The 57102-nt window shown below is 56.4% G+C and carries 56 protein-coding genes (2 of these 56 running past the window's edge); 21 read left to right on the forward strand and 35 right to left on the reverse strand.

The window, feature by feature from the left end; genetic code table 11:
• The 4 genes from CU100_RS12995 to CU100_RS13010 all read right to left on the reverse strand — a co-directional run.
• Positions 1-13, reverse strand: the beginning of a protein-coding gene (locus tag CU100_RS12995) for a beta-ketoacyl-ACP synthase III (RefSeq protein ID WP_106716953.1). 959 nt of this gene lie to the left of the window's left edge; only the first 13 of its 972 coding nucleotides appear in the window; it begins with the start codon at positions 11-13; its stop codon lies beyond the left edge, outside the window.
• Complete coding sequence (plsX, locus tag CU100_RS13000; protein WP_106716954.1) at positions 10-1095, reverse strand: phosphate acyltransferase PlsX; 1086 nt, start codon at positions 1093-1095, stop codon at positions 10-12. Before plsX ends, CU100_RS12995 begins: the two co-directional genes overlap by 4 nt.
• Positions 1096-1170: 75 nt before the next feature.
• On the reverse strand, positions 1171-1737 hold the full coding sequence (locus CU100_RS13005; RefSeq protein WP_106716955.1) for a YceD family protein: 567 nt from the start codon (positions 1735-1737) through the stop codon (positions 1171-1173).
• A complete protein-coding gene (locus CU100_RS13010; protein ID WP_106716956.1) occupies positions 1734-2309 on the reverse strand; it encodes a ubiquinol-cytochrome C chaperone family protein in 576 nt (191 codons plus the stop codon). The genes CU100_RS13005 and CU100_RS13010 overlap by 4 nt, the downstream gene beginning before the upstream one ends.
• A gap of 125 nt (positions 2310-2434) precedes the next feature.
• Between CU100_RS13010 and CU100_RS13015 the strand changes: the two genes are divergently transcribed.
• Positions 2435-2953 carry an outer membrane protein assembly factor BamE gene (locus CU100_RS13015; protein ID WP_407070322.1) on the forward strand — a complete coding sequence of 173 codons (519 nt, stop codon included), beginning with the start codon at positions 2435-2437 and terminating at the stop codon, positions 2951-2953.
• A 71-nt stretch (positions 2954-3024) separates the two neighbouring features.
• Here CU100_RS13015 and CU100_RS13020 read toward each other — a convergent pair whose 3' ends face one another.
• From CU100_RS13020 to CU100_RS13055, 8 genes are all read right to left on the reverse strand, one after another.
• Positions 3025-5178 (reverse strand): sodium-translocating pyrophosphatase, encoded by a 2154-nt coding sequence (locus tag CU100_RS13020; protein ID WP_106716958.1) that lies wholly within the window; start codon positions 5176-5178, stop codon positions 3025-3027.
• Between the two features lie 555 nt (positions 5179-5733).
• The gene (gene nusB, locus CU100_RS13025; protein WP_106716959.1) at positions 5734-6240 is read right to left on the reverse strand and encodes a transcription antitermination factor NusB; all 507 of its coding nucleotides are present in this window, start codon (positions 6238-6240) and stop codon (positions 5734-5736) included.
• Between the two features lie 2 nt (positions 6241-6242).
• Complete coding sequence (locus tag CU100_RS13030; RefSeq protein ID WP_106716960.1) at positions 6243-6704, reverse strand: 6,7-dimethyl-8-ribityllumazine synthase; 462 nt, start codon at positions 6702-6704, stop codon at positions 6243-6245.
• Positions 6705-6755: 51 nt separating this feature from the next.
• Complete coding sequence (locus CU100_RS13035) at positions 6756-7370, reverse strand: riboflavin synthase (RefSeq protein ID WP_106716961.1); 615 nt, start codon at positions 7368-7370, stop codon at positions 6756-6758.
• 10 nt (positions 7371-7380) lie between these two features.
• Positions 7381-8478 (reverse strand): bifunctional diaminohydroxyphosphoribosylaminopyrimidine deaminase/5-amino-6-(5-phosphoribosylamino)uracil reductase RibD, encoded by a 1098-nt coding sequence (ribD, locus tag CU100_RS13040; RefSeq protein WP_106717261.1) that lies wholly within the window; start codon positions 8476-8478, stop codon positions 7381-7383.
• 5 nt (positions 8479-8483) lie between these two features.
• Positions 8484-8966, reverse strand: a complete 483-nt coding sequence (gene nrdR, locus CU100_RS13045) for a transcriptional regulator NrdR (protein WP_106716962.1) — start codon at positions 8964-8966, stop codon at positions 8484-8486.
• A 155-nt stretch (positions 8967-9121) separates the two neighbouring features.
• Positions 9122-10414: a serine hydroxymethyltransferase gene (gene glyA / locus CU100_RS13050; protein ID WP_106716963.1), complete on the reverse strand. Its 1293-nt coding sequence runs from the start codon at positions 10412-10414 to the stop codon at positions 9122-9124.
• 239 nt (positions 10415-10653) lie between these two features.
• Complete coding sequence (locus tag CU100_RS13055; protein ID WP_106717262.1) at positions 10654-11937, reverse strand: L,D-transpeptidase family protein; 1284 nt, start codon at positions 11935-11937, stop codon at positions 10654-10656.
• Positions 11938-12264: 327 nt separating this feature from the next.
• Between CU100_RS13055 and CU100_RS13060 the strand changes: the two genes are divergently transcribed.
• Together CU100_RS13060 and CU100_RS13065 are read left to right on the forward strand one after the other, a co-directional pair.
• Positions 12265-12546 (forward strand): hypothetical protein, encoded by a 282-nt coding sequence (locus CU100_RS13060; RefSeq protein WP_106716964.1) that lies wholly within the window; start codon positions 12265-12267, stop codon positions 12544-12546.
• 286 nt (positions 12547-12832) lie between these two features.
• Positions 12833-13354 carry a hypothetical protein gene (locus tag CU100_RS13065; protein ID WP_106716965.1) on the forward strand — a complete coding sequence of 174 codons (522 nt, stop codon included), beginning with the start codon at positions 12833-12835 and terminating at the stop codon, positions 13352-13354.
• A gap of 96 nt (positions 13355-13450) precedes the next feature.
• Here the strand turns inward: CU100_RS13065 and ldtR are convergent, their stop codons facing one another.
• From ldtR to CU100_RS13085, 3 genes are all read right to left on the reverse strand, one after another.
• Positions 13451-13966, reverse strand: coding sequence for a transcriptional regulator LdtR (ldtR, locus tag CU100_RS13070; protein WP_106716966.1), 516 nt, complete (start codon positions 13964-13966; stop codon positions 13451-13453).
• 432 nt (positions 13967-14398) lie between these two features.
• On the reverse strand, positions 14399-14827 hold the full coding sequence (locus CU100_RS13080; protein WP_106716968.1) for a DUF6163 family protein: 429 nt from the start codon (positions 14825-14827) through the stop codon (positions 14399-14401).
• Between the two features lie 10 nt (positions 14828-14837).
• Positions 14838-15893 (reverse strand): enoyl-CoA hydratase/isomerase family protein, encoded by a 1056-nt coding sequence (locus CU100_RS13085; RefSeq protein WP_106716969.1) that lies wholly within the window; start codon positions 15891-15893, stop codon positions 14838-14840.
• Between the two features lie 151 nt (positions 15894-16044).
• On the opposite strand from CU100_RS13085, the gene hemB reads away from it, so the two are divergent.
• The 6 genes from hemB (at position 16045) to CU100_RS13115 (ending at position 20353) form a co-directional block, all read left to right on the forward strand.
• Entirely contained in the window at positions 16045-17082 is a 1038-nt protein-coding gene (gene hemB, locus CU100_RS13090) for a porphobilinogen synthase (RefSeq protein WP_106716970.1), read from the forward strand.
• A gap of 79 nt (positions 17083-17161) precedes the next feature.
• Positions 17162-17632 (forward strand): RDD family protein, encoded by a 471-nt coding sequence (locus tag CU100_RS13095; RefSeq protein WP_106716971.1) that lies wholly within the window; start codon positions 17162-17164, stop codon positions 17630-17632.
• Between the two features lie 44 nt (positions 17633-17676).
• Positions 17677-18099, forward strand: coding sequence for a hypothetical protein (locus CU100_RS13100; RefSeq protein WP_106716972.1), 423 nt, complete (start codon positions 17677-17679; stop codon positions 18097-18099).
• Positions 18100-18200: 101 nt separating this feature from the next.
• Positions 18201-18947 (forward strand): arginyltransferase, encoded by a 747-nt coding sequence (locus CU100_RS13105; RefSeq protein ID WP_106716973.1) that lies wholly within the window; start codon positions 18201-18203, stop codon positions 18945-18947.
• Positions 18947-19381 (forward strand): hypothetical protein, encoded by a 435-nt coding sequence (locus tag CU100_RS13110; protein WP_210204090.1) that lies wholly within the window; start codon positions 18947-18949, stop codon positions 19379-19381. The genes CU100_RS13105 and CU100_RS13110 overlap by 1 nt, the downstream gene beginning before the upstream one ends.
• Before the next feature lie 69 nt (positions 19382-19450).
• The gene (locus tag CU100_RS13115) at positions 19451-20353 is read left to right on the forward strand and encodes a DMT family transporter (RefSeq protein WP_106716974.1); all 903 of its coding nucleotides are present in this window, start codon (positions 19451-19453) and stop codon (positions 20351-20353) included.
• A 2-nt stretch (positions 20354-20355) separates the two neighbouring features.
• Here the strand turns inward: CU100_RS13115 and CU100_RS13120 are convergent, their stop codons facing one another.
• From CU100_RS13120 to parC, 6 genes are all read right to left on the reverse strand, one after another.
• A complete protein-coding gene (locus CU100_RS13120) occupies positions 20356-23502 on the reverse strand; it encodes an efflux RND transporter permease subunit (protein ID WP_106716975.1) in 3147 nt (1048 codons plus the stop codon).
• Positions 23499-24704 carry an efflux RND transporter periplasmic adaptor subunit gene (locus CU100_RS13125; RefSeq protein ID WP_106716976.1) on the reverse strand — a complete coding sequence of 402 codons (1206 nt, stop codon included), beginning with the start codon at positions 24702-24704 and terminating at the stop codon, positions 23499-23501. The genes CU100_RS13120 and CU100_RS13125 overlap by 4 nt, the downstream gene beginning before the upstream one ends.
• A 28-nt stretch (positions 24705-24732) precedes the next feature.
• The gene (locus tag CU100_RS13130) at positions 24733-25443 is read right to left on the reverse strand and encodes a TetR/AcrR family transcriptional regulator (protein ID WP_106716977.1); all 711 of its coding nucleotides are present in this window, start codon (positions 25441-25443) and stop codon (positions 24733-24735) included.
• Between the two features lie 94 nt (positions 25444-25537).
• Positions 25538-25831 (reverse strand): HigA family addiction module antitoxin, encoded by a 294-nt coding sequence (locus tag CU100_RS13135; RefSeq protein ID WP_106716978.1) that lies wholly within the window; start codon positions 25829-25831, stop codon positions 25538-25540.
• A gap of 11 nt (positions 25832-25842) precedes the next feature.
• Positions 25843-26121, reverse strand: coding sequence for a type II toxin-antitoxin system RelE/ParE family toxin (locus CU100_RS13140; protein ID WP_106716979.1), 279 nt, complete (start codon positions 26119-26121; stop codon positions 25843-25845).
• 77 nt (positions 26122-26198) lie between these two features.
• Complete coding sequence (parC, locus tag CU100_RS13145; protein ID WP_106716980.1) at positions 26199-28478, reverse strand: DNA topoisomerase IV subunit A; 2280 nt, start codon at positions 28476-28478, stop codon at positions 26199-26201.
• Positions 28479-28684: 206 nt separating this feature from the next.
• Between parC and CU100_RS13150 the strand changes: the two genes are divergently transcribed.
• Positions 28685-29884 (forward strand): hypothetical protein, encoded by a 1200-nt coding sequence (locus CU100_RS13150; protein ID WP_106716981.1) that lies wholly within the window; start codon positions 28685-28687, stop codon positions 29882-29884.
• 69 nt (positions 29885-29953) lie between these two features.
• Here the strand turns inward: CU100_RS13150 and aspS are convergent, their stop codons facing one another.
• Complete coding sequence (aspS, locus tag CU100_RS13155; RefSeq protein WP_106717264.1) at positions 29954-31744, reverse strand: aspartate--tRNA ligase; 1791 nt, start codon at positions 31742-31744, stop codon at positions 29954-29956.
• Positions 31745-31893: 149 nt separating this feature from the next.
• On the opposite strand from aspS, the gene rnd reads away from it, so the two are divergent.
• From rnd to CU100_RS13170, 3 genes are all read left to right on the forward strand, one after another.
• Positions 31894-33054, forward strand: a complete 1161-nt coding sequence (rnd, locus tag CU100_RS13160; RefSeq protein ID WP_106716982.1) for a ribonuclease D — start codon at positions 31894-31896, stop codon at positions 33052-33054.
• 224 nt (positions 33055-33278) lie between these two features.
• Positions 33279-36068 (forward strand): calcium-binding protein, encoded by a 2790-nt coding sequence (locus CU100_RS13165; protein WP_106716983.1) that lies wholly within the window; start codon positions 33279-33281, stop codon positions 36066-36068.
• A 413-nt stretch (positions 36069-36481) separates the two neighbouring features.
• Complete coding sequence (locus tag CU100_RS13170; protein ID WP_106716984.1) at positions 36482-37402, forward strand: DMT family transporter; 921 nt, start codon at positions 36482-36484, stop codon at positions 37400-37402.
• Positions 37403-37404: 2 nt separating this feature from the next.
• Here CU100_RS13170 and CU100_RS13175 read toward each other — a convergent pair whose 3' ends face one another.
• Positions 37405-38448: a serine hydrolase domain-containing protein gene (locus CU100_RS13175; RefSeq protein ID WP_210204091.1), complete on the reverse strand. Its 1044-nt coding sequence runs from the start codon at positions 38446-38448 to the stop codon at positions 37405-37407.
• 90 nt (positions 38449-38538) lie between these two features.
• The gene (locus tag CU100_RS13180; protein WP_106716985.1) at positions 38539-39303 is read right to left on the reverse strand and encodes an HpcH/HpaI aldolase family protein; all 765 of its coding nucleotides are present in this window, start codon (positions 39301-39303) and stop codon (positions 38539-38541) included.
• Positions 39304-39536: 233 nt separating this feature from the next.
• On the opposite strand from CU100_RS13180, the gene CU100_RS13185 reads away from it, so the two are divergent.
• Positions 39537-40460 (forward strand): GGDEF domain-containing protein, encoded by a 924-nt coding sequence (locus CU100_RS13185; RefSeq protein ID WP_106717266.1) that lies wholly within the window; start codon positions 39537-39539, stop codon positions 40458-40460.
• A gap of 48 nt (positions 40461-40508) precedes the next feature.
• Here the strand turns inward: CU100_RS13185 and CU100_RS26580 are convergent, their stop codons facing one another.
• Both CU100_RS26580 and CU100_RS13205 read right to left on the reverse strand, forming a co-directional pair.
• Positions 40509-41399, reverse strand: a complete 891-nt coding sequence (locus CU100_RS26580) for a calcium-binding protein (protein ID WP_146141845.1) — start codon at positions 41397-41399, stop codon at positions 40509-40511.
• Between the two features lie 191 nt (positions 41400-41590).
• The gene (locus CU100_RS13205; RefSeq protein WP_106716988.1) at positions 41591-41908 is read right to left on the reverse strand and encodes a DUF1476 domain-containing protein; all 318 of its coding nucleotides are present in this window, start codon (positions 41906-41908) and stop codon (positions 41591-41593) included.
• 294 nt (positions 41909-42202) lie between these two features.
• Here CU100_RS13205 and purC point away from each other — a divergent pair, with 294 nt between their 5' ends.
• Genes purC through purQ form a run of 4 tightly spaced genes read left to right on the forward strand, consistent with a single transcriptional unit; the run spans position 42203 to position 44169 of the window.
• Positions 42203-42967, forward strand: coding sequence for a phosphoribosylaminoimidazolesuccinocarboxamide synthase (gene purC, locus CU100_RS13210; protein ID WP_106716989.1), 765 nt, complete (start codon positions 42203-42205; stop codon positions 42965-42967).
• A gap of 19 nt (positions 42968-42986) precedes the next feature.
• Positions 42987-43226: a phosphoribosylformylglycinamidine synthase subunit PurS gene (gene purS / locus CU100_RS13215; protein WP_106716990.1), complete on the forward strand. Its 240-nt coding sequence runs from the start codon at positions 42987-42989 to the stop codon at positions 43224-43226.
• 20 nt (positions 43227-43246) lie between these two features.
• Positions 43247-43504 carry a hypothetical protein gene (locus CU100_RS13220; protein ID WP_106717268.1) on the forward strand — a complete coding sequence of 86 codons (258 nt, stop codon included), beginning with the start codon at positions 43247-43249 and terminating at the stop codon, positions 43502-43504.
• A complete protein-coding gene (gene purQ, locus CU100_RS13225; RefSeq protein ID WP_106716991.1) occupies positions 43501-44169 on the forward strand; it encodes a phosphoribosylformylglycinamidine synthase subunit PurQ in 669 nt (222 codons plus the stop codon). The genes CU100_RS13220 and purQ overlap by 4 nt, the downstream gene beginning before the upstream one ends.
• A gap of 116 nt (positions 44170-44285) precedes the next feature.
• On the opposite strand, the gene ppx is transcribed toward purQ, so the two are convergent.
• Both ppx and CU100_RS13235 read right to left on the reverse strand, forming a co-directional pair.
• Positions 44286-45794, reverse strand: a complete 1509-nt coding sequence (gene ppx, locus CU100_RS13230; RefSeq protein ID WP_106716992.1) for an exopolyphosphatase — start codon at positions 45792-45794, stop codon at positions 44286-44288.
• Complete coding sequence (locus CU100_RS13235; protein WP_106716993.1) at positions 45791-47986, reverse strand: RNA degradosome polyphosphate kinase; 2196 nt, start codon at positions 47984-47986, stop codon at positions 45791-45793. Before CU100_RS13235 ends, ppx begins: the two co-directional genes overlap by 4 nt.
• A 913-nt stretch (positions 47987-48899) precedes the next feature.
• Between CU100_RS13235 and CU100_RS13245 the strand changes: the two genes are divergently transcribed.
• On the forward strand, positions 48900-49145 hold the full coding sequence (locus tag CU100_RS13245; RefSeq protein ID WP_106716995.1) for a zinc-finger domain-containing protein: 246 nt from the start codon (positions 48900-48902) through the stop codon (positions 49143-49145).
• Complete coding sequence (locus CU100_RS13250; protein WP_170113811.1) at positions 49142-50401, forward strand: FAD-dependent monooxygenase; 1260 nt, start codon at positions 49142-49144, stop codon at positions 50399-50401. The genes CU100_RS13245 and CU100_RS13250 overlap by 4 nt, the downstream gene beginning before the upstream one ends.
• A 5-nt stretch (positions 50402-50406) precedes the next feature.
• Here the strand turns inward: CU100_RS13250 and CU100_RS26870 are convergent, their stop codons facing one another.
• The 7 genes from CU100_RS26870 to CU100_RS13280 form a co-directional block, all read right to left on the reverse strand.
• The gene (locus tag CU100_RS26870; protein WP_170113812.1) at positions 50407-50571 is read right to left on the reverse strand and encodes a hypothetical protein; all 165 of its coding nucleotides are present in this window, start codon (positions 50569-50571) and stop codon (positions 50407-50409) included.
• The gene (locus CU100_RS13255) at positions 50568-50861 is read right to left on the reverse strand and encodes a hypothetical protein (protein WP_106716997.1); all 294 of its coding nucleotides are present in this window, start codon (positions 50859-50861) and stop codon (positions 50568-50570) included. The genes CU100_RS26870 and CU100_RS13255 overlap by 4 nt, the downstream gene beginning before the upstream one ends.
• Before the next feature lie 106 nt (positions 50862-50967).
• Complete coding sequence (locus CU100_RS13260) at positions 50968-51771, reverse strand: amino acid ABC transporter ATP-binding protein (RefSeq protein WP_106716998.1); 804 nt, start codon at positions 51769-51771, stop codon at positions 50968-50970.
• A gap of 12 nt (positions 51772-51783) precedes the next feature.
• Entirely contained in the window at positions 51784-52941 is a 1158-nt protein-coding gene (locus CU100_RS13265) for an amino acid ABC transporter permease (RefSeq protein ID WP_106716999.1), read from the reverse strand.
• 2 nt (positions 52942-52943) lie between these two features.
• A complete protein-coding gene (locus CU100_RS13270; protein WP_106717000.1) occupies positions 52944-54140 on the reverse strand; it encodes an amino acid ABC transporter permease in 1197 nt (398 codons plus the stop codon).
• A 101-nt stretch (positions 54141-54241) separates the two neighbouring features.
• On the reverse strand, positions 54242-55270 hold the full coding sequence (locus CU100_RS13275) for an amino acid ABC transporter substrate-binding protein (protein ID WP_106717001.1): 1029 nt from the start codon (positions 55268-55270) through the stop codon (positions 54242-54244).
• Between the two features lie 238 nt (positions 55271-55508).
• Complete coding sequence (locus tag CU100_RS13280; RefSeq protein ID WP_106717002.1) at positions 55509-56303, reverse strand: phosphatase PAP2 family protein; 795 nt, start codon at positions 56301-56303, stop codon at positions 55509-55511.
• Between the two features lie 98 nt (positions 56304-56401).
• On the opposite strand from CU100_RS13280, the gene CU100_RS13285 reads away from it, so the two are divergent.
• A protein-coding gene (locus tag CU100_RS13285; protein WP_106717003.1) for a cystathionine beta-lyase crosses the window boundary here: on the forward strand, positions 56402-57102 show its 5' portion. The gene runs 475 nt beyond the window's last position; only the first 701 of its 1176 coding nucleotides appear in the window; the start codon lies at positions 56402-56404; the stop codon falls past the right edge of the window.

Genomic DNA, 57102 nt, shown 5'->3' on the forward strand with positions numbered 1-57102 from the left:
CCGATCTGATCATTTAGTTTCCTGCTCTGTCTCGGCCTCTGCGTCGGCTTCTGGCTCGCCCTTGAAGGCGACACCGACCGGGCTTTTATGGAAATGGCTAAGGTCTGCAGCGATCTTGTCCAAAAGTTTGTTGTGGGCCATGTCGTATCCCACATCGATGGCCGAGGCAAAGCCGAGCGCATCGGTTCCTCCATGACTCTTGATAACGACACCATTGAGGCCAAGAAACACGCCGCCGTTGGTTTTGCGCGGATCCATCTTCTCGCGCAGGCGGTCGAACGCCCCCTTGGCGAATATATATCCGATCCTCGCCATCAACGTACGGCTCATGGCCTCGCGCAGATATTGAGCGAACTGCTTGGCAGTGCCTTCGGCGGCCTTGAGCGCAATATTCCCGGCAAAACCTTCGGTCACGACGACATCGACCGTACCTTTGCCGATGTCGTTGCCTTCGACGAAGCCATAATATTCCAGGCTGGGCAGCGGGATTTCTCGCAGGATTCTCGCCGCATCCTTGACGTCGTCCTGTCCCTTGATCTCCTCGACGCCCACATTGAGCAATCCGATCGTCGGCCGCTCGATATCGAAGAGCGAACGCGCCATTGCTGCACCCATGACCGCGTAGTCGACGAGCTGCTGGGCGTCGGCCCCGATCGTGGCGCCGATGTCGAGAACAATGCTTTCGCCGCGTGATGTCGGCCAGATGCCGGCTATTGCGGGACGCTCGACATTTGCCATGGTGCGCAGGCAGAACTTCGACATCGCCATCAGGGCGCCGGTGTTGCCTGCAGAAACGCAAACGTCAGCCTCGCCCGTCTTGACCGCCTCGATGGCGCGCCACATGGATGATTTCCAGCGACCGTTGCGCAGGGCCTGGCTCGGCTTTTCGTCCATTCGAACGGCAACGTCACAATGGTGGAACGTCGACGCATTGGATAGTGCCTGATGCCGGTCGAGAACCGGTCTAACCTCGTCTTCACGCCCAAATACCACGAACCTGATATCAGGATGACGCTCCAGCGCCGTTGCCATGCCGGGGATGACGATCTCGGGACCGAAATCACCGCCCATGGCGTCGATAGAAATTCTGATCACTCTGGATTGTCCCTGTCCTGTTCAGTGCATATGCTTATCCGGGCGGCATTACTTATGCCGAGGACATGGCTCCAATCAAGTCTTCTGTTTCCAGTCCTTCAGGGTGGCGAATGGATTGGCCGGCTTTTCGGACCCATCATCATCCCCGATGCTTACCACAACAGGAGGCGCGTCCACGACGTCCGGTTTGCGCGGATAGGGATCGATCGCAAGTTCGAAAAACTCCTCGGCGATCGCACCCGCATCGAGCCTGTCGCCGGTGAACGTCTCGGGCGTATCGGGACCCTCGGCGCTGATGACGAGTTCGCCATTTTCATCCAGAGGCGGACGGGCGAGCCGCGAATTCTCAGGCACGAACAGCGTATCAATCTGCGCCTCGACAGTAGCATCGATGGGATCCAGAGTGACGATACATGCCTGCACGATCTGTGCGTTGACTGTGCCACGGACGCGGATTCCGTCCTTTTTCCATGGCACGATCTGCAGGTCAGCCTTGAAGGATTTTACATCTTCGAGTTCGTGAAAGGTACGCAGTGCCTCGCGTTCCTTCTCGTTGGCGTCAATCTTGACGGTGATGCCCTTCGACGGCAGCCGGTTCACAGCAACCGGAAAGCTCAAGGCGCCGTCTGAATTTCTTGTCATTGCTTGCTTCCTTCCCGGCCCTGTCCTGCCTGTTGAGCGCCGGCATCGGGAAATACCACGTTACCGCTCGCGAGAACATCATCCGTCTGGCTTTCCAATTGAAGGACCACACGGTCGACGTAGTCTGCCAGCAAGTCAGCGCCCTTCCAATTGTCACTGTCGGGACGAATGTTGCGTGCAAGCGCGGCAACAAGCGCCGGGCGATCATTGTCATGCAGCGCTTTATCGTAAGACTCGATGCGACCGTAGAACATACGCGCCAGCTTCTTCATGCGCTTGGGTACACCCGAGTCGCCGATGCCAAGCTCACGCAGGGAATGATCGACGTCCCTGAAGAACTCGTCCGTCACTTCCTGACCGATTGCTTTCAATGCCGGGCTCCGCCCCTTGATACGCCGAACGAACAGGAAAACATGCAGCGAGAGCATTTCGTACCGGCCAAGCGGCGAATCCGGCACGTCGAGGTCAGAATAAAAATATGGCTGCCGCGCCGCTGCCACGATCGCATCGTAGAGGGCAATAGTAATCGCCTCATTTGCTTTGGCCTTGCGGCTAAATAGACTGAGAATCATAGGGTTGTGCCTTAACTTGAGTCCTTCATGCAACACGAGTCGCGTGTTGCATCGGACTTCAAGGTGGTTTACCGAAGTTCTGCGGGCAGCGAAAGACTTGCGCCCAGTTTGAAATGGAGATGTCGTTGCTGCAGCGGATTTTCAAGACCGGTTGTTCAAGGGAATACCTTCTCGCCGGTACATTTTTATTGGCTACAGGGCTTGCTGGCTGCAATACCGCCAATCTCAACCCATCCGAGACACTGACCCAAGGTTACGTCCTCGACGACAAGGCGCTGGAATTTGTTCCCGTCGGCTCCAGCCGCGAACAAGTTATCCTGTCGCTCGGCAGTCCTTCGACGACCGCAACGTTCGATAACGAAGTTTTCTACTATATTTCGCAGAAAGCTCACCGCAGCGTCGCGTTCATGCAGCCCAAGGTGACAGAGCGCCGTATCCTCGCCGTCTACTTCGACAAGGACAGCAAGGTCGCCAGCATTTCCAACTATGGATTGCAGGACGGCAAGGTGTTCGACTTCATTTCCCGTACCACGCCGACCGGCGGCAAGGATCTTTCGTTCCTTGGCCAGTTGTTGCAAGGTGTCGGCAAGGCTCCCGGCGTCCCGGCTGCCGGCGGGACGCCCACAGGCGGCGCACCAGACTGATTTCATGCAAGAGTGAAAACAAAAAACCCGCGAAACGTGTTTCGCGGGTTTTGTTTTCGAAGTATCTGAACTCAGTGTGCGAGCACCGCCAGCAGCAGCAAGGCAACGATGTTGGTGATCTTGATCGCCGGGTTGACCGCCGGCCCTGCGGTATCCTTATATGGATCACCAACAGTATCGCCGGTCACGGATGCCTTGTGTGCTTCCGAACCCTTCATATGCCGCGTACCGTCCTTGTCGACGAAACCATCCTCGAAGGATTTCTTGGCATTATCCCACGCGCCGCCGCCCGAGGTCATGGAAATGGCAACAAAAATGCCGTTGATGATGACCCCGAGCAGTGAAGCGCCCAAAGCCGCAAACGCGGACGCTTTCGACCCGGATATCAGCAACACGCCAAAATAGACGACAAGTGGTGCCAAGACCGGCAGCAGCGATGGAATTACCATTTCCTTGATGGCCGCGCGAGTGAGGATATCCACCGCCCGCGCATAGTCAGGACGCTCGGTTCCCTGCATGATGCCAGGCTTTTCCCGGAACTGGCGGCGCACCTCCTCGACCACGGAGCCCGCGGCGCGGCCAACGGCCGTCATCGCGATGCCGCCAAAGAGATAAGGAATGAGGCCGCCGAAGATGAGGCCCGCAACCACGTAGGGGTTGGAAAGCTCGAAGGAGACCGCACCTATGCCCTTGAAGTAGGAGAACGCCGTCGCGCCCTCCTTATTGGCTTCCGCGATGAAGAACTGCAGATCATTGGCATAGGCGGCAAACAGAACCAGAGCGCCCAGACCCGCGGACCCGATTGCGTATCCCTTGGTTACCGCCTTGGTGGTGTTGCCAACCGCATCGAGCGCATCGGTGGATTTGCGTACCTCCGGATCAAGACCCGCCATCTCGGCGATGCCGCCGGCATTGTCGGTGACAGGGCCGAAAGCATCGAGAGCCACAATCATGCCGGCAATACCGAGCATCGCCGTTACCGCTATACCCGTGCCGAACAGACCGGCGAGCTGGTAAGTGGAGATGATACCGCCGACGATGACGAGCGCCGGCAGCGCAGTCGATTCTAGCGACACAGCAAGGCCCTGAATAACGTTCGTCCCATGCCCGGTGACCGATGCCTGTGCAATCGAGTTGACGGGGCGCTTGTTGGTGCCGGTATAGTACTCGGTGATCACCACGATGAGGCCGGTGACGATCAAGCCAATCAGGCCGCAGATGAAAAGGTTGGCTCCGGTGACGACAGTCCCTGCGACGGTGCCGATTTCACCCCAGCCGATGGTCATCGATGTTGCCGCGCCAAGACCGAGGATTGACAAGAGGCCGGTCACGATAAGGCCCTTGTAAAGCGCGCCCATGATGGAATTATTGGCCCCGAGCTTGACGAAGAACGTGCCGGCGATCGAAGTGATGATGCAGGCGCCGCAGATCGCCAGCGGGTAGAGCATGACCGCGCCGAGGACGGGCGTTGCAGCAAAGAAGATGGCCGCAAGAACCATGGTGGCAACGATCGTAACCGCATAGGTCTCGAACAGATCGGCCGCCATGCCTGCGCAGTCGCCAACATTGTCGCCGACATTATCGGCAATCGTCGCAGGGTTGCGTGGATCATCCTCGGGGATTCCGGCCTCGACCTTGCCGACGAGATCACCGCCGACATCGGCGCCCTTGGTAAAGATACCACCGCCAAGGCGGGCAAAGATGGAAATGAGGGAGGCACCGAAGCCAAGGGAGACGAGAGCATCGATGACCGTGCGGTCGGCGGGCGCATAGCCCATTGGACCCGTCAGAATCCAGTAGTAGACCGATACGCCCAAAAGGGCCAGGCCGGCAACCAGCATACCCGTGATAGCACCCGACTTGAATGCGATTTCAAGCCCGGCGGCAAGACTGCGGGAAGCAGCCTGTGCAGTGCGGACATTGGCTCGAACGGAAACGTGCATGCCGATGAACCCGGCAAGTCCTGAAAGCACTGCGCCTATCAGAAAGCCGATTGCTGCAGTCCCGGTCAGAAGAAACCAGACTGCAATGAAGACAACGACGCCGACGATAGCGATCGTGGTGTACTGACGTGTGAGATATGCCTGTGCGCCTTCACGTATTGCGCCGGCGATTTCTTGCATGCGCGCATTGCCCTGGTCCGCCGCGAGCACCGACTTGGTGGCCCAGACAGCGTAGACGATGGACAGCAGACCGCAGGCAATGACCAAAAACAATATTGTCATGCCACTCCCTCAGATTTTGACCGGAAAACCCCTCCCCGGGTCAGGTTCGGTACGGCACACAAAAAATCTGCCAGGCCGGCAGAAACGCGACCGTATGTGTAAGGAGTAGCGAAGCAAATGTGAAAACGTCAAGGTCTTTCGCATCTTAGCAGAATGCTCGACGAAAGTAGGGCTAGGCGAATGAAGAGTTGAACGGCCTAAATGGAGGCGCTTAGCTATAAAAGGTCTGCGTGTGGAGGTTAAACAACGATCGCATCAAATTGTTTGCAACATTCTTGAATGGGTTGGGAGTAGCCGTGTTTGCAGTAGGAGGGTTGGCTCCGTTGATTTCAAGTTTCAATGGCTCGACAAGTCCGAGGCCACTGTTGCTGTTTACCAGCACCATCTGTATTCTCGGCGCTTTCGCCTTGCATATATCGCGAACGTTGTGGATGAGACCATGACCACGTTCCAAACACTCAGGCTTCTTGCGATACCTATCTCGGCTTTGATTTTTGGGCTCGTTGGTCGCTATATTATCGACAGGAACGCCAAGGAAAATACGCGCGAGCGCCACTAGCGCCGTGGGGCTTTGACGCCTTTGCTTTCACCGCGCAGTTCGAAGGCCAGCCGATCCAGCACCGCATTCACGAGCTTCGGTTCTTCTTCCGAATAAAACGCCTTGGCGATATCGACATATTCCGAAACGATGACTGCGGTCGGGACATCAGCCTTGTTCTTGAGTTCCCATATGCCGGCGCGCAGGATGGCGCGCAGTGTCGAATCGAGGCGTGACAACGGCCAGTCTTCCGTCAGGGCCTGGCGGATCATGGGATCCAGCGTCGTCTGGTCGGAAACGACCCCCGAAACAATGGCACGAAACCATTGCGGATCGGCATCCAGATATTGCTTGCCATCGACTTCCTTGCCGAGCCTGTGCGCTTCGTATTCGGCAACCACCTCAAGCACGCCGGTGCCTGCAACATCCATCTGGTAGAGAGCCTGAACCGCAGCCAGCCGGGCAACGCCACGTTTGTTCGCGGTCTTGATAAGCGGAGTTTGCTCGTCATTCGGAGAAGGCATGCTCAGGCTCCAAGCTTGTCCTTGAGGGCAATCATGGTCAGGGCCGCGCGTGCGGCAAAGCCACCCTTGTCCTTGTCTTCACGCCGCGCACGCACCCATGCCTGCTCTTCGTTCTCGACGGTCAAAATGCCATTGCCGATGGCAATGCTTTCCTCGACGGCAAGATCCATCAGAGCGCGGCAGGATTCATTGGCTACAATGTCAAAATGATAGGTCTCGCCGCGTATCACCGTGCCAAGCGCCACATAGCCATCATACTCGGTACCGCCATCTTCTGCACCATCAAGTGCGAAGGAAATAACGGCTGGAACTTCCAGCGCGCCGGGAACAGTGACGACGTCATAGGTGGCATTGGCCTCATCAAGAGCCAATTTGGCGCCATTCAACAGGGCGTCTGACAATTCTTCATAGAATCGCGCTTCCACGATCAACAGATGTGGCGCACGCGCCTTTTTCTTCGACATATTAGCTCCAAGGGAAACTGGTTGCGGATGATTGCCGCGCTGGTTCAGGTCCTAGGCTGATTTCGGATATTCTGCAAGCCGTGCGGCGTATCGCGCCATCTGGTCGATTTCGATATTGACCTTGTCGCCAGTTTTCCGATCGCCCCAGGTCGTTACTTCCAGTGAGTGGCGAATGAGCAAGACGTCGAACGCGTTGCCGTTGACGCCGTTTACGGTCAACGACGTACCATCGAGCGCGACAGATCCCTTTTGCGCGATGAAACGCGCGAGGTGTTCTGGTACCCGCAGCGTGAAACGGACAGCATCACCCTCGTCTTCACGCCTGATGATTTCCGCCATCGCATCGATATGGCCGGAAACGAGGTGACCGCCCATCTCATCACCAAGCTTGAGCGAGCGCTCGAGATTGATGCGCGTCCCTGTCTTCCAGCCTGAAATCGTGGTGAGGCGCAATGCTTCTTCCCATGCCTCGACCTCGAACCAGCGGGCATTGGTTCCTCGTTCCGGGAGCGTCGTCACGGTAAGGCAAACACCGGAGCATGAAATGGATGCGCCAATCTCGATCGTCGCCGGGTCGTAGTTGGTCTCGACACGCAGCAGGACGCCCTCGTTGAGCGGCTTCACCTGACCGATCCTGCCGACATCCGTTACAATTCCCGTAAACATCCGCGTTTCCCTAGAGAGGTCTGATGTATTCGCTGTAGCGGTCGCTACCGAAGCGATATTCATGTGACAGGTTGAAACCACGAGCGATATGGGAGCGCAGCTCAGGAACTACAACCCCGCCGTCATTGCCGATTGCAGCCGGACCTTCGAACAGGGCGAGGCGATCGACCAGCCCCTCCTGCAGAAAAGAGCTGGCGACGGTCGCACCACCTTCAACCATAAGCGTTGCGATACCTTGCGCCGCGAGATCGTCCAGCAATTCCGGCAGCGCCGTCGCGCCACAGTCCGTTTCGGTAGCGAGGATCCGGCAACCGGCAGCTTCCAGAGCCTGGCGTTTCATGGGGTCCGCGCCTGCACTGGCAGCGATCCAGACAGGGACGGTGGCTGAGGTTGTGACCAGTGCGCTCGGAAGCGGCAGACGAAGCTGGCTATCGAGCACAATACGGATGGGAGAACGGGATTCGAGGCCGGGCAAGCGGCATGTGAGCAGTGGATCATCAGCAAGAACAGTCCCTATGCCGACGAGAATGGCGTCCGACTCTGCCCGCATGAGATGGACCTGCGCGCGCGACTCCGCACCGGTAATCCCTACCTGCCCGCCTCCCCTAGTGCCGATAAAGCCGTCGCGAGAAAGTGCAAGCTTCAGAGTCACTTCCGGCCGTTTCTTCGAAGATCGAATCAGATAGCCGGCGAGATAATCTGCGGCTTCCGCGCGCAGCACGTTTTCTTCCACCTCGATTCCGCCGCTACGCAGGATAGCATAGCCCCTGCCCGCCACGCGCTCGTCCGGATCGCTGGCAGCCGAGACAACCCGCGCCACACCCGCTGTCACCAGTGCATTGGCGCAAGGAGGGGTTCGTCCATGATGGGCACATGGCTCAAGCGTGACGTAAGCGGTAGCGCCCCGGGCTCTTTCACCAGCTTCGAGCAGAGCCTGTGTTTCCGCATGAGGACGGCCGCCAAGAGCAGTGACGCCGCGGCCGACGATCACGCCATCCCTGACAATGAGCGTCGCCACAGACGGATTGGTTCCCGTCAAGCCCTGATGGCTGCGCGACAAGCGAATGGCCGCCGCCATGTAGCGGCGATCAAGATCGGAGACTGCCATTTGGCTCATTCGTCCTTGATGGGCTCGGGGATGACATCCCCGGCGGTGATTTCATCGATCACATCGTGGAAGTCCCTCGCCTCGCGGAAATTGCGATAGACCGAGGCGAAACGGATATAGGCTATATCGTCGATGCCCTTCAGCGCGTCCATGACCAGCCGGCCGATCTCGTCAGAGCTGACTTCGGGCTCACCCGAGCTTTCCAGCTGGCGGACTATGCCGGACACGGCACGCTCCACCCGCTCCGGATCCACCTGACGCTTGCGAAGGGCGATCTCGACCGAGCGCATCAGTTTGTCGCGATCGAATGCAACCTTGCGACCGCTCTTCTTGACAACGGTGAGGTCCCGAAGCTGTACACGTTCGAAGGTGGTGAAGCGACCGCCGCAATCCGGACAGACGCGACGCCTGCGGATCACCGCCCCATCTTCGGCGGGGCGGGAATCTTTCACCTGAGTGTCTTCGGATTGGCAATAGGGGCAACGCATCGATGAGCTTTCTGAACGCGATTCTAAAATCGCTGCAAAGATAGTGCGTTTCGACGTGAGATTAAAGCGTAGCCCTCTTCATAATCGAACACCCACCCTCCGTCATTTCGGTCACGCGAGGTCAGACCCCGCGGATGACGGAGGGCCGACTTGTTCTAGTCCAGATAGGAATAGAGGGGGAAGCGATCCGTCAGCGTCACAACCTTCTGCTGAACGGCTTTCTCGACCGCAGCGTTACCCTCGTCGGAATTGGCGACCTTCAGCCCGTCCAGAACCTCGGAGATCAGGTCGCCGATTTCGGCAAACTCCTTAGCGCCGAAACCACGTGTCGTACCAGCAGGCGTGCCGAGGCGGACTCCCGACGTGACGAAAGGCTTCTCCGGATCAAAGGGTATACCGTTTTTATTGCAGGTGATATTGGCGCGTCCGAGCGCCGCTTCCGCACGCTTGCCAGTGGCGTTCTTCGGACGCAAATCAACCAGCATCAGGTGATTGTCCGTGCCGCCCGACACGATATCGAGGCCATTGTTCTTCAATGTCTCGGCCAGCGTTTTCGCATTGGCTGCAACATTTTGGGCATATGTCTTGAATTCCGGCTTCAACGCCTCACCGAAGGCAACCGCTTTCGCAGCGATGACATGCATGAGGGGGCCGCCCTGAAGACCCGGAAATACTGCCGAGTTCATTTTCTTGGCGATTTCCGGATCATTGCTGAGGATCATTCCGCCGCGTGGACCGCGCAGGGACTTGTGCGTCGTCGTGGTCACGACATGCGCGTGGGGGATCGGGGACGGGTGAACGCCGGCCGCAACGAGACCGGCAATATGCGCCATGTCGACCATGAGATAAGCGCCGACCGCGTCGGCGATCTCGCGGAAACGCTTCCAATCCCAGATACGCGAATAGGCGGTTCCGCCTGCGAGGATTAGTTTCGGTCTGGTCTCGTGCGCCTGCTTTTCGATCGCATCCATGTCGAGGAGGTGATCGTCCTGTCTTACGCCATACGACACGACCTTGAACCACTTGCCTGACATATTGACGGGCGAACCATGGGTGAGATGGCCACCGGAATTGAGGTCAAGGCCCATGAAGGTGTCGCCCGGCTGCAAGAGGGCGAGGAAAACGGCCTGATTCATCTGGCTGCCGGAATTCGGCTGCACATTGGCGAACTCGCAGCCAAACAGCTGCTTGGCACGCTCGATGGCCAATTCTTCGGCGATATCAACGAACTGGCAGCCGCCATAGTAGCGCTTGCCTGGATAACCCTCGGCGTATTTATTGGTCATGATCGAACCCTGCGCTTCAAGCACCGCGCGCGACACGATGTTTTCCGATGCGATCAGCTCGATTTCGTGACGCTGACGGCCAAGTTCCTTGCGGATCGAGCTGAAAATCTCCGGGTCGATCTCTTCTAGCGATGCGTTGAAAAAAGTATCTGCATTCGACATGGTGACAGGACCCTCATTTGCCGGTGGGGAATTCAAAAGGTAATCGCGGCGCATTATCATACTTAAATGGTCGAGGCCAATGGCCGGTTGGCGAAAAGCTTTAGCTCGAAACCGCCACTGAACTCTCAACCCTCGACCAACTTCGCCACCGGCCATATGGAGCCGAATTCTCGGATGCTCCTCGCAAAACAAAAAAACCGCCCGAAGGCGGTCTTTTCAAAACAACGAACTTCAACCGATCAGGTGTTCGTTCCGATCGATAACGCCGCCTGCCCGTCGCGCTCATAAATGTCGTCGCGCAGATGGACGACGCCGTCACCCGTCGACCAAGCACTGACATAAACGAAATGCAGAGGCACGGGGTTGGTGACTGCGATCGGCGTATTGACGCCGGTCTTGATAGTGGCCTCCATCGTCTGCCGATCCCAGCCAGGCGTGTCGCGCAACAGCCAGACGTTGAGGTCGCGCACGTTCTGCACACGCACGCAGCCCGACGAATCGAAGCGCATGAGCTTGTTGAAAATGCCCTGCTGCGGCGTGTCATGCATGTAAACAGCGTATGGATTGGGGAAGTTGATCTTCGTCGAGGACATAGCGTTGATCTTGCCCGGATCCTGACGGAACATCAGTTTCATCGCGTCGTCAGTGTTCCAGTCGACCGTCTCTGGCGCAATCTCCTCACGCGTCTGCTCATTGAACAGCCGGATCTTGTTGCGCGTCAGATAAGTCGGATCCTTGCGCATCAACGGGATGATGTCTTTCTGGATAATCGACTTCGGCGCCGTCCAGTAAGGATTGAGAATGACTTCCTGAATCTTCGAATCGAGAATTGGCGTCTGCCGGTCGATCTTGCCGACGATGGCCGTATGACGTTGGGCGACACGGCCGGCTTCCACGGCCTCGATCTGTGCTGCCGGAATGTTGACCATGACATAGCGTGCGCCCTGATCTTCGGTGGCGAGCTTGCGCAGACGCTCGAGATTGGTCTGGAGCTGACCGAGGCGGATATCGGCCGGCACATTCATTGCGGCGAGCGAATATTGCCCCATGACGCCATCGGCAGGCAGACCGTGGCGGGCCTGGAACCGCTTGACCGCAGCATCGACATAGGTGTCGAACGAATTCGACAAACCGGCCGTTTCGGCAAGGTCCCCGGAGATCATCAGGCGCTTGCGCATGGCAGGCACAGAGGGATCGACGACGCCAAGCTGCAACTTTACCGTCGGCTGCACACTGGGCCAGCCGCCATTGCTGACAATCTGGCTGTACGTATTGATGGCGCTCTCGGTGAAGGAAACCGTCTCCGGGCTTGCGATCGGCTGGAACCCTGCGACCTTCGCGCGTGTCGTCGAGCGGGCGTCGAACTGGTCGTCCCAATTGCCACGGCGCGGGGCGGCAAGAATCTCGCCAATATCCGTCTGCTGTGCAAAGGCTGAGGTCGCGATCGAAGCAAGACCAGCAGCCGCCACGCCAGTCAGGAACGAACGGCGATCAAGTGCTGCTGAGGATTCATTTTTCTTCATATTGTCCAACCCAACTGGAAATCTGGCGTCAACCCGCTGTTTTCAAAGGATTACAGCACCGGTCGCGAAATTATCAGGAACGTTCTTAACAAACAGCAACATTCGCGTTGATCGCGCAATCGTGATGGTTCGACGCCGACAGCCCTCTCCGGCTTGCTTATGGAACTTCCCGAATATGCTGTGCCATTTCCATGGCTTTATGGCGGATTGATGACTGGGTACCTCCGGCGTCGATAACTCCAAAAACCCGGCGGAATCCGACTAAAGACGAATTGACGGAGCACATTAGTTATAGGAATATCATCCTTTATTTAAGGGATTTTATTCATGAATGTTTCTGACACACCGGAATACGCAATCCTTCGTTTGAAAGATCAAATAGCGGGCAACAGGGCTGTCCTTACAGCATATCGGCTGGGGCCTTTATCGGAGCGCGGCCTTCGAACCTACCGCTTCGTGGAGACGGAACAAGCGCAACTGGAAGAAGAGCTTCGCTTGTTGGAACTGGGCACACTCGACAACAAGTATGACCCCAACCAGCCCCGCGTACCCGCTGGAAATTCCGATGGGGGCAGTGGAGTGATGCTGGTGGGTCAGGAGGGGGTATAGGAGTTAGCCCACAAGGCAATTCGCCTGATGCTATCGCGCGCCCACGGACAACAGAGACAGCCAGGCGACCTGTGATATTAGCTGGCAACAGCGGCATGCCCGGCGACAATGTTCGGGCAAACAAGCAAGTTGGAAGCATATGCTCGGCGTTGAAGTTGACTAAAGATCAGAGAAGAGAGCTTCACAGTGCAGTTAGCGGGCAAAATCTCAGCTATCAGGAGATCAAGCTGCTAGCGATCCAAATGTTTTGCAATTAGACCACCACAAATATATCGGAAAGAATATTATGCAATCACTGCCAAACGATCCAGCCAATATTACCGACGCCTGCCAAGCTATCATAGGCCAGCCGGTCTGGGGCATCCACCAAGGCCACGGTACAGCATTATTTGTAGAATTTGGTGATCCCCACCTGATCGTTCGTGAGCCGTACAAGGCACTATCGAACGCGAACGAAAAGATGAGACGCAGGGCCGCACAGCGGCAAATTACGTTGAGTGGTCGTTGGAGCTTTCTCGTTTTTCCAGGGACGTGGTTGCTGCAACAGGACGGTCTCTCTATCGGATCTGATGATGTGCAGACCGTGGAACGCGATGCTCGACTGTCCGAATTCAATGGTCAGTATCTGGAGACGGTAGCGTTTGACCCCGCAGCAATCGAACTTCGATTTACCTTCGACCTCGGTGCGACGATGATTATTGGACATAACCCCGAGATTGATGACGAGCTCTTGCTTTTCACACCAAAAGGCGGACGAACATTGGGGCTGCGGTCAGATGGTATTTTGACGATGGACATCGGAGCTTAGATCATATCAATCTATGAAACTCCTTGGCTCTGAACAAACAAAGCCCGCCTTCGTTTCGCACGAAGCCGGGCTTTTGCTGAGGTCGTCCGCGCATTTCTACATGCGGTAAGCGATAGAGTCGTTCCAGAAGCGGTCGAGGCGCTGCAGTGCCTTGTTCATCGACTGGAACTCCTCTGCCTTGATGCCACCGACATGTTCGATCGATGCGACATGGCGTTCGTAGAGACCCGCGACCAGTTCCGCAACTTCCGTCCCCTTTTCAGTCAGGCTGACCCGGACCGAACGGCGGTCGGTGCGTGAACGTTCATGGGAGATGAAGCCGAGCTCGACGAGTTTCTTCAGATTGTAGGAAACGTTCGAGCCCAGATAGTAACCGCGGCTGCGCAATTCGCCGGCGGTCAGTTCCGCATTGCCGATGTTGAAAAGCAGCAATGCCTGGATGGCATTGATGTCGCTCCGGCCGTTGCGATCGAATTCATCCTTGACCACATCAAGCAGACGACGATGTAACCGTTCGACCAATTGAAGTGCTTCAAGATATAGTGTGCGCAATGCTGTATCACTTGGTGTTGTACGCTGGCTTTCACCAGACTTTCTCTGTGTGTTGTTCATGGTATCTGCCTCACTGTTGTTTCGGTGTATTTTTCTCACCGTTGAGGACACACTATCGAATACGCATAAAATTCGACTTAAAACACAGACTTAACAGTGCGTTACCGCGAATGAATCAATTTCTACCTTAATGAAGACTTACTTGGATGCTGTCTGCCGCAAAGCCGGACGGAAAACCGGTGCCCACTTTTCTCGCGCTTTGCTTTCTGTCTGCCGCAAGGCCGGACGGAAAACCGGTGCCCACTTTTCTCGGGCTTTGCTTTCTGTCTGCCGCAAAACCGGACGGAAAACCGGTGCCCACTTTTCTCGGGCTTTGCTTTCTGTCTGCCGCAAAGCCAGACGGAAAACCGGTGCCCACTTTTCTCGGGCTTTGCTTTCTGTCTGCCGCAAAGCCGGACGGAAAACCGGTGCCCACTTTTCCTGGCTTTGCTTTTAGCGGATCGGCATCGCCTGCTGGCGCTTCTGCCAGAAAAGCACGACGCGGAAGACAAGATATACCAGCGCCACGCATCCATGGATGATGGCGATTTGCGGCCTATAGAAGAAGTAATTGGCGAACACAGTGAACATCAGCGTTTCGCCCAGTGCGGCGACAAACCAGATTACGGGGCCCCAGGACACCATCATCCATAATCCTGTCGACGCCACGGGATAAAGCATGGCGAGGGAGACCGTCGCCACCTTCCACTGCCAAGGCATCAAATCGAAGCGCCAAAGCAATCCTTCGTAGTAACCGCTGAGTTGCGCCCAATAGCCGACCCCGGCGACGAGGCAATAGATCGACACAAGCCGCAAGAACCAGACAAAGCCAGTCTGAGCCATTGTCGAGTCAAATGGCAGATGGGTCGGCCTGTCGCTCATGTGTTTTTGTTCATGTCAGTTGCAATTCCCGCTCGCCCAGCGATGCGAAATAGGCATCGACCATTTCGGGCGTTATATCGTCTATCTTCGCGGGCTGCCACACGGGCATATTGTCCTTGTCCACAAGAAGCGCGCGCACGCCTTCATAGAAATCGTGGTTCTCTAGCATGCGGCACAGAATACGGTATTCCATCTGCATACATTGATCCATGTCGAGATCGCGACCTTCTTCGATCTGCCGGAAAGTCACATGCAGGCTCGTCGGAGAACGCGTCTTGATCAGATCGAAAAGTTTCTGCGCCTCCTCGTTTCCGTTCGCTCCCGCCGCCGCAATGCGGATCAAACACCCTCCCAGGCTTTTTGAATCAAACAGAACGCCAATCAGATCCCGGGTTTTTTCAGGAGTTTCGTAGTCGGGGTTTATGGTCTTGCCGCGCAATGCCATTTCAGGGTCGCCGGATCTGATGAGGCTGCGCCGCAGCCGATCCTTGTCTTCGGCCTTGATGGCATGGGTGGCGATGCCACTTTGAAGACAATCGCCCTGGCGTATCCGGTTACCGGTCAAGGCGAGATATGTGCCGAAATGTTCCGGAAGATGCGGAAGGAAGGCGCTTCCCCCAACATCGGGAAAAAAGCCGATGCCGACCTCCGGCATGGCGAAGACGATATTCTCCGTGACGATCCGGTACGAACCATGGACGGAAATTCCGACGCCGCCGCCCATGCAGATACCATCGATCAGCGATATGTAAGGTTTGGGAAAGTGGCGGATATAAGCGTTCAGGCGGTATTCGTCGGCGAAGAATTCGTATAGCGGCTGCCCGGCCCGGCCTGCATGATAGACTGCGAGGATATCACCGCCGGCGCAAAATGCCCGGCCCTCGCCCTCGACCAGCACGCAGTGGACATCAGGATCGCTCGACCACGCAACAAGCGCATGATGCATGGCATTGACCATAGTCCGCGTCAGCGCATTCAAGGCTTTCGGTCGCGTCAGGCGAATAAGACCGGCCTTGCCGCGGCGCTCGAACACGACCTGCCCCTCGCCGCCAAAATCGATTTCCATGCACCCTCCGGATTGTTGTGACAGAGGTTAGAAAACTCTGGCGTACCGCGTCAATGGATCACATCTGCGGCCGTGCATCTTGGTCAACACGGCGTTCCCTGTTAAAACAATTCCAAACAACGAGGAAATGCCATCGTTCGGCTGAGCAATCATGAACAAACATCCAACGTTTGAAACCCGCGCGCCAAGATCCGTAGATGAAATCACGCAAGGCCGCCGTTTACGGCGTATGCGCAAGGCCGATTGGTCACGCCGTCTCGTGCAGGAAAATCAGCTGACGGTCGACGATCTGATCTGGCCGATATTCCTGTGTGAGGGCACGAACCTTCGTGAGGATATCAACGCCATGCCAGGCGTCCAGCGTTTCTCCGTCGACATGGCGGTACGCGAGGCTGAGCGCGCCGCAAAGCTCGGCATTCCGGCGATCGCCACGTTTGCCAATATCGATCCGGACCAGCGGGACGATGCGGGTTCCGGTATTCTCGATCCCGACAATCTGATCAACCGCGCTACAAGAGCGATCAAGCATGCGGTTCCGGAAATCGGTATGATCACCGATGTCGCGCTCGATCCATTCACCAGCCACGGACATGACGGTATCCTGCGCGACGGCATCATCGTCAATGATGAGACAGTCGAGCAGATCGCGCAAGGGGCCGTGCTCCAGGCGGCAGCGGGGGCCGATATCATTGCGCCGTCGGACATGATGGATGGCCGTATCGGCGCCATTCGCGATGCGCTGGACCGGAACGGCTTTCAGGAAGTTGCTATCATGGCCTATGCGACAAAGTTTGCCTCGGCATTCTACGGTCCCTACCGTGAGGCGATCGGCACGTCAGGGCGGCTGAAGGGCGACAAGAAGACATATTATATAGACCCTGCAAACGCCGATGAGGCAGTGCGTGAAGCTGAACAGGATCTCGCCGAGGGCGCAGATTCGCTGATGGTAAAGCCCGGCCTGCCCTATCTGGATATTATTCGCCGGCTGAAGGATACATTCGCCGTGCCGACCTTCGCCTATCAGGTATCGGGCGAGTACACGATGATCAAGGCGGCAGGCGCCAATGGCTGGATCGACGAAGAGCGCGTCATGATGGAAACGCTCCTTGCCTTCAAGCGCGCCGGTTGCGACGGGATTTTGACCTATTTTGCGCCCATCGTGGCAGAACGTCTCAAAGCCGGGCGTTGAAATCTTCTTGATATTTCGTTCTCGAATTCCCAAGTTCAGCGCAACGGCAAACTGCCGGCGCTTTTGAACGGGAAACGAAATGAACGCGAATACGCTTGATGGCGAAATTGTCACCAATCGCCTTGATGACTGGCGGATGTATCAAGGCGTGCGCACGAGCCGCATATTCGCCTTCCTGATCGACTATCTGATCGTATTCATCTTGTGCATTCCCGTTGCAATCCTCATCGGCGTCCTGGGTGTCGCAACATTCGGCATTGGCTGGATGTTGTACGGCATCATGTTTCCGGGTGTTGCACTGATCTACATCGCAACGACGCTCGGCGGACCACGCCAGGCGACGAAAGGCATGCAGATGATGGGGCTGAAACTGGAGCGACTCGATGGCAAGAAGATCGACGGTCTGCTGGCTATCGTCCACACCGTGCTGTTCTGGGGTCTCAATGTCGTGCTGACACCACTGATCCTCCTCGCAACGCTGTTTCTCGATCGCAAACGCACTGTCCACGATCTTTTGCTGGGCACGGTGGTTGTTCGCGCTTACAACTAAATCTCCGGGCGCCGGTCTGGCGGCCTTTTTCATCGGCTTTCAACATGTTGAACCTACGCCTTCCTGCGCTCGCGTTCGCGGCGCTTGCAATCTATGGGCTGGCTACCGTAAACGGCATCGCCGCGTCTCCTTCGGGGCGGTTTTGCGGTGAAGCGATTTCCAGCGGTGACTATCAGGACGTCGAAACCAATCTGAACATCGATGCGGATGGCCGCCTTTCAGGCACCTATGAACTCGAGGAACCGGACGGCCGCGTCGAGGGCACGCTGATTGAACACGCTCTTGAGCACGGGACCTCTCGGACCCTGGTCTGGACCGACAAATATGGAACCGGCCTGCTTTCACTCGAATTCTCCAGCAATTTTGACCGCTTCGAGGGAAGCTGGGGTGGCTCGGTCAACGGCAGGTTCGAGGCGCCCAGTCATTCCTGGAATGGCGTGCGCTGCCGCCTTGACCTGGCCGGTTGATATGCTGGTCGAGACATTCACATCTGAATACAATATAATTGAATTGACGTTTCAGGCGGTCGCAGGATTCTATAGCTAAAAAGACCGTCTCAGGACCATGGATGACCCACCAGCCGCAGCAATCACCGCAGTTCTTCCTGACAGCGCCTTCGCCCTGTCCGTACCTCGATGGTCAGCTTGAGCGCAAGGTCTTCACGCACCTCGTCGGCGGACGCGCCAGCGAACTCAATGACCTGCTGACACAGGGCGGTTTCAGGCGGTCGCAAAACATCGCTTATCGCCCGGCCTGTGAGAACTGCAGGGCCTGCGTTTCGGTTCGCATTCTTGCCGGCGAGTTCAAGCCTGACAAATCCATGCGCCGCGTGTGGAACCGCAACCGCGACCTGATAGGAAATATCCACCACGCCGAACCTTCGACCGAACAATATTCGCTGTTCCGGCACTATCTGGATGCGCGTCACAACAAAGGCGGGATGTCGGAAATGACGGTGCTCGACTATGCGATGATGGTCGAGGACACGCATGTGCCAACGCAGATCATCGAGTACAGGCGGCGCGGGCCCGACTCCTTCATCACCAAGAAGGGCGAAGGTGAACTGATCGCAGTCGCTTTGACGGACATGATGGGCGACGGGCTGTCGATGGTTTACTCATTCTTCAACCCGGAACATGCAAGCCGCTCGCTAGGCACGTTCATGATCCTCGATCATATACAGCGGGCCGCAGCCGCCGGTCTGCCACATGTCTATCTCGGATATTGGGTCGAGGGTTCGCGCAAGATGCAGTACAAGATTCGCTACAAGCCGCAGGAACATCTCGGCACAAAAGGCTGGGAACGCCAAGGATAGTGGTCAGCTTTGTCCCTGCCAATTTCACGCCACCCGCCGGCTTGGCCGGCCCTGGCTTCCGCCTCGAGCCGCTCGGGCCGCAGCATAATCTGTCCGATCATGCAGCCTGGTCGTCGAGCATTCCCCACATCCTCGCAACGCCGGGGTTCATCGACTGGCCGCCTCCGAACGGCATGACGAGCGAAGCCAATCTTGCCGATCTTGAACAACATGCCCGGGATTTTGCCGATCGCACCGGTTTTACCTATACGGTGCTGGAGGGGTCGCAGGTGATCGGCTGCGTCTATATCTATCCATCCAAGCAGGACCCGGCGCTGACGGTCGTAAGATCCTGGGTCACCGCCGACCGCGCATTTCTCGACGCGCCGCTTTACCAGGCGGTTTCAGCCTGGCTTGAAACGTCGTGGCCCTTCGAGAGGGTTGCCTACCGATAACTTTCCTAGACCTCGACAGGTGTTCCCGCTAAACCACGCGGCATAACAAAAAACGGAAAACGCTGCCGCATGTCTCAACTTCATCTCGATCACCGCAGGGGTCTGCTCATCACCGGCCTCGGAGGGCTGATCCTGTCCGCAGACATTCCGTTGCTGCGGCTTGGAGAAGGTGAAACCTGGTCTACCCTGCTTTTACGCAGTGGGACGACTTTTGTTACGGCGTTTCTTGTCTGGGCTGTGTGGAGCATTGCGACGGGACGTGTGCGAACGATCGTTCCGGGGCGCGCCGGTTTCCTTGTGGCAGGTCTCTACGGTCTGGCCTCGATCTGTTTCATGATTGCCGTCTACAACACCGAGACGGCCAATCTTGTATTCATCCTGGCGTTCAACACGGTCTTCTCCGCGCTGCTATCGTGGGTGTTCCTCAAGGAACGGCCGAAGAATGTCACATTCGTTGCCATGTTCTTCATGCTGATCGGAGTTGGCATCATCGTTCGGGAGGGATTGTCCTCCGGCCATGTGTTCGGCGATTTGGTGGCGCTACTGTCCACCTTCATCCTTTCCACAGCTATCACGGTAAGCCGCTCCTCCGGCAAGGACATGGGTTTTGCTGCGATCGTGGGTACAGTACTGCCGATGCTGGTCGCCGCTTATATGGTTGCGCAGAATGGTTACACGGTCGCCGCGCCGGGCTGGATCATTTTCAACGGTTCGGTGGTGACGACCCTTGCCTTCCTTTGTCTCGCCGCTGGCCCGCGTTTTCTTTCCGGACCGGAGGTCGCAATGTTCTACCTGCTCGAAACCGTCCTTACACCGATCTGGGTCTGGCTGGTGTTTTCAGAGCGGCCGACCTATCCAACCCTCGTTGGCGGAGTTATCATCATAACGTCGCTCGTAGGTCATTCCCTTTGGCAAATGTACCATTCAAGAAGACGGATACGGATGAGGGCTTTGGTCCGGCATCCGATCTGACATCATTCGGCGGCTTCCACTCTGGCTTTGGACGGAAGCAAGGGAACGACATGGGTCCCTGGCCTCGGCGCAACGCCCGCTTCGTCAGGCTCATTCGGACGGAACGACCAATGGAAGGCTCTTCCCACCCAGTGGCTCAGATCGTCCATGATTGTGTAGAAGGACGGTACGAACACCAGCGACAGAACGGTCGAGATCAACAAGCCGCCAATGACGGCGATTGCCATCGGCGCGCGGAACTCACCGCCGTCGCCGAAAGCCATTGCCGCTGGAAGCATGCCGGCGGACATAGCGATAGTCGTCATCACGATCGGCCTTATACGTTTGCGTCCGGCATCTATGATGGCCTCGTTGCGCGCCACGCCATGCTTGACCTCTTCAATGGCGAAATCGACGAGCATGATCGCATTCTTGGTAACAATACCCATGAGCATGAGAATACCGATGACGACGGCCATAGAAACCGAGTTGTTGGTCAAGAGCAGCGCGACGGCGACACCGGCGATCGACAGGGGCAAGGACATCAAGATGGTGAAAGCGTGGAAGATGCTGCCGAATAGCAGGATCAGCACGACGAACACCAGCATCAGGCCCATGATCATCGCATCGCGGAACCCGGCAAAGACCTCGCCCATGACTTCCGCATCGCCGGTTTCCTGAATGCGCACACCTTCCGGCATGGATTTCGCCTCCGGCAGGTTCTTGACGATGGACAGTCCCTCGCCGATCTCCTTGCCGCCCGCCATATTGGCGCCGACAACAATACGCCGTTCGCGGTTGAAACGTTCGATCGATGACGGACCTTGGCCGAAACTGATCTGAGCAACCGATTCAAGCGGTACTACGACGCCTGATGGTGTTGTCACAGTCAGGGTCTGGAGCACTGACAAGTCTTTGCGTGCTTCTTCTATCAACTGCACACGGATGGCTATCTGACGGTCGCCTACCGTATATTTTGCAAGATTGGCATCGAGATCGCCCAAGGTGGCTACGCGCAAGGCTTCCGAAATCGCAGAGGTCGAGAGGCCGAGTTCGGCCAGCTTGTCCATGCGCGGCGTTACTATGATTTCCGGCCGGTCGAGCGCAGCGGTCGAGGACACCGCCTGGAAATTACCGGTCGCCGTCATCGCGCTCTGGATCTGGCGGGCTTGCTCATTGACCTTGTCGCCGTCGCTGCCGATTACGCCGACGGCGAACTCCCGCTCACCGCGATCATTGACGAAATTCGCGCGCAGATCAGGCACTTGCGAGAGTTTGTTGAAAATATCAAGCTCCACCTGTTTTTGCGTGCGCTCGCGCTCGCTCTTGTGGCTGAGCTTGACGATCATCGTCGCGCGCCGCGTGTCCAGTGAGCCTGTCGGGGAAGAGCCGCCGGTTATATAGGTCTGCTGAACCTCCGGAATGTCGCGAACCAGCGACGCGGCCTCGTCGGTTACGCGGCGTGTTTCGTCGATTGGCGAGCCCGGCGGAAGCTCGAGGCTGACTGCGACACGCGCTTCATCCTGCGGCGGCACGAACCCGGCCGGAAGAAATCCCATCGCCCAGATGGCAATGGCAAATATGGCCACACCACTGATCAATGTCAGCCAGCGATAGCGCAGAGTGACGATGAGAAACCGCGTATAGGCCCTGATCCAGCCGGCCTCCCTATCGCCGTGATGGAGACTCTTGCCGTCACGCAGCAGATAGGCCGTCATCATCGGCGTTATCAGGCGCGCGACGAGCAGCGAAAAGAACACCGCGACCGCTACAGTCAGGCCGAACTGCTTGAAATACTGCCCGGCGATGCCGCTCATGAAGCTGACCGGAGCGAAGACCGCGATGATTGTCACGGAGATCGCGATGACGGCAAGACCAATCTCATCGGCGGCTTCCAGCGACGCCCGGTAAGGAGACTTGCCGGAACGCATGTGGCGGACGATGTTTTCGATCTCCACGATGGCATCGTCAACCAGAATACCCGTTACCAGTGTGATGCCAAGCAGGCTGATCAGATTGAGCGAGAAGCCGAGCATGTCGATTGCCCAGAACGTCGGAATTGCCGACAATGGCAGGGCAACTGCCGCTATCAACGTCGCGCGGATATTGCGCAGGAACAGGAAGACCACGACGATGGAGAGCAATGCTCCTTCCACAAGCGAACTCATGGCGGATTCGTAATTGCCGTAGGTATAGGTCACCGAATTGTCGATAATGCTGAAACGCGTATCGGGATATTTTTGCTGGAGCTGGTCCATCCGCTCCTGCACGCGCGCAAAAACATCCGCATCGCTCGCGCCCTTGGCCCGGAACACGCCGAGTGACACTACGGTCTGGTTGTTAACCCGCGCGAATGATTTTGGCTCTTCATATTCATCCGTCACCGTTCCGAGCTGATCCAGCCGTACAGAGCGTCCGCCAGCCAGCGGAATCTCCACTGCGCGCAAGTCATCCAATGTTCGCGATGCGCCGAGGGTGCGGATGGTCTGCTGCGTCGTGCCGATGTCGCCTCGACCGCCGGTCAAGTCGGCGTTCATGGACTTCAGCGCGTGGTTTACATCTGCCGCCGTCACACCGAGTGCTGTCAACCTGTCCGGATCCAGCGCGACGCGAACCTCGCGCGTGACGCCGCCGTAACGCTCGACGCGGCCAACGCCCTTCAAGCCCTGAATATCGCGAATGATCTTGTCGTCAACGAACCAGGAAAGTTCTTCCGATGTCATGGTAGGCGCGGAAACGCCGTAAGTGAGGATCGACGAGCCCTCGACGTCCACGGAATTGATGATCGGCTCCTTGATCGTCGCCGGAAGATCATCGCGTATGCGTGAAACCGCGTCCTTGACGTCGTTCAGCGCCTTTTGCGTATCGACTTCGAGCCGGAACTCAACGAGCGTGGTGGAATTTCCCTCGGTCAGGTTGCTGGTGACGTTTTTGACGCCGGTGATATTGGCGACCGAATCCTCTACGCGCTTGGCAATCTGCGTTTCGAGTTCCGTCGGGGCGACGCCCGGATCCGTGACCGACACCGAGATCAACGGCACGTCGATATTGGGGAAGCGGGTGATCGGCAGCTTGGCGAAGGCCATCAACCCAAGCACGACCAGCACTACAAAGAGCAGAATCGACGGGACCGGATTGCGAATGGACCAAGCGGAAATGTTCCAGTTCATTTGATGGCCCCTGTCGCCTCGTCGTTCATTCGAATGGGCGTGACACGGTCACCATTGGCAACGAAGGTCCCGGCGCGCGCGACAACGTCTTCTCCTTCGGCAAGGCCCTGCAACACCTCTATGCTGCGATGATCGCGAATTCCGAGCTCGACATCGCGGCTCTCTATCACGCCATCCTTGACGACCTGCACCAATGCCGACGTGCCACGATAGACCACGGCAGAAAGCGGCACGCTGACGCCCTCGCGCCGGGTCAATTCAATCGTGGCGCGGGCAAAATTGCCGGGCCTGATCGATGCGTTTCGCTCGAGCGTGATCTTGACCGAGCCGAGACGCGAACTCGCGCTGATCTCCGGTGAAATGAGCCTTACGCGGCCGGAAACAGGTTCATTCATGCCTGATACCCGGACGGCAACAGGCATGCCTTCTTTCAGGCGCGGCAGATCGACCTCGGGAATGTTGGCAGCCAGCTCGAATTCACGATCGCGTGCAATGCGAAACAAAGGACCGGCGTTGGCAGAGACGATACCGCCAAGAAGGGCACTCCGACTGAGAACAACACCGCTCGTTGGCGCCCTGACATCGGCTTTCTCCAGCCGCAACTGTACGTCCCGCTTCTGCGCGGCAACAAGTTGCAGTTGAGATTGCGTGGCGATCAGGGCCTGGTGGGCTGTGTTCAATCTGGCCTTGGCGCTGTCATGTGCGTTGGTGGCATTGTCCAACTCCATCTTGGAGTTGATGCCCTTGAGCGACAGAGCCCGCGCCCGATCGAGCGCTTCCTGGGCTTGCCGGACAGCGATTTCCGCATCAACGATCTGCGCTTCGGATTGAGCAATGGATGCGTCAGCCTGTGCACGTTGCGCCTCGATCTGGGCGAGCTGGATTTGAAGCGAGGACTTATCGAGGCGTGCGAGGATATCGCCTTCCTTGACTACGTCGCCCTGATCGGAATTGAGTTCAAGCACCAGCAGGCCCGCGACATCGGTGCCGACCGCCACTTCCTGGCGGGGCACGATGGTACCCGTAACGGTTAGTGTCGCGACCATTTCATCACTAACGGCGGGGGTAACATTGATGACCGGCGGCTTGGCCTGCTGCAGAGCTGGACTTGTCTCATCAGCACGCACGCCGGTGCTCATGGATGATGACAGCCCCAAGGCAAGAGCCAGGGAAACCAGTATCTTTTTGCTTTTATGGCTCATTGGAACAACCCGGGAGTGAGAGCGATATTCATTTGTTGGCGGGACGCAGTACGGCGATGGCAAGCGCGCGAAACACTGGTTCCAAGGCCTCCACAGGCAAACCCTGCGCAGGGAAATTTCGCATTATGATCCCCTCGCCCATGGCAGCCAAAGTTGCTACCGCGAGATCCAGATCAGTGACCGGGTCAATCTCGCCGCGCTCCTTGGCCGCGGTGAAGGCACCCAGTAGTTTTTCACGCATCAGACCCTCGTGCAGCTCGCAAATGGCAGCAACGCTTTCGTTCCGCATGGCTTCTGCGCGCACTTCGACGAAAAGCCGGGCGCTGGAATCTCGCGGCCCGGGCCCTGAATCGTTCATCGACATCTTCTTCACGTGATCGAGCCCGACCTGAGTGATGGCATCCACGATGTTCCTGGACTGCGACATCCGTTCAAGAATTTCCGCGCTTTCCTGGCGATGAGTCGCTGAAATCTTCTCGATGATTGCTTCTTTCGAAGGGAAATACCGGTAAAGGGCTCCCGGGCTCATGCCCGCTTCGGAGCAAATCTCGTTCATGGACGCGCCGCGAAAACCCGAACGGATGAAACAGTTCGTCGCAGCGTTGAGAATGCGCTCTTCCTGCGCCTCACGGTTGCGGGCACGCTTGCCGAAGAGCTTGGCTACGAAACAGTGATGCTCGTCATCCGCAGCATTCGCGGAAACGTTTGGAGCCTGCCTGGGCAGGGCCTGATCGACCATAGGACACCAATAAAGAGAGAACGTTCTCTCTCATTTATATCAGGGAACACAAAAGATCAATACGAGAATGATCGTTCGCTTTTTTGCGAGAATTTCAGGCAGAGGATGCTAGGCGGTGCAGACCTCGGGTGATTACATCGGCCTTCTTGCGCACCTGCGCAACATCGTGGGCAGATTGCATGCTCAGCCAGTGATCCGCCGTTCCGCCTATGACGTATTCTAGTCGCAATGCCATTTCTGCCGATATCGCACTTTGTCCAGATAAGACCCTGTAAAGCTGTGATCTGGTAATACCCAAAGCTTGCGCAACAACACTGACAGGAAGTTTCAATTCATCGATATCGTCTTTAAGGAGAGCACCGGGATGAGGCGGGTTTTTCATAGCCATTTCATGACCTCCTAATGATAGTCTTCAAAGTCGACATCGAAGGCATTTCCGTCGGACATCGAGAAGGTAACGCGCCAGTTTGCTCTCACGGTCACCGCCCACCGACCTTGGCGATTGCCCTTCAAAGGATGCAGTTTCAGCGATGGCCTATCCATGTCTTGTGTTGTGTCTGCCGAATCGAGTGCCGCCAGAATTGATGCAATCCGCGGCACCATATCCTGTGGTAGACGGCTGGCATCGTCCTGCTCATACAGGCGTTTCAGCGCACGACTACGGAACGATTTTATCATAGGATTGTCTCATCTCGCGCGACAATAGACAACCCAGATCAGTCACGATAGAGACACTTAAGTAGCAGACCAAAGCCTCACGAAAATTTGCCGGAGCGCGGGAAACCCTTTGGCACCATGCGGCCTGCCGTTGCTCGTGGCCCTACCCATTCAAGCAATTCAAGTTTTCCGCGAGTGAAGCTGCGGCCGGAGGCATCCTGCCACGTCAGGCCCTGCTCCATCGAAAAGACGCGGATATCCGAAACGCCGCCATCCTTATAACGTTGCAGGCGAACGCCCTTGCCTCGACCGAGTTCAGGGATTTCGGTAAGCGGAAAGACCAGCATCTTGCGATTTTCGCCGACGATCGCCACGCTGTCGCCGCTGATCGGCATGCAATGACGCGCTTCATCGGGCGCCTTGACGTTCATGATCTGCTTGCCCTTGCGCGTGTTGGCGATCACCTCGGCCTCAGGCACCAGGAAGCCATTGCCCACATGCGACGACAGCAGCAGCTTGCGATCCGGCTCATGGACAAAGGCCGTGACGATATCCTGGTCGTTTTCCATGTCTACGATGATGCGGATGGGTTCACCGTGACCGCGCCCGCCAGGCAGGCTATTGGCGCCGATCGTGTAGAACTTGCCCCCTGTCGTGAGGACCAGGATGCGGTCCGTGGTCTCGGCATGGAAGGCGAGCTTGAGTTTGTCGCCTTCCTTGAAGGTCAGTGCGGAAAAATCCGCCAAATGCCCTTTCATGGCGCGCAACCAGCCTTTTTCCGATACGACGACCGTGACCGGCTCCTTCTCGATCATGGCGTGGTGCATGTCGGTAAGGTCATGCTGCGGGGCGTCGGCAAATGTCGTGCGGCGCTTGCCGAGAGGCGTATCCGCACCATACCTTTTCTGCATTTCGGTGATCTGCCAGGAAATCGTCAGCCATTGCTTGGCTTCCGATCCGAGCAATTCCTCGATCTCCTTCTTTTCACCGGTAAGGCCGTCGAATTCCTTGCGGATCTCGAATTCCTCGAGCTTGCGCAAGGAGCGCAAGCGCATGTTCAATATCGCCTCTGCCTGGTTATCGGTAAGTCCGAAGCGCCGGATCATTTCCTGCTTCGGCTCGTCTTCCTCGCGGATGATGCGTATGACCTCATCGATATTGAGGTACGCGATCAGCATGCCGCCGAGGATTTCCAGCCTGCGCTCTATATCGCCGAGCCGATGCCGCGAACGCCTGATCAGGACGTCTTTCCGGTGCTCCAGCCATTGCTTCAAGACTTCGCGCAACGACAGGACGTTCGGGACCTTGCCATTGGAAAGAACGTTCATGTTCAATGGAAAGCGCGTCTCCAGCTCCGTGAGCTTGAACAGGGATTCCATCAGGATGTCGGGGTTGACGCTGCGGCTCTTGGGCTCCAGCACGATGCGCACATCTTCAGTGGATTCGTCGCGCACATCGTCGAGCAGCGGCAGTTTCTTGGCGATCAAAAGTTCTGCGATCTTTTCGATCAACCGGGATTTTTGTACCTGATAGGGAATCTCGGTGACGATGATGTTCCAGGTGCCACGCCCCAGGTCCTCGACCTGCCAGCGTGCGCGCAACCGAAAGCCGCCTCGCCCGGTCTTGTAGGCCTCGATAATGGCATCGGGCGTCTCGACCATGATACCGCCGGTCGGAAAATCCGGCCCCCGAACCTTGGTCTTGAGCGGATCCTCATCCTCGCCCTGCGACATCAACTCTTCGACAGTAGCGTCCGGGTGCTTGATCAGGTGCAGCGCGGCGGCACAGAGTTCGGAAACGTTGTGCGGCGGAATGGAAGTCGCCATGCCGACGGCGATGCCGGAGGAACCATTGGCCAGGAGGTTTGGGAACGCGCCGGGAAGAACGATCGGTTCCTCGTCCTCCTCGTTGTAGGTCGGGCGGAAATCAACTGCATCCTCCGTGATGCCTTCCAGAAGCAGCATCGCGACATCGGTCATCCGCGCTTCGGTGTAACGCATCGCGGCCGGGTTATCGCCGTCGATATTGCCGAAATTACCCTGTCCGTCGACAACGGGATAGCGTACGGCGAAATCCTGCGACAGGCGAACCAGCGCGTCATAAATCGACTGGTCACCATGAGGGTGGAATTTACCCATGACCTCGCCGACGATACGAGCGCATTTCGCATAGGACTGATCGGGCGAGAGACGCAACAGGCGCATCGCATGCATGATGCGGCGGTGAACCGGCTTCAAGCCGTCACGGACGTCCGGCAAGGCGCGGTGCATGATGGTGGAGAGCGCATAGGCAAGGTAGCGCTCTTCCAGTGCCGACTTCAGATCAACCGGTTCAACATTGTCGTCGCCATTGTCAGGCGGAATCAGGCTTTTTCCCATGTCAATGGACTATCAACTCACTGAATCCCGGGCAAGCAATGATTCGCCAAGATCACAGGCTGATCGATCCCCGTGAATCTTGCGTTCACATCTCAAACCTGCCTTTGTAGCACCCGACGTGCAATTTTCGCACGTTGACCGGCAGACGTCACAGTTTCGCCGCTCCTGATGCACTATTTTGAAGTTCAAACAATAAGGATCGAACCATGCCTCCAATCCATCATGTGCAGTCGGGTTTGCGCACTCTTGCAGCCGCCTCGGCTCTCGTCGTGATATTCGCGACATCAGCCTACGCGGTCGACGGCAATGCGGTGGCTGCCCGATTGAAGGCTCTATATGGCAACAAGGGCGGTACGTTGGAGTACAGCGGAGTTGAGACGCAGGGCACGACCGTTATTCTGCGGGATACGAAATTGTCGGCAGCCGGCATGAAGCAGCCCCTGCCCGTTGGCGATATTACGCTCAGCGATGTCGCCGACATCCCAGGCGGCGGGTTCGAGGTCGGCGCGCTCGCCGTGCCGGACATAAACTATGTTCCAGCGGATGAGCCCGAGACCAAGATAAGCGCTCAAGGGATCAGCCTTGAGGGCCTGACGCTCCCACCCGAGGGCGCGACGGAACCATTGGCCGAAATTCTTCAGTACGAAAAAGCTGAGGTAAAGCACGTCGCCGTCAATACGAAAGGCAAGGATGTCTTCGTTGCCGACGGTTTGACCTCAACGATCTCTCCGTTGACCGCTACGTCGCCGGTGGCGTTCACGTCGAATATTGCAGGCTTCAAAGCGGACCTGTCAGACATTCAGGATCCCAAAACCAAGGATGCGCTAAAGGCGCTCGGCTATGAAACAATCTCCGGAAAAGTCGATATCGACGGCACATGGAATGCGCCGGATGGCCGGCTCAATCTCGAATCGATGAACATCATCGCCGACGATGCCGGAACGCTCGACTTCAAGTTCGATATTTCCGGCTATACTCTCGACTTCATAAAGGGCATGCAGGAGGCCACAAAGAATGCTGACGGCAAGGATGACAAGGCCAAAAACATGGCCATGCTCGGACTCTTGCAGCAGTTGAGCTTTACCGGCGCCTCGATTCGCTTCGACGATGCTTCACTCACCAACAAAGCGCTCGACTATATCGCCAAGACGCAAAACGCCAAGCGCAGCGATCTCATCAGCCAGACCAAGATGATCCTTCCCATGGCTGCAGCGCAACTTGGCGACGCCGAATTCGCTCAATCGCTTGCCACCGCCGTGAATGCCTTCCTAGATGATCCGAAGACAATCGAGATAAAGGCTGCCCCGGCGAAGCCAGTTCCCTTCGCGATTATCGCCGCCGGCGGCATGGCCGATCCCAAGTCCCTGATCAAGACGCTTGCCGTGTCGGTCAGGGCAAACCAGTAAGCGACTATTAAAAAACCCGGCATCGCTGCCGGGTTTTCTCTTTAAGTGCAAGTCGGATGTAAAAGGTTCTTAAAGCTCTTTCTTCGCGGGATTGAGCCGAATGTGCAAATCGCGCAGCTGGGCTTGCGAGACGTCTGACGGCGCATTCATCAGGAGATCATAAGCCTGCTGATTCATCGGGAACATGGTGATCTCACGCAGGTTCTTTGCCCCGACGAGGAGCATGACGATCCGGTCTATACCAGCTGCCATGCCGCCATGTGGCGGCGCGCCATACTGGAAAGCCCGATAAAGCGCGCCAAACCGCTCCTCGACCGTTTCTCGCGAATGACCCACGGCCTCGAACGCCTTCACCATGGTTTCAGGCAGATGATTGCGGATACCGCCAGATGCTATCTCGAAGCCATTGCAGACCATGTCGTACTGAAATGCCTTGATGGTCAGCGGATCCTGATTCTCCAGGGCATCCATGCCGCCCTGCGGCATCGAAAACGGATTATGGGCGAAATCGATCTTCTTTTCGTCCTCGAGCCATTCGAAGAACGGGAAATCAACAATCCAGCAGAGCGCGAAACGGTCACGATCAACGAGGTTCAGCTCCTCACCGGCGCGCGTCCGCGCAGCCCCGGCGAATGAGACGAACTTCTTCGGGTCGCCCGCCACGAAGAAGGCGGCATCGCCATCGTCAAGGCCAAGCTGCACGCGCAGCGCTTCGGTGCGCTCCGGACCGATGTTCTTGGCCAGCGGTCCCGCCCCTTCGAGGTTCTCGCCTTCCTTGCGCCAGAAAATATAGCCGAGGCCCGGCTGCCCTTCACTTTGTGCCCAGGAATTCATGCGGTCGCAGAAAGCGCGTGAACCACCGGTCTTGGCTGGAATCGCCCAGACCTCGACCTTCGGATCGTTCGCGATCATGTTTGCGAACACCTTGAAGCCTGACCCGGCGAAATGCTCGGTCACCGCCTGCATTTCGATGGGGTTGCGCAGGTCCGGCTTGTCCGAACCATATTTACGCATGGCGTCGTCATAGGTAATCCGCGGGAATTCCTGCGTAACAGGCTTGCCTTCGGAAAATTCCTCGAAAACGCCGCGCAATACCGGCTCCATGGTCGAAAGCACGTCATTCTGCTCGACGAAGCTCATCTCGATATCGAGCTGGTAGAATTCGCCTGGGAGACGATCGGCACGTGGATCTTCATCACGGAAGCAAGGTGCGATCTGGAAGTAGCGGTCAAAACCGGACATCATGATCAGCTGTTTATACTGCTGCGGCGCCTGAGGCAGCGCGTAGAACTTGCCGGGGTGGATACGGCTTGGCACCAGGAAGTCGCGTGCACCTTCCGGTGACGACGCGGTCAGGATCGGCGTCGAGAACTCCGTGAAGCCGATATCGGTCATGCGGCGGCGCATGGCAGCGATGATTTTCGTCCGCGACATGATGTTCTTGTGCAGGCTATCGCGACGCAGGTCGAGGAAGCGATACTTCAGGCGAATATCTTCGGGGTAATCGAGCTCACCGAACACCGGCAGAGGAAGTTCCTTCGCAGCGGACAGCACCTCGATTTCCCGGGCGAAGACTTCGATCTCGCCGGTCGGCATATTAGGATTGATCGTATCATCGGTGCGGGCCTTGACCTCGCCGTCGACACGGATAACCCATTCACCGCGCACTGTTTCCGCCAGCTTGAAGGCAGGCGAATCCGGATTGGCGACGATCTGCGTCAGGCCGTAATGATCGCGGATATCAATGAAAAGGATGCCGCCATGGTCGCGGACGCGATGAACCCAGCCGGAAAGACGAACAGTCGAGCCAACGTCCGATTTACGCAAGGCGGCGCAGGTATGGCTGCGGTAACGGTGCATGATAAGTGCCTCTGATATAGGATGGACAAGCGTGAAAAGCCCCGCAAGCGGTCCAGGAATTTGCGCGGACAAGCGCATTTTGAGGGTGATTTGTCAAGATCAGGATTGGCGACCGAGACAAACGCCTATCCATTCGCTATAGAAATTTCATGACCATGATTACAACCACAGATCAGCTCGAACAGGCTGTTGCCGCCCTTTCCCAATCCGACTTCGTGACAGTGGATACGGAATTCATCCGCGAAACCACGTTCTGGCCTGAGCTATGCGTGATCCAGCTCGCATCGCCGGACCACACGGCGATTGTCGATGCTTTGGCACCTGGCCTTGATCTTGCTGCGTTTTTCAAACTCATGGCGGATGAGAAAATCGTCAAGGTCTTCCATGCCGCGCGCCAGGATATCGAAATCATCTTCCACCTCGGCAATCTGATCCCGCACCCCGTATTCGATACACAGGTTGCCGCAATGGTTTGTGGTTTCGGCGATGCAATCGCTTACGACCAGCTGGTGCAACGGATCGTTGGAGCGCAGATCGACAAATCGTCGCGATTCACCGACTGGCGCCGGCGCCCACTCTCCGAGAAGCAACTCGACTATGCGCTGGCAGACGTGACGCACCTGCGTGACATCTATCTGCATCTGAAAGCCAGCCTCGAAGAAGAAGGCCGCACGGAATGGGTTCTTGACGAGATGAAGATTCTCACCGCCCGCGAGACCTATGACATGCATCCGGACGATGCGTGGAAGCGGCTGAAGATGCGTCTGCGCAAGCCGGTAGAACTTGCTGTCCTGCGCAGCGTTGCCGCGTGGCGCGAACGCGAAGCGCGAGAACGCAACGTGCCCCGGGGCCGCGTCATCAAGGACGATGCGATTTACGAAATCGCCCAGCAGCAGCCGCGCGATGCGGAAGCCATGTCCCGCCTGCGCACGATTCCGAAGGGTTGGGAGCGCTCAAGCATGGCGACGGGCCTGATCAATGCGGTCAACCTCGCGCTCGATCTGCCCAAGGAGGACATGCCGCGCCTGCCGAAACAGGCAGCCTCGCCAGAGGGCGCTGGAGCAGCGGCCGAGCTTTTGAAGGTACTGTTGAGACTTGTTACCGAAGAACATGGCGTTGCCGCCAAGGTGGTTGCGACTTCCGACGAGATCGACCGGATAGCGTCGGAAGGCGATGTGGATGATATCCCTGCCCTGCAAGGATGGCGTCGCGAGGTGTTCGGCGAGAAAGCATTGCAGCTTATCAATGGCGAACTCTGCCTCAAATTCGAGAACAAGAAGATTCGGGCGGTGGAATTCCCGGCCGGATAGGTTGTTCCCCGCCGAACGTCGTGGAAAGCAGACTACTTAAGTATTATTGCCCTAGTTTCATTATGACGTATACGTAAAGACCGATCTGTCGCGAGGAGATCCGCTTGGGAGGGCGGCTATTGCGCAGATTGATGGAGGACTTTTCAACATCCGAAATTTTGCAGGACGCGACCCCCGTTTCGCGCCGCCTGGCCATGTATTTTTAGTGTTTGGAGGACACGTGAATGCCCTTTTTCAAGGACGAGGCCGAATATAAAGATATCCGCAAAGCACTGCTAATAGGAAAAGTGCTGAGCGAAGGTAATGAGCTAAATCATACCGACTCAAAAATCACACCGGAATACGATGAAGAGAAAGGTTGGCTGCCGCTTGGAGGGCGTGAAGGCGATCCCAAGCGCCTGGACAAGCAAGAGATCCTGGGGCTGCTTGGCTTGCAGCCGGGAAAGGCGGCGGAATGGCTGGCAGGACTCGGTCTGACAGAACAATCTCTTGGAAAATCACTCTATAGTGAGCTTGTACTTCATCCAGAGCAATTGCTCGACGACAAAGGCGCCTTCAAAGGGCTCAATGGCGAAGAAGGCAAGAAAACGCTTTCCCTCGCCGGTGGGGCGCAGATGAAACTGCTTGCCCGATATGACGCGGGCGGCAAGATCGCGGAGCTCTGCGTCTATTCTTTCGGCAATGATATGCCTGGCGCAGGCAAACCCGGCGATGTGCCAGAATTTGACAGGAACCTCAACGGAGAAGTGATTTACGGCCTCGATTATGCGCTCAAGGCCGTTCAAAATCTGGCCGGCAAGTCGAATCTCACTGCGGAAAACATCCTGTTTACCGGCTACAGCCTCGGCGGCGAATTTACGAACCTTTACCATTTGCACAGGGACAAGCTGGCTGGCGGTTTCTATAAAAACTCGAAGTTTGTCGCCTTTGTCGCAAATGTTATCTCAAGGAAAGAAGGCGACGGCCGCATTATCAATTTCGGGATTGAGAACGATCCCGTCTACGCGCTTTGGGATCATGGATACGATCCTAAGAACAAGGCAACTCCATTCAAGGACCTCTACGACAAGTATCTGAACAAGATACCATTGAAAGGAGATTGGGGGACCGCATTACCTTTGTTCATTGACGCATTACTTTACAAGACCGGGATAAACAAGAACACTATTTTCGGCAAGTGGGTCGATTCCAACCTCCGCATCTTCGATGGTGAAAAGCCGGAGGTGAGTTCTGGCCCCAACAATCTTGTTTCCTTCGACGACATCTATCAACTTTTTGGCAGTGCCAAGATCGGCTGCTTCAACTTCGTCAACAATACGATTTTGAGCCTGGGTTGGCTCTCCCATGGCAACGCCGTCTTTAATAATCTGCCTGATGCGATCTACAAATCGACGTTCCACAACGAAATGGACAAGAACAGCGTCATTGTTGTTTCCACTCTTGGCAGCATGCTGAAAGCGGTCAGTGCATTCTTCAGGAACACCGGTAATTTCCTGACCGACTTGGGCAAGAATGTCAGCAAGCAGATCCTCGATTGGTTCGGCATCAGGATCGCAGAGGCTGAACAAATCTGGATTGAGGACAAGCAAACGCCGACAAACGACCACTACGGCGCATCCGCTTTCCTCATCGGCACTGACGGGAATAACAAGCTTGGAGATGGCAAAGGCAATGATTCGCTGGATGGCGGCAAAGGCAATGATACACTTCGCTTGAGCAAAGGCACCGACGTTGCCGAGGGCGGCGAAGGCTATGACCGGGTTTTGCTTGAGGGAAAAATTACGGATTATACAATAACCAAGACCGCCGATAATCGGCTTTATCTGTTCAGCACGGTCTATGGGCTGAAGGAACTTCGCAACATCGAAGCCATCAATTTCGGCAATTCCGGAAACTATGCGATCGATTACGAGAAAGGCCAGCTTGTCGGTGCCCGGGAAAAAACCGTACAATATGGCGAGTGGTGGACGCTTTTCCTGCCACTTCTAAAGCGCAAGGAAAAATATACTACCTCTCATACTTTCACTGCCAACGCTTCTAATGACAACGTATCGGACAGCTTCTTTTTCGGCACAAATGGAGCGGATACGTTCAGGGGTGATCTGAAATCTTCGGGCAATTATTCCTACTTTGGCGAGCTTGGCGATGATGTCATCTATGGCAACACCGGCCACGACCGGTTACTTGGCGGGGACGGCAAGGACATGCTCTATGGCCGCGAAGGCAATGACTTCATCTATGGCCAAAATGGAGGGGACACTCTCGACGGCGGTGCCGGCGACGATTTCCTCTACGGCGGTGCCGGCAATGATACTATCGACGGCGGCAGTGGTAATGACCACCTGTGGGGCGATAGCCAGAACGACATACTCAAGGGCTTGAACGGCGTGGACGCGCTGGCCGGTGGCAGCGGCGACGACATGCTCTACGGCGGCGAGGATAATGACGTGCTCTCAGGCGGCATCGACAATGACACGCTCTATGGCGAGGACGGCAATGACCAACTTCATGGTGACCAGGGCAAGGATCGTCTTTTCGGCAATTATGGAAATGATATTCTGAATGGCGGCACCAATGATGACTGGCTGGCCGGCGGAAACGGCAATGACACCATGACCGGCGGCTCGGGGAGCGATACATTTGCATTCAAGGAGATGCAAAAAGGCGAGTATGACACTATAAAGGATTTCAACCGCCATTGGTCCAGCATCAACAATGACGAGAGGGACAAGCTGGTCTTTCATACCAATGATTTCGCCAACTTTGATGAAATGATAAAGGGCCTGTCTCAGGAAGTCTGGGGCAGGCAGGAGAGGAAGATGGGTAAGATTCTTTGGTTCATCGACGTAGAACTCCAGCGTTACGTCCACGGGACCGAAGTCCTTGAACTTCATACAAAAAGCGGCGGCGCCATATTGCTGGAAGGCTGGACGAAAAACACCTTCATCGCCTTTGCCAATTCGCACAAGGATCAGTTCGTGTTCAGCGCAGATCACGCCAATCTCGCCGCCTGAACCACGCTTGAAAGAGACATCGCCCCTCAAGGGGCGATGTCTGCATTTCCCGGGGGATGCATTGCAGCTTAACAATGGCGATCTCTGCCTCAAATTCGAGAAAGAAGATCGCGCCATGGAATGGCCGGACGGCAGTATCGCAACCGCGAACAACCTATTTTCTACCGCCGATTGAATTTCCTGCGCGGGAATCGATGATTCTTGTGTCGGAGTCGATTATTGTTGCGTGGATGTCGCAAACTCCAGTGTGATTCCTGCGTCGCACTCGCACAGGTTTGCTCAAAACTTATAATTCGGTCCTGATCGAAACATCGAGCGTCAGATTTCTGGCATTTGGTCCCGGCGTGGTTCGTTGTGAGCTTGCCAACGGCGAACCGCCCACAGGATCAATGCAGCCAATTGAGTAAACCATCATGACCACATCGACGCTTCCTGCTCCATCGCTTGCAAAAGAAATTGCCCTGCTCGCCGTTCTGGCGACGCTGTGGGGAGCGTCTTACACGTTCATCAAGATCGGCGTCGAAACCATTCCGCCGGTGACCTTTATCGCGGCGCGGACGCTGATCGCCGGCGGGTTGCTTCTGGCGATCATAAAGTTGCGCGGACTATCGCTGCCACGCGAACCCGCCATCTGGAAACGCTTCCTCGTTCAGGCCTGCATCAACAGCGTTGTTCCGTTCACGCTCATCGCCTGGGCGGAACTGACGGTAAATGCCGGACTTGCAACGATCCTCAATTCGACGACGCCGATCTTCGCTTTCCTTTTGACAGTGCTCATCACGCGTCATGAAGCCGTGACAGCCCGCAAGCTCTTCGGCGTGGTTGCCGGCGTCATCGGCATCAGCCTCATCATCGGGCTTGAAGCGTTCCACGGCGTGGGCAAGGAAGCGCTTGCACAACTGGCGATTGTAGCCGCGACGATCTCCTATGCCGCGGCGGCAATTTTCGGCCGAGGTTTCAAGGGACTCGATCCGATGATGCCGGCTGCCGGCTCGCTCCTTTGCGGCGCGGTGCTGCTCATACCTGTCAGCGTGGTTGTCGACCAGCCCTGGACCATCGCACCGTCGGCCAATTCCATCCTTGCGCTGCTCGGTCTTTCGATATTCTCGACGGCCATTGCTTTCGTGATCTACTTTCGTTTGATCCATACGTTGGGCTCGGTCAGTACCACATCGCAGGCCTATCTGCGCGTGCCTATCGGCGTCGGCATCGGCGTCGTCTTCCTTGGCGAAACCCTCAATCCCACTGCATGGATCGGGCTCATCTGCGTCATTGCAGGCGTTGCGGCGATGACACTGCCGACACGCCGGAGAGCTGCGGCTACGTCAGGTTGAAGCTAGCTGGCCTGCGCTTCGGCGGCTGGCACGATACGGTTGCGAACCAGATCATGCAGTTGGCGCACATATCCCGAGCGGCCCGAGGGCGTTGCAGCGTCGGAGGTCATGACAACCACGAGTGAGACGTGCGGAACCACATAGATCATCTGGCCGCCATATCCCCATGCGTAGTAGATCGGCTTCCCGCCAGCGGAGCCCGAAACGAACCAGCCGAGCCCATAGGCGTCGCCGGTGAAGGGTGAACTCGTGCGCGGCTTCCACGATTCCTCGATCCACGGCTTGGGAACAACCTGCTTACCGTCGCTTATGCCGGAGGCGAGAAACATTTCCCCGAATGCGCGCATGGCACGAGGCGAAAGCAGCATGTCGTTGCCGCCGAAATAGATGCCTTGAGGGTCGCGCGGCCAAGGCGGGATATTGATTTCAAGCGGTTTGCCCAGCCATTCCCGGGCGACCTGTAAAGTCGAGCGTCCTGTTTTGCGCGTCAACAGCGCCGACAAGAGATGCGAGTTGCCAGTCGAGTAGAGCATGGTTCCACCTGGTTCATCGACGAATTCGCGCGAAAGGGCAAAACGCACCCAATCATCGCTCTGGACCCAGCGGCCGTAGTTCGGGCCCGAGGTGCGATCGAGACCCGATTGCATCGACAGCAGGTTGCCGATGGTCACTCTTTGCAATCGGGGATCAGCATTTGCGGGCAGTTTGTCCGGGAACAAGGGGGCGATGGGTTGGTCCAGCCCGTCAAAGACGCCGCGATCCATGGCAATTCCGACGAGAGCGGCGATAATCGTCTTCGAAACGGACTTCACGTTGACTGGACGGTCGGCGGCAGGCCCGCGAAAAACCTGTTCCAGTTCAAGATCGCCGTGCCGGGAAATTATCATCGTCCGGAGCGAAGGAAAGCGGCTCGCCTCAGCGGTGATCGTGTCGATCGTAGTTTGATCCAACCTGGGGCGGGGCTGGGACGTGGCTGCCCGCGGCGCCAACGTAACGGCGAGCGAAGTCATCAGGAATGCGCGGCGGTTGATTGGCAAGCGTTTCATCCGCGGATGATTGATGAAAGGCGCCAGCTACATCAACACACATCCTGTCACATGGATGTGATCAACCTGAATTGCGATTGCTTCTCGCGGCTAATCCTTCAATGCGTCCAGTATGTTCTGCACACCGAGGGTCATATAGGCCGTATCGACGGCAAGGGGAAGAAACGTATAGCCAAGGCCGGCAAAACGCTTCGCCAAGGCTGGCGTGGCCGCATATATGCCGCATAGCTTGCCTGCTGCCTTGGTCTTCGCGGCGATATGCGTCAACGGCTCGATGATAGCCTCGGAAGCCGCATCCACCTCCTGCCCGTTGCTCCAGGCGATGGAGAAATCGGAAGGGCCGACGAACACGCCGTCTATGCCGTCCACCGCCAGAATGTCATCCAGCGCAGCATAGGCTGCACGTGTTTCGATCATGGCGAAGGATAGCGTCGATTCATTGACGTCACGCAGGTAGCCACCGGAACCGCCGGCGCCATAACTGCCGGGACGGCCCCGCATCTGGCCCCAGGAGCGTTCGCCCAGCGGCGGATATTTCATGGCGGCAGCAAAGAGCCGGGCGTCCTCGACCGAATTGATCATCGGAGCGACCACGCCTTCGACGCCAAAATCGAGCGCGCGGCTGGCCATATCAAAACGCCCGACAGGTATCCGAACCAGCGCATGCTTGTGGGCGCTGCGAAAAATACCGGTGAGCGCGGCGACGCTTGCCGTATCATGCGGACCATGCTGCATATCGAAAAGCACTGCATCGAGTGCAGTGCGGCTGAGCGCCTCCATGGCGAACGCATCGGTAATATGCGACCAGCCCGAGTAGATGGTTTCGCCGGATTTGAGACGCGATGCTAACGACATTGGGATTCCTCAAGCTCAAGTTTCGGCGACTATGGGAAAACTAGATGGGAATGGTCAAGGCCCGGCGTTCGAAACGTGCAAAGCCGGTGCCCTCCCCTTTTTCACAACGAGGCTGTTCACAACCAAGAAAAGCCGCTTGCGCCGGGTTTTTCGGGATACGTCGATTTTCTTAGCAATTTGATGTACTAAGGTCCGGGTCAGCATATCCGATGAAGGACGAGCCAAAGGTCAGAATGACAGGTTCCAGAAATCCGGAGGAAGTTGTTCCAAAGCTGGTGTCGTTACAGGACGACAGTCTGGTTTTGATCGCGCTCTATGATCAGGACGATATCCTGCGTTACGCCAACAAGAGCTGGCGTGCGGCTTTCCATCTGGCGCCCGGGGAGGAGCCGGGTTGGAGCGACCTGATGCGGCGCAACTACAATGCGGGACTGGGAACAGTGCTCACCACGCGGAACTTCGACGAATGGCTGGTCTCGACGCAGTCGCGCCGCGGCAAAGCGCCGTTTCGCGCTTTCGAGACGGATCTTGTCGACGGCCGATGGTTATGGATGACGGAAACGGTGCAGCAGAACGGCTGGATGCTCTGCATTGCCAACGACATAACGCCATTGCGAACCGACGATCGCCGCTTGCGTCAGGACCGGGATCTTGCCTTGCGGGCTTCGCAGACGGATGAACTGACCGGGGTCGCCAACCGTCGCTTCATCATGACCAAGCTCGAGGAACTGGTGGACAGGGAGTTGACACCGGACCGGACGACGCGGGGTTGTGTCGCCGTCCTCGACATCGATCATTTCAAGGCGATCAACGATCGCTACGGTCATCAGGCTGGCGATCAGGTCTTGCGGGATTTCGCCCGCAATGCGCATTCCTTTGTGCGCCGGCTGGACTGTTTCGGTAGGATCGGCGGCGAGGAGTTCATGCTGATCCTGCCGGAGACGCCTATCGAAACCGGGCTGGATATTCTCGGGCGTGTGCTGGAGCACATCAGGATGGCGCGGCCGCTGCCGAACTGGCCCGAGCTTGTTTATACGTGTTCGGTGGGAATCACAGCGCTGCGTTCGGGCGATACGGCACAAGACCTTTTCGCCCGCGCCGACCTCGCGCTCTATGAGGCGAAGCTGGGCGGGCGAAATCGCATCAGTGTGATTTGACCTGAAATGCGGCTGCGAAACCTGCCGCGCACTCACACCGTCTGATAGCTAGAGCTTGAAGTCGGTCGCAATCAGACCGCCATTGATCTTGTTGATGCGAACGACGAAATCCGCCGCGCCATCACCGTCCACATCGCCCTGAAAGAAGGAGAAACCCAAATTTGTCGAATCGACCAGGCGGAGCTGACCTGCCGCGCTGAAATCCGCATTGCCTATAAAGGCAAATTCCTGGTCGCCCTCCAAAGTCGTGTTCGCATCGATACCACTCAGTTCAATGAAATCACGCTCGGTACGGCTGAAATCCAGTATCGTGTCAAACTTCGTCACAGAACTGTCGCCAACATCATAGAACGTAAACTGATCCTTTCCGCTGCCTCCGCTCAGCGTGTCAGCGCCGGCATCACCAAAAAGCCTGTCATTGCCAGCCTCGCCATTCAAACTATCGTCGCCATCGCCACCGGCAAGAATATCCAGATCGGCACCGCCGAAGAGAATGTCATTTCCCGCATCGCCACTGAGAGAGTCATCTCCGTCTCCGCCGGATAGCAGATCATTGCCAGCACCAGCGACGATGGAGTCCCTGCCTCGGCCTCCATAGAGGGCGTCATTTCCCGCGCCGCCAAAAATGCTATCGTTTCCACCATCACCATGGAGGATGCCTCCGGAATTGCCCCCTCTCAGGAAGTCATCGAACGAGCTTCCGATTACGTTGTTGAATGAGCTTCTAGCGCGGATCGTATCGTGGTCGATGGACTCTTTCGAACCTTCGTAACTTAGAATATCGACGCCTACCTTGGCTCTGGTTCCGTGAAATTCTGTCGGGATAGCTTCAGAAGCGTTGAAGAATTTCGCAACGCCCAAGTTGTCGAACTTCCAAAAACCAACGTGCCACGAACCAGACCCGCTGAAAAATGCCAGAAAATGACTTGTTTCAAACATAAGACCCCCTTGAGATATTGCGCAAAATCGACAGCAATATCACCGAGAACTATCACCGGCGTCATGGGAAAGAAATTCGACTTTAGATTGTATAATTTCCGAACACTCGCACAGGTTGCGAACAAGAAAGGGCTCGCACAAAAAAAGCCGCCCCGAAGGGCGGCCTTGATCATGACAACAGAAGTGGTTGATCAGGCGCCTTCGATCTGGCGAATTGCCTCGATCATCAACTCTTCCATGGTGCGACGGATGCGATGATCAGACTTGTCGATGCCGGCAGCATCGAAATCTGCGCGGATCTTGCGGAAGACGTCATCATCGCCAGCTTCGACGAAATCAGCCTTGATCACTTCCTTCGCATAGGCTTCGGCTTCCTCGCCGTTCTTGCCAAGCTGTTCTGCAGCCCACAGGCCCAGAAGCTTGTTGCGGCGGGCTTCCGCCCTGAAACGTACTTCAGCGTCGTGCGCGTACTTGTTTTCGAAGGCGTTTTCGCGATCTTGCATTGTCATCCTCTCTTTGCTCCCGCAAATTTATATGATCAGCTTTGTTTTACAACGAGGTATCGGGCGTTTTTCAGGCGCCCCGATGTTTTTATGTTTCTCAAGTCCCATATAAAGGTTCTTCGCAGAATCGGAAGTCTCAATTCACTGCATCGGCCGGATAACATTGGTCATAATAACCCACAAAACGGGGGAGCTCCAGAAAGGATCATTGTAGAATGCTTGCTTTTGCGATAGTTAGCGCGCCAACATGACGGCCAAGACCCAAGGCTGACCGATAACTCCAATACCAGAGAATCCGCAATGAACCGTCGCCGCCGTGTCTACGAAGGCAAAGCAAAGATCCTTTACGAAGGACCAGAACCGGGCACGCTCGTCCAGCATTTCAAAGACGATACAACTGTGCTTCACCCGAAGAAAACGGAAGTCATCGACGGCAAGGGCGTCCTCAACAACCGCATATCCGAGTATATTTTCAGCCAGCTCAACCGAATGGGAATCCCGACGCATTTCATCCGCCGCCTCAACATGCGCGAGCAGCTGATCAAGGAAGTCGAGATTATCCCGCTGCAGGTCGTGGTGCGAAACATCGCCGCCGGCTCGCTGGCAAAGCGCCTTGGCATCGAGGAAGGCACTGTGTTGCCGCGCTCGATCATCGAGTTTTACTACAAGAATGACGAGCTCGACGACCCGATGGTCTCGGAAGAGCATATCACTGCGTTTGGCTGGGCAGCGCCGCAGGAAATCGATGACATCATGGCGCTTGCCATCCGCATCAACGACTTCCTGAGCGGGCTTTTTCTGGGCGTCGGTATCCAGCTGGTCGATTTCAAGATCGAATGTGGCCGGCTCTACGAAGGCGAGATGATGCGTATCGTGCTTGCCGACGAGTTCTCGCCGGACAGCGCCCGGCTTTGGGACGCGCAGACGAGCGAAAAGATGGACAAGGACCGCTTCCGCCGCGACATGGGCGGCCTTATCGAAGCCTACCAGGAAGTCGCCCGCCGCCTCGGCATCATGAACGAAAACGAACCGACGCGGCCTGCGGGACCCGTATTGGTCAAGTAACACCGGAGAAGACAGATCGATGAAGGCACGTGTCACTGTAACCTTGAAGAATGGCGTTCTTGACCCTCAGGGCAAGGCGATCGTCGGCGCGCTCGGCAGCCTCGGTTTCGAGGGTGTCGGCTCGGTTCGACAAGGCAAGGTTTTCGATGTCGAACTCGATACGAGCGACAAGGCGAAGGCTGAGGCAAACCTCAAGGCAATGTGCGAAAAGCTTCTCGCCAACACGGTGATCGAGGATTATAGTTTCGCCATTGATTGATGAATTTTCAAGGATTCGCCATGGTCGAAGTGACACAAGATTTCATGCATGAATTGTTCAAGAAACGGGATGCCGAGGTGTCGTCACTGAAGAAGGATTTGCGAAACTTGCGGCGGGAGAATATTGAACTGCGCGAGCGGCTCCATACTGCCCAAGGTGATGTAATTGATCATCACTCTACGAAACTAAAAATCTTGGATCGTCTCGAACGCATTGAAAATCGTCTGGACCTTCGGGAATTCGCAGAAGCACAAGCAAGGTTTGAACCGCACCCATGAAATCAGCAGTTGTACTTCTTCCCGGCCTCAACCGTGACCGCGACATGATCGCCGCGTTGACGAAGATTTCCGGCGTCGCACCCCACACGGTGTGGCAGACGGATACGGAAATTCCCGATGTCGACCTGATCGTCATTCCAGGCGGGTTTTCCTACGGAGACTACCTCAGGTGCGGTGCCATTGCCGCGCGCATGCCCGTGATGGAAGCGATCCGCGAAAAGGCCAACAAGGGCGTCATGGTGATGGGCGTCTGCAACGGCTTCCAGATCCTGGTTGAAGCGGGCCTGCTGCCCGGCGCGCTGATGCGCAATGCCTCGCTGAAATTTGTCTGCCGCCAGGTGAAACTTGAAGTCACCAATGCCAACACGCCGTTCACGCGTGGCTATTCGCATGGCCAGATCATCCAATGCCCTGTCGCGCACCATGACGGCAATTACTTCGCCGACGCAGAGACCCTGGCGCGCATCGAAGGCGACGGACAGGTGGTTTTTCGTTATGCGGAAGGGACAAATCCCAACGGCTCGATGAATGATATCGCCGGCATCATCAACCAGAACGGCAATGTATTGGGCCTGATGCCCCACCCGGAAAACCTGATCGAGGCCGCGCATGGCGGCACTGACGGAAGGGCACTGTTTACGGGTGTCCTTGGTCTCGCCGCCTGAGCAGACAATACAAAGAGGTTGGACGAGGCCGATGTTTCCCGTCGGGCTGGCGGCCTTTGCGTGGATTGGCTGGCCATCCGACAGACAGAACTGGCCTGGATTAAACGAGACCTGCTTTAGGCGACGACTATTTTCAGGCTTTTGCCCGTGAGCCTGGCCAATTGCTGCAAACGTCCCTCCGGCACGTCGCCGATGAGATCGGCCTTGGCTTTCTGAACCACCAGGTCTATGCCGTCGGATGTCGGATTCCATGAAAGGTTTGGAACAACTCCAGCCATCGATGCCGAAAACGGATAGGTGATGCGCATGATTGCGGCGAGAATGCGCGAATATTCGAGCAGTCGCGGGCTGGCAATGGCCGACAATTCCGGATCCGCTACACTGTGCGTAATGCCTTCGTGCCGGAAGAAATTGGCGAGTGCGATATAGGCACGTCCCGGGTGATCGATCCCGACAAAGGCAGCATTCGAAATCATGTTCAGGGCCTGTGAGCCACGATAATCCGGATGAGCCCGCCAGCTGATATCCGCGACAAGGCAAGCGGCGCGGCGATAGCGCTTTTCATCTTCCGTTTCATCATAGCCAAGCGCTGCGAAGGCTTCGCCCGACCAATCGGCCAATTCACGGGCATAGGCCGGTGAACGGGCACGCAATACGGCCAGTTCGTCCGCGGCCGATATCAGGGGATCTTCCAGCTGCTCGCGCTCGGAGAGCAGCGAATAGAGAAATCCCTCGCGTACACCCAAGGCCGAAAAGACGACCTTTGACGGGCGCATGAGCCTGATTGTCTCAAGGAGTGCAATCGCGCCATAGGACAGGAGCGCACGCCGGTTTTTCGACACGTCCTCGATACCGCGCATGTAGTCCACGTCACCGGCAGCGACTAGTTTGAGGAAACGCTGGGCCTCATCGAAAGAAATCTCGTAGTGGTGCATGACATGGAGCGGGTAGTGTGTCGCGCTCATGTGCAACTTCGCGAGGTTTCGCCAAGTACCGCCGACTGCATAAAAGATCCTGCCCCGGCCATTGGTGAGCAGCTTTGCCGTAGAAAGGTGCTTCCTGGCGATGCCAGCCGCGGCGTCGAGGTCACCATCGGACATGTCCTGGAGACGCAGACCGCCCAAGGGCAAGGTGATACCATCGCCGATTTGCCGACCCCTGACATCGACCAGTTCCAGGCTGCCGCCGCCGAGATCGCCCGCTATGCCGTCCGGATCGTGGAAACCGGAAATGATGCCGAGCGCTGAATAATAGGCCTCTTCCCTTCCCGACAGAACCCTGATCGGCTCCTTGAGCAAGGCTTCAGCCTCCTTGATGAATTGGGAGCCGTTTTCCGCTTCGCGCGCAGCGGCTGTCGCCAGAACGTCGAGCGAAACCGCTCCCGCCTGATCGGCGAGCGCGCGGAAGCGGCGCAGCGCACGAAGGGCACTCTGCACCGCCTTTGCATTGAGCTTTTTGGTCTTGGCCAGCCCCTTGCCGAGGCCGCAAAGGATCTTCTCGTTGAAAAGGACCGTGGGAGAACGGTTTACGCCCTCATAGACAACCAAACGTACAGAGTTTGAACCAATATCGATGACAGCCGCCGGTTGACGCCCCTGCACGCGCCCTTGCGCAGCGGATATCATGCAGCCTTGCTTCTTTTCGACCGCTTGCGGTGTGCAATCAGTCGAGGTGCTGAAGACTTAAGCGACTTGCCGCGGCCTGAAAGGCTGGGATTTGTCATGAAATATTCCTGTGCGTTAAAAGCGCCTTCGCCTTCAGCCGGTGTAATCCGGCGTGAAGTTCCGTCTGCTAGTAACTCGTAACTCTGCTGGTTGTCGAGAAGGTTGGCCAGCATAATCTGTGAAAGAACCTGTTGATGCACAGTTGGATTGGTGATGGGAACCAGTGTCTCGACGCGGCGGTCAAGATTGCGGGTCATCATGTCTGCCGAGCCGAAATAAACCAGCGCCCGTTCAGAAGGCAACGGCTCGCCATTGCCGAAGCAGAAGATGCGGCTGTGCTCCAGGAAGCGGCCGACGATTGATTTGGCACGTATGTTCTCAGACAGGCCCGGCACCTGTGGCCGGAGGCAGCAGATGCCCCGCACGACGAGATCTATCTCCACGCCCTGCCGGCTCGCCTCATAGAGTGCGTCGATGATCTTGGCGTCGACCAGCGAATTCATCTTCATCCAGATCGAGGCCGGACGGCCGGCTTTGGCGTGGGCGATTTCCTCCGCGATGTGCTGCATGATACGGGGGCGCAGCGTGATGGGCGATACGGCGATGCCCATCTTGCCGGAAGGCGGCGTATAACCGGTGATGAAGTTGAATATCTGGGCCACATCGCGGCCGATGGACGGCTCACAGGTGAAGAACGAAAGGTCAGTGTAAATCTTGGCGGTGATCGGGTGATAATTCCCGGTTCCAAGATGGACGTAGCTGCGCAACTTGTTTTCTTCGCGACGCACCACAAGGGACATCTTGGCGTGGGTCTTCCATTCGATGAAACCAAACACGACTTGCACACCGGCGCGCTCCAGATCGCGGGCCCAGCGGATGTTGGCCTCCTCATCGAAGCGCGCCTTCAATTCGATCAATGCGGTGACGGACTTGCCGGCATCGGCGGCATCGATCAATGCCCGCACGATCGGGCTGTCATTGGACGTGCGATAAAGTGTCTGCTTGATCGCAACCACGTCCGGATCAGCCGCAGCCTGGCGCAGGAACTGCACGACGACGTCGAACGATTCGTAAGGGTGGTGGACAACGATATCTTTTTCGCGAATTGCAGCAAAACAATCGCCGCCGTGCTCGCGCACGCGCTCGGGGAAACGCGGGTTGTAGGGCACAAACTTCAAATCCGTGCGCGGAATGCTGACGATTTCCGAAATCATGTTCAGCGCAAGTAAACCGCCGAGAACGCTGATGCGATTATCAGGTACGCCGAGCTCGGTCGCAACGAAACTGCGCAGGGATTCGGGCATTTCATCATCGAACTCGATGCGGATGACCTGACCGCGCCGGCGGCGCTTGAGCGCGGTTTCAAACAGGCGGACCAGATCTTCGGCCTCTTCCTCAACCTCGATATCGCTGTCGCGAATGATGCGGAATGTGCCGGCGCCCTTGACCTCGTAGCCGGGAAACAAGCGCCCTGTGAACAGGCTGATCGCGTCCTCAAGCGTCAGAAAACGGAAACGTCCGCCCTCATCCGGTATCTGGATAAAGCGCTTGAGCGCCTGCGGCAGGCGCAGAAGTGCCGTCATGGGCCGATTATCGGTGCTCCGGCTAAGAAGCATGGCGATGGTGAAGCCGAGATTGGGGATGAACGGAAACGGGTGCGCCGGATCGATGGCAAGCGGCGTCAGTACAGGATAGATGGTTTCGAGGAAATGATCTTCCAGCCACGCCTGTTCTGCCTTGGTCAGCCGGTCCGGGCGAACGATCTCGATGTTTTCCTTGAGCATCTCTGTACGCAGATCATCCAGCCGCAACTGCTGCGCGATCTGAAGCTTTCCGACTTCGGTCAGAACGAACTCGAGCTGCTCCTGTGCGGTGCGACCATCGTCGCTGCGGTCCGAGACGCCGGCTCGCACCTGCCCGGCCAGTCCAGCTATACGGACCATGAAGAATTCATCGAGGTTGGCAGCCGAAATCGAAAGGAAGCGCAGGCGCTCAAGCAGCGGCTGATGCTTGTTCTCAGCTTCCTCGAGCACACGCCTGTTAAATTGCAGCCAGGAGAATTCACGATTTACGAAACGGTCCACACTTGCATGCAGATCCGGGAAATCAACCTGTTCCACCGGTTCCGGAATTGCGGGCGACTGTTCGTTCATACTGGTTCTCCAGAAAGGTAGGTTCGATGAAATGCGGACTTGAGAACGCACCATAGAGAAGTCTTTTGACAGTTTGATAGCAATCGTCGTGAAATCGTCATCATACCGCCAAGAACGATAATTTACGGCATGGTCAGCGCGAATGACAGGTCTTTTAAGTCGCACGATATTCGCGCCACGAGACAAGTCGGCAAAGCCTCATCATAGAGCCGTTAAAATCACTTCAAGGATTCTACTGAACCGGAACCGGGCGCATTAACATTAACGGGCGGATTGATTAGACAAGAGGTGGAGACCGTGATCATCTGCGAGAAGGGCAATGAATGCCCGTGGCCGAAAATGGCCGAGGGCGATGTTTATCCGGTGCCCAAGCGTTTCTTGCGATTTTTATGACGTATCGGCGTCAACCTTTTGAGATTCCTGCTAAATGCACGAACTCACAGGAGCGGCTATGGGAAAATTTCTTTCCTTGCTTTGTGTAATCGTTCTTACTGCACCATTACTTGAAACCACTGCGGCATGTGCCCAGACATTGAACGTCGGACTGACGATTGTGCCCGCAAATGGCGCGGGTGCCGCGGCTTCTGTCCGGCGATCCGGCAACAAGCGCAATGGTCACATGCGAATCATGGAATATGCCTCCCCGGGATATCCAGCCTTGCAAAAATCGCGGAAGCAAACACTTCTTGCTTCGAGATAATTCGAAGGTTCGGCCCAAACGATACGTTCACCTGATGTTCGTTGCGGCGGACTTACGGTGGCAGCGACGGTGCAGAACATTCTATCCGCATTGCGGGTCCACGAACATAAAGAATACTGCGACATAGAACGCGTTTCCTTCGGAAGCCTTTTGTTTTAAGACAAAGCGATAGTGGCGCGCGATGCGCCTGGCGAAAGGCTTCAGGAGCGAATAATGGCTGGACACAGCACCCCACACTTCCAGAACAGCGCGGGTCATGCGACCATCACTGTCGGGGTCAAAGAATTCATGTGCGTTGGCGCCAACCCGCCCTTCGATCACCCGCACGTCTTCCTTGACCTGGGCGATGACAATGAAAAAGTCTGCCCCTATTGCTCGACGCTTTATCGCTATGACGCCTCGCTTGCTGCCGACGCGACCATTCCGGAAGGTTGCGCCTATGTGGACAAGGCCGCTTGAAAGCAGCCCTTATCGATCTGAAGACTGAACGAAACAGGCGAATTCCCAATCCTGATCAGATCATTATTGCGGGTGCTGGCATTGCCGGTCTCACCCTTGCCCTCGCACTGAGTGCCAAGGGCTTCCAGGTCCAAATATTCGAGCAAAGCGCGACGCTGGCCGAGATTGGAGCGGGGTTGCAGCTTTCCCCGAACGCCACCCGTCTCCTCGGCCGGTTGGGCGTGCTCGATCAGCTCAAGAACTCATACGTCGAGCCCCAGGCCATTTGCCTGCATGATGGTATCAGCGGCGAACGCCTCTTGCACTTGCCCGTAGGAGAACAGGCGCAGCAACGATGGGGAGCACCCTATATCGTGTGCCACCGCGCTGATCTGCAGAACGCCTTGTTGAACAAGGCGCGCAGTGAACCGAACATTGCTATCCAGCTGCAATCGGCGGTGACCCAACATAATTCCGACGAGAATGGCACTCTGGTGCGTGTGCAGTATCATGACCGCATCGAAGAGCATCGCGGCGCGCTGCTTGTCGGGGCAGACGGCGTGTGGTCGAACACACGCAACGCCACCTCCGATCTGGACCGCGCCCGCTATACCGGCACGATCGCCTGGAGATCCTCGGTGGCGGTCGATGAGCTGCCAAACGACTTTGCGGCGCTGATGCCGGGAGGCACAAATGTGGTTGCGTGGACGGGCGCCAACGCTCATCTTGTCGCCTACCCCATCCGCTCCGGGCAAATGATCAACTTCGTGGCGGTGGCGCCTGACCGGCAGAGCGCACGCCGCGACACCGGAGCGCCGGAGACACCGAGCCAGGATTTCATTCGTGAATTCGGCAATTGGCATAAAGGGCTGCAGGACGCGATGCGCGCAGGTCTTCCATGGACGCCCTGGCGATTGTTCGAGATGCCAAAATGCCGGTTTCAGATTGAAAACAGATTGGTGCTGGTTGGCGACGCCGCCCACGCGATGACGCCTTATGCCGCGCAGGGGGCGGCCATGGCTATCGAAGACGCATGTGCCCTTGCGGGAACCTTGGGAAAAGACAACGCAACGTGGCAACCGGCACTAGCGGCATTTGCCCATAACCGCAACAAACGGATAGCTGCCGTGGTCCGGCGGGGCGCGCTCAATCACCTCGCCTATCACGCGAAGGGACCCATAGCCCTCGCCCGCAATATTATCATGCGCAACCGGCCGGCCGAAAAGTTCATGAGCGATCTGGACTGGCTTTATGGATATGATGCGGAAGCCAGCTAATCCGATTACTCAGCGGGTGTGGTACGACGCTTCAACTCGCGACTGATTTCGGCAAGGCGGTCATTCGTCTCTTTCCGGCTTTGATTGACTTCATGTCTGGCGACAAGGATGGCACCGAGGCTGATGACTGTCATCCAGAATATGATAAAAATAGTATTTGCCAGCATCATCTCAGTCCTCGTCTGAGTATCATTTTACCATAAAGATGAAGCCCATACGATAGCACCCCACCACTGACGATAATAAACGATTGCGACACGAGGAAGAATGGTGCGTGATCGCTCATGCCATTCGTGACCACGGTGACGATAGGGCCAAAGATGCCAACGACGGCAGTCGCAGTAGAAAGCCTGTCGATCGCCGCGGCGACATATTTGCGAACTTCATTGTCACGCATCTTCTCGATCGCGGCAAATTCTCTAAGTGCTTCGCTGGTGCTTCTCTCAAGGTCGTCGGACATAAAATCTCGATAAAATGAAACTTTGCCAAAATAAAAAATTGAAATCACATGTGACGGCGGCCCATTTGGCCACCGCATCAATCGGACAAGTTGGGCTACCGGGACTCTAGTGAAGTATCTGGCTGAGAAACAGCTTGGTCCGCTCGTGCTGCGGATTGTCGAAGAACTCTGCCGGCGCGTTCTGCTCGACTATCTGGCCCTGATCCATAAAGATCACGCGGTTGGCAACCTGACGCGCGAAACCCATCTCATGGGTGACGCAAACCATTGTCATGCCTTCCTCGGCAAGCCGGACCATCGTGTCCAGCACCTCCTTGATCATTTCGGGATCAAGCGCCGATGTCGGCTCGTCAAACAGCATGATGCGGGGATTCATGCAGAGTGAACGGGCGATTGCCACGCGTTGCTGCTGGCCGCCCGAAAGCTGGCCCGGATATTTATTGGCCTGCTCGGGAATCTTGACGCGCTCGAGAAAATGCATTGCTACTTCGTCCGCCTTTTTCTTGGGCATCTTGCGCACCCAGATTGGCGCCAGCGTGCAGTTTTCAAGAATAGTCAGATGGGGAAAGAGGTTGAAGTGCTGGAATACCATGCCGACTTCACGCCGTACCTCGTCGATCTTCTTGAGATCGTTGGTGAGTTCGATCCCGTCGACGATGATCTTGCCGCTCTGATGTTCCTCCAGACGGTTGATGCAACGGATCATGGTCGATTTGCCTGAGCCGGACGGACCAGCAATGACAATGCGCTCGCCGCGCATCACCTTGAGGTTGATGTCCTTCAGAACGTGGAAATCGCCATACCATTTATTCATATTGATGATCTCGACGGCAACGTCAGTCTTGGAGACGTGCAGGAGCGAGCGGTCGACGTGGATTTCCTCCGGGTCGATGATGTTTTCGGTTGTCATGACGATATGCTCCTAACGTTTGTGTCCTGTATCGAGCCGGTTTTCCATGAAGATGGAATAACGCGACATTCCGAAACAGAAAATCCAGAAGACGAATCCGGCGAAGATCAGGCCGGACATGGGTGTTTGCGGCGACGCCCAATTTGCATCGGAGAAATGCTGGCGTACCGTTCCGAGAAGATCGAACATGCTGATAATGGTAACCAGGCTCGTATCCTTGAACAGGCCGATGAAAGTGTTGACGATGCTCGGTATCACCAGTTTCAACGCCTGAGGCAAAATGATCAATCTGGTCTTCTGCCAATAACCAAGACCCAACGAATCGGCACCTTCATATTGCCCCTTGGGGATTGCCTGAAGACCGCCGCGCACCACCTCCGCCATATAGGCCGAGGCGAAGAGCGCCACGCCAATCAGCGCCCGCAGCAACTTGTCGAAGGTTACGCCCGGCGGCAGAAACAGCGGCAGCATATAGCTGGCCATGAACAGAACGGTGATCAGAGGTATGCCGCGGATGGTCTCGATGAAGATAACGCAAAACATCTTGATGATGGGCATCTTCGAGCGGCGTCCGAGTGCAAGCACGATGCCGAGCGGCAAGGAAACACATATGCCTACGAAGGATATGACGAGAGTGACCAGAAGACCGCCCCACAGGGGCGTTTCCACATAGGAAAGTCCAAACCACCCGCCAACCAGGAGAAAGAACGCGACGATCGGAAAGATGAAGAAGAACGTGACGGCGTTGGCGACTTTGTAAGGTACCTTCGGGATGAGCAGCGGGATGAGGAGCAGCACGAACATGATGCCGACGAGATTGACGCGCCAATGTTCCTCGATTGGATAGCGGCCATACATGAACTGGTTGAAATTGGCGTTCACGTAGGCCCAGCAGGCGCCGGACCAGCCGTCCGGCTGGATGCCGCCTTGTGCCACTGTCGAGCAAACCGACCTGTCGGGCCCGGTCCACACCGCCTCGATGAACAGCCATCTGATCATCGGAGGCAGGAACCACGCGATAAGCAGGAGCGCGAAAATGGTAAGCGCCGTGTCGACGGGTGTAGCGAAAAGATTGGTTCGCATCCATTTGACGGCGCCCCGCTCCGCCAGAGGAGGGGTCTGCTCCTGAAGCATCTCGCTACGGACAAAACTTAGATTGCTATCGACCATGATCAGCGCTCCACCAGTGCCATTTTGGCGTTGAACCAATTCATGAAGAGCGAGGTCAGGACGCTGATACTGAGATAGACGACAAGCCAGATAGCCACGACTTCGATCGAGCGGTTCGTCTGATTGAGGATCGTTCCGCCAACTGCCACCAGATCAGGATAGCCGATGGCAACGGCCAGAGACGAATTCTTGGTCAGATTGAGATACTGGCTCGTCAGGGGTGGAATGATGATGCGCATGGCCTGCGGCACGACCACAAGCCTGGTCGTTGGACCTGCGCGCAACCCAAGGGCATGAGCGGCTTCGCTTTGCCCCTTGCCCACGCCGCGAATGCCCGCACGCACGATCTCTGCGATGAAAGAGGCCGTATAGAAAGACAATGCCAGATAGAGCGACATGAACTCCGGCCCGACCTGCATGCCACCTTTCAGATTGAAAGCACCCAGAACGGGGTAGTCGAATGACAATGGGAACCCCTTGACCGCGAGGGCAAGGAGCGGAAGCCCGACGATCAGGCCCAGCGCCGTCCAGCCGACGGGAAACTGCTGCCCGGTCGCCATCTGGCGCTTGTAGGCCCAGCGCCTCACGAGAAATGTTCCGGCAATGCCCACAAGCAGGCCCACACCTGCAAGCCAGGCGCCGTCGCCGAAGACTGGTGCAGGGAAGAAGAAGCCGCGGTTGTTCAGGAAGGTGTTGAATGGCAGACCGATGCTTTGACGGGCCTGCGGGAGCACCGAAAGCACCCCGGAATACCAGAAAAAGATGACCAGCAAGGGCGGAACATTGCGAAAAACCTCGACATAGACCGTGCAAATCTTGCGTATCAGCCAATTGTGGGAAAGCCGTCCGATACCGATGATGAAGCCGATGATCGTCGCGGTGATGATGCCGACGAAGGCCACTGTCAACGTGTTGAGAATGCCAACCCACAAGGCCTGCAAGTAAGTCGAATCGCTTGAATATGTCAGGTATGGACTACTGCTGATATCGAAGCCCGAGCGGCCATCGAGAAAGCCGAAACCGGATGCAAGTCGCGCACGCTGAAGATTGGTGATTGTATTGTTGACGATCCAGTAGCCGAAACCTGCTATCACAAGCACAGCTACCGCCTGAAAAATATAACCGCGGATTTTTGGATCGTATAAAATCGATACTTTGGCGCTGTCTCTACCGACAGGCGTAATATCCTGTGATGCCATTGACCCCTCAATTCTACTACGTTGTTTTTATTATTATTTTTATTTATTTTTAGGATGAGGAGACCGGAGCCCCCTCATCCGTGTTCAATTATACAGAGCGATCAGCGGATCGGCATCGCGTACTGCAAGCCGCCCTTGCTCCACTGGGCATTGATGCCGCGCGCAATCTTGAGCGGGCTGCCAGCGCCAATATTCTTATCGAAGATTTCGCCGTAATTGCCGACTGCCTTGATGATGTTGACAACCCAATCATTGGTAAGCCCAAGATCGGTGCCGAGCTTCGTACCGGCTTCCTGGCCGAGCACGCGCTTGACTTCAGGGCTGTCACCCTTGGATAGTTCCTCGACATTGGCCTTGGTTATGCCGAGTTCTTCTGCAGTCAACAAAGCATAGTGGGTCCAACGGACGACATCGGCCCACTGGCTGTCGCCCTGGCGGACCGCAGGTCCGAGTGGCTCCTTCGAGATGATTTCCGGCAACACAACATGATCGTCCGGAGCAGAGAGCGTCAGACGAATCGAATAAAGACCCGACTGATCGGTCGTATAGGCATCGCAACGGCCAGAATCATAGGCCGCGTTGACCTCTTCAAGCTTCTCGAACACGACCGGATTATATTCCATCTTGTTCGCCTTGAAGTAGTCGGCGAGATTAAGCTCGGTCGTTGTGCCGGCCTGAACGCAGACAGAAGCACCGGACAGCTGCAAGGCAGAATTGATGCCCGACAGCTTCTTCGAATTGATCATGAAGCCCTGGCCGTCGTAATAATTGACGCCGGGGAAATCGAAGCCCTGCTCATCACGGCTGAGCGTCCATGTGGTATTGCGGATGAGAACGTCGATTTCACCCGACTGCAATGCAGGAAGACGATCTTTCGCCGACAGCGGCGTGAACTTCACCTTCGTTCCATCGCCGAAAATAGCGGCAGCAACAGCTCGGCAATAATCAACGTCGAAACCTGACCATTCGCCCTTGTCGTTTGGCGAGGCGAACCCGGCGAGGCCGGTGTTGACGCCGCATTGAAGGAAGCCCTTCTTCTTGACGTCGTCCAATGTGGCTGCCGAAGCCGCGTTCGCCAGAAGGACGAGCGCCGAGGCTGCCAGTGCGCCCTTCAAAACAATATTTTTCATAACGGTTTTACCCTTTTAGGTTGATGCCCATAGTTCCCACAAAGGAAAAATCATATTGGCGGATAGCTCTTCACACCCCGAAAAAAGGGGCCAATATGTCTCCCATTCACCCATCTATCGAAGGCCATTCTTACGCTTTGGTCAAGCGATAATCTTTGCTCAATTATCAGGCAGCGATGGGCTTTCTGCTGCACAGGGACCGATTTACAGACCATTTGTTGTTCAGTTTTGCGTTTTGTTACCAAACACGCTCGCGAAAACGCATATCGGGCCAGAATCGGCTCTTGCCGAAGACAAAGGCGGTGCGACGCCCGGCGAGGAACCGGGCAAGTGCAACCGAGACCAGAAAGCCCACCGTGTAACCCGCAACGACGTCTGTAGGGTAATGAGCGCGCGCGATGATGCGGGTGAAGGCAATGAACATCGTTGCAAGTACAATGGGTATTCGCCAACGCGGAAACCACAGCGCGAGGACAGCGCCCACAGCGCCCATCGTAGTAGAATGACCGGATGGAAAACTGGCAAAGTCATAACCAGGCTGAAACGGGGCGAAGCTGCCTGCACCGAGACTGTCCAAGAATTTCGGTCGAGCACGGCCGATCGATAACTTGGCAATATTGGTCAGGATCCCGGATAAAGCTATCGCCCAGAACGCGTAAGTCGCCTGAGCATAGACGAGGCCAAAGCGGATACGGCGTTCGCGCGCGATGCTGCCCCAATCGATGCCTATCAGGCATACACCTATGGCAAAGGCTGGAATAAGGTACCATTGCGACAGACCTATATCCGTCAGATGCCGGACACTTCTCAATGGCTCATAGGAAGACAGAGACCGCGACAGATATTCGTCGTAAGGGTGCAGGACCAGGATGAGGAAAAAGATCAGGACGACGGCCATAGACATTCCGTTGGTCCACGCAGGTGGATTGCCGGGATAGGCTGGAGCATTGATACGGCGCAGGAAACGCTTGACGGATTGACCGGCACGTCCGAGACCGGCGTGAATTGGTCGGCGGTTGTGAGTTTCCGTCATCTTGTCTTTACACCCAATAGACCTGGTCTCCTGTTGCAACCCGCACGCGGTCGCATTATCGACTTCTCATAGAGCATACAAGTAGTGGAGACGATCTCATGGTCAAGCAAGCGGGTAGCGAAACAAAGCTGGGTATCAACACCAGGCTTGCCCATGGCGGGTATGATCCGCGCGACTACCATGGGTTCGTCAATCCGCCAGTCGTGCATGCATCAACAGTGCTGTTTCCCGACGCACAGACCATGGCTGGTCATAAACAGAAATACACCTATGCCACGCATGGGACACCGACCACCGATGCACTTTGCCGGGCGATCGACGAGCTGGAGGGGTCGGCCGGAACGGTACTCGTACCATCTGGTCTGGCGGCTGTAACAGTGCCGCTCCTTGCCTTTCTTTCACCGGGCGACCACCTCCTGATGGTCGACAGCTGCTATGGGAACACGCGCCACTTCTGCAACACGATGCTCAGGCGTCTCGGGATCGAAGTGGACTATTACGATCCGCTTGTTGGCGCCGGCATTGAAAGGCTTATCAAGCCAAATACCCGCGTCATCTTCACGGAATCACCCGGCTCGAACACGTTCGAAATCCAGGATATCCCGGCGGTTGCCGAGAAGGCCCATGCCGCCGATGCGATTGTGATGATGGACAATACTTGGGCGACGCCGATCTATTTCAAGGCGCTCGCCTACGGGGTCGATATCTCGATCCATGCAGCAACGAAATATCCGGCGGGTCATTCGGATATTCTGATGGGCACGATTTCGGCCAATGAGAAATGTTTCAGGACGCTCGA

The sequence above is a fragment of the Phyllobacterium endophyticum genome (genome assembly GCF_003010935.1).
GTDB classification, from domain to species: domain Bacteria; phylum Pseudomonadota; class Alphaproteobacteria; order Rhizobiales; family Rhizobiaceae; genus Phyllobacterium; species Phyllobacterium endophyticum.

Coding starts and splice junctions, on each gene's coding strand:
- CU100_RS13205 (WP_106716988.1), bottom strand. CDS start 41,908: ATGACAATGCAAGATCGCGAAAACGCCTTCGAAAACAAGTACGCGCAC.
- CU100_RS13120 (WP_106716975.1), bottom strand. CDS start 23,502: ATGAACTGGAACATTTCCGCTTGGTCCATTCGCAATCCGGTCCCGTCG.
- CU100_RS13175 (WP_210204091.1), bottom strand. CDS start 38,448: ATGAAACGCTTGCCAATCAACCGCCGCGCATTCCTGATGACTTCGCTC.
- CU100_RS26580 (WP_146141845.1), bottom strand. CDS start 41,399: ATGTTTGAAACAAGTCATTTTCTGGCATTTTTCAGCGGGTCTGGTTCG.
- glyA (WP_106716963.1), bottom strand. CDS start 10,414: ATGTCGAATGCAGATACTTTTTTCAACGCATCGCTAGAAGAGATCGAC.
- parC (WP_106716980.1), bottom strand. CDS start 28,478: ATGGGAAAAAGCCTGATTCCGCCTGACAATGGCGACGACAATGTTGAA.
- rnd (WP_106716982.1), top strand. CDS start 31,894: ATGACCATGATTACAACCACAGATCAGCTCGAACAGGCTGTTGCCGCC.
- CU100_RS13165 (WP_106716983.1), top strand. CDS start 33,279: ATGCCCTTTTTCAAGGACGAGGCCGAATATAAAGATATCCGCAAAGCA.
- CU100_RS13140 (WP_106716979.1), bottom strand. CDS start 26,121: ATGATAAAATCGTTCCGTAGTCGTGCGCTGAAACGCCTGTATGAGCAG.
- CU100_RS13180 (WP_106716985.1), bottom strand. CDS start 39,303: ATGTCGTTAGCATCGCGTCTCAAATCCGGCGAAACCATCTACTCGGGC.
- CU100_RS13085 (WP_106716969.1), bottom strand. CDS start 15,893: ATGGAAATCGATTTTGGCGGCGAGGGGCAGGTCGTGTTCGAGCGCCGC.
- CU100_RS13275 (WP_106717001.1), bottom strand. CDS start 55,270: ATGAAAAATATTGTTTTGAAGGGCGCACTGGCAGCCTCGGCGCTCGTC.
- purQ (WP_106716991.1), top strand. CDS start 43,501: ATGAAATCAGCAGTTGTACTTCTTCCCGGCCTCAACCGTGACCGCGAC.
- CU100_RS13130 (WP_106716977.1), bottom strand. CDS start 25,443: ATGGTCGATCAGGCCCTGCCCAGGCAGGCTCCAAACGTTTCCGCGAAT.
- CU100_RS13260 (WP_106716998.1), bottom strand. CDS start 51,771: ATGACAACCGAAAACATCATCGACCCGGAGGAAATCCACGTCGACCGC.
- CU100_RS13060 (WP_106716964.1), top strand. CDS start 12,265: ATGAATGTTTCTGACACACCGGAATACGCAATCCTTCGTTTGAAAGAT.
- purC (WP_106716989.1), top strand. CDS start 42,203: ATGAACCGTCGCCGCCGTGTCTACGAAGGCAAAGCAAAGATCCTTTAC.
- CU100_RS13235 (WP_106716993.1), bottom strand. CDS start 47,986: ATGAACGAACAGTCGCCCGCAATTCCGGAACCGGTGGAACAGGTTGAT.
- CU100_RS13280 (WP_106717002.1), bottom strand. CDS start 56,303: ATGACGGAAACTCACAACCGCCGACCAATTCACGCCGGTCTCGGACGT.
- CU100_RS13055 (WP_106717262.1), bottom strand. CDS start 11,937: ATGAAGAAAAATGAATCCTCAGCAGCACTTGATCGCCGTTCGTTCCTG.
- CU100_RS13265 (WP_106716999.1), bottom strand. CDS start 52,941: ATGGTCGATAGCAATCTAAGTTTTGTCCGTAGCGAGATGCTTCAGGAG.
- CU100_RS13270 (WP_106717000.1), bottom strand. CDS start 54,140: ATGGCATCACAGGATATTACGCCTGTCGGTAGAGACAGCGCCAAAGTA.
- purS (WP_106716990.1), top strand. CDS start 42,987: ATGAAGGCACGTGTCACTGTAACCTTGAAGAATGGCGTTCTTGACCCT.
- CU100_RS13035 (WP_106716961.1), bottom strand. CDS start 7,370: ATGTTTACGGGAATTGTAACGGATGTCGGCAGGATCGGTCAGGTGAAG.
- CU100_RS13115 (WP_106716974.1), top strand. CDS start 19,451: ATGTCTCAACTTCATCTCGATCACCGCAGGGGTCTGCTCATCACCGGC.
- CU100_RS13125 (WP_106716976.1), bottom strand. CDS start 24,704: ATGAGCCATAAAAGCAAAAAGATACTGGTTTCCCTGGCTCTTGCCTTG.
- ppx (WP_106716992.1), bottom strand. CDS start 45,794: ATGATATCCGCTGCGCAAGGGCGCGTGCAGGGGCGTCAACCGGCGGCT.
- CU100_RS13220 (WP_106717268.1), top strand. CDS start 43,247: ATGGTCGAAGTGACACAAGATTTCATGCATGAATTGTTCAAGAAACGG.
- CU100_RS13005 (WP_106716955.1), bottom strand. CDS start 1,737: ATGACAAGAAATTCAGACGGCGCCTTGAGCTTTCCGGTTGCTGTGAAC.
- CU100_RS13010 (WP_106716956.1), bottom strand. CDS start 2,309: ATGATTCTCAGTCTATTTAGCCGCAAGGCCAAAGCAAATGAGGCGATT.
- CU100_RS13065 (WP_106716965.1), top strand. CDS start 12,833: ATGCAATCACTGCCAAACGATCCAGCCAATATTACCGACGCCTGCCAA.
- ldtR (WP_106716966.1), bottom strand. CDS start 13,966: ATGAACAACACACAGAGAAAGTCTGGTGAAAGCCAGCGTACAACACCA.
- ribD (WP_106717261.1), bottom strand. CDS start 8,478: ATGGCAGTCTCCGATCTTGATCGCCGCTACATGGCGGCGGCCATTCGC.
- nusB (WP_106716959.1), bottom strand. CDS start 6,240: ATGCCTTCTCCGAATGACGAGCAAACTCCGCTTATCAAGACCGCGAAC.
- CU100_RS13150 (WP_106716981.1), top strand. CDS start 28,685: ATGCCTCCAATCCATCATGTGCAGTCGGGTTTGCGCACTCTTGCAGCC.
- CU100_RS13170 (WP_106716984.1), top strand. CDS start 36,482: ATGACCACATCGACGCTTCCTGCTCCATCGCTTGCAAAAGAAATTGCC.
- CU100_RS13080 (WP_106716968.1), bottom strand. CDS start 14,827: ATGAGCGACAGGCCGACCCATCTGCCATTTGACTCGACAATGGCTCAG.
- CU100_RS13020 (WP_106716958.1), bottom strand. CDS start 5,178: ATGACAATATTGTTTTTGGTCATTGCCTGCGGTCTGCTGTCCATCGTC.
- CU100_RS13095 (WP_106716971.1), top strand. CDS start 17,162: ATGAACGCGAATACGCTTGATGGCGAAATTGTCACCAATCGCCTTGAT.
- CU100_RS13255 (WP_106716997.1), bottom strand. CDS start 50,861: ATGTCCGACGACCTTGAGAGAAGCACCAGCGAAGCACTTAGAGAATTT.
- CU100_RS13135 (WP_106716978.1), bottom strand. CDS start 25,831: ATGGCTATGAAAAACCCGCCTCATCCCGGTGCTCTCCTTAAAGACGAT.
- CU100_RS13030 (WP_106716960.1), bottom strand. CDS start 6,704: ATGTCGAAGAAAAAGGCGCGTGCGCCACATCTGTTGATCGTGGAAGCG.
- CU100_RS13100 (WP_106716972.1), top strand. CDS start 17,677: ATGTTGAACCTACGCCTTCCTGCGCTCGCGTTCGCGGCGCTTGCAATC.
- nrdR (WP_106716962.1), bottom strand. CDS start 8,966: ATGCGTTGCCCCTATTGCCAATCCGAAGACACTCAGGTGAAAGATTCC.
- CU100_RS13245 (WP_106716995.1), top strand. CDS start 48,900: ATGGCTGGACACAGCACCCCACACTTCCAGAACAGCGCGGGTCATGCG.
- aspS (WP_106717264.1), bottom strand. CDS start 31,744: ATGCACCGTTACCGCAGCCATACCTGCGCCGCCTTGCGTAAATCGGAC.
- hemB (WP_106716970.1), top strand. CDS start 16,045: ATGAACAAACATCCAACGTTTGAAACCCGCGCGCCAAGATCCGTAGAT.
- CU100_RS13185 (WP_106717266.1), top strand. CDS start 39,537: ATGACAGGTTCCAGAAATCCGGAGGAAGTTGTTCCAAAGCTGGTGTCG.
- CU100_RS13105 (WP_106716973.1), top strand. CDS start 18,201: ATGACCCACCAGCCGCAGCAATCACCGCAGTTCTTCCTGACAGCGCCT.
- CU100_RS26870 (WP_170113812.1), bottom strand. CDS start 50,571: ATGATGCTGGCAAATACTATTTTTATCATATTCTGGATGACAGTCATC.